The organism is Corynebacterium sp. NML 150383 (assembly GCF_002285085.1).
Taxonomy (GTDB): domain Bacteria; phylum Actinomycetota; class Actinomycetes; order Mycobacteriales; family Mycobacteriaceae; genus Corynebacterium; species Corynebacterium gottingense.
Genome location: NZ_NSGK01000005.1, coordinates 1 through 54,161, shown reverse-complemented (window position 1 = coordinate 54,161; position 54,161 = coordinate 1). Strand labels below are relative to the sequence as shown.

62 protein-coding genes (1 of these 62 running past the window's edge) are annotated in these 54,161 nt (G+C 65.4%); 39 read left to right on the top strand and 23 right to left on the bottom strand.

Going from position 1 to position 54,161, the window contains the following annotated elements:
• From CKJ85_RS06585 to cas2, 3 genes are all read right to left on the bottom strand, one after another.
• Positions 1-236 carry the 5' portion of a DUF488 family protein gene (locus CKJ85_RS06585; protein ID WP_095553811.1) on the bottom strand. It extends 196 nt beyond the left edge of the window, so the window shows 236 of its 432 coding nt (coding positions 1-236); its start codon is at positions 234-236; its stop codon lies beyond the left edge, outside the window.
• Positions 236-1,024 carry an NADPH-dependent oxidoreductase gene (locus CKJ85_RS06580; RefSeq protein WP_095278428.1) on the bottom strand — a complete coding sequence of 263 codons (789 nt, stop codon included), beginning with the start codon at positions 1,022-1,024 and terminating at the stop codon, positions 236-238. Before CKJ85_RS06580 ends, CKJ85_RS06585 begins: the two co-directional genes overlap by 1 nt.
• A 413-nt stretch (positions 1,025-1,437) precedes the next feature.
• The gene (cas2, locus tag CKJ85_RS06575; protein WP_095553810.1) at positions 1,438-1,740 is read right to left on the bottom strand and encodes a CRISPR-associated endonuclease Cas2; all 303 of its coding nucleotides are present in this window, start codon (positions 1,738-1,740) and stop codon (positions 1,438-1,440) included.
• 36 nt (positions 1,741-1,776) lie between these two features.
• Between cas2 and CKJ85_RS11855 the strand changes: the two genes are divergently transcribed.
• The 6 genes from CKJ85_RS11855 (at position 1,777) to CKJ85_RS06560 (ending at position 4,273) form a co-directional block, all read left to right on the top strand.
• Entirely contained in the window at positions 1,777-1,980 is a 204-nt protein-coding gene (locus CKJ85_RS11855) for a type IIL restriction-modification enzyme MmeI (protein ID WP_143340168.1), read from the top strand.
• An 11-nt stretch (positions 1,981-1,991) separates the two neighbouring features.
• Positions 1,992-2,399, top strand: a complete 408-nt coding sequence (locus tag CKJ85_RS12365; RefSeq protein WP_369825029.1) for a type IIL restriction-modification enzyme MmeI — start codon at positions 1,992-1,994, stop codon at positions 2,397-2,399.
• A gap of 40 nt (positions 2,400-2,439) precedes the next feature.
• On the top strand, positions 2,440-2,682 hold the full coding sequence (locus tag CKJ85_RS11850; RefSeq protein WP_143340167.1) for a hypothetical protein: 243 nt from the start codon (positions 2,440-2,442) through the stop codon (positions 2,680-2,682).
• Between the two features lie 105 nt (positions 2,683-2,787).
• A complete protein-coding gene (locus CKJ85_RS12240) occupies positions 2,788-3,180 on the top strand; it encodes a hypothetical protein (RefSeq protein ID WP_233126982.1) in 393 nt (130 codons plus the stop codon).
• A 5-nt stretch (positions 3,181-3,185) separates the two neighbouring features.
• Positions 3,186-3,527 carry a hypothetical protein gene (locus CKJ85_RS12235; protein ID WP_233126981.1) on the top strand — a complete coding sequence of 114 codons (342 nt, stop codon included), beginning with the start codon at positions 3,186-3,188 and terminating at the stop codon, positions 3,525-3,527.
• Between the two features lie 134 nt (positions 3,528-3,661).
• Positions 3,662-4,273, top strand: coding sequence for a recombinase family protein (locus tag CKJ85_RS06560; RefSeq protein ID WP_095553809.1), 612 nt, complete (start codon positions 3,662-3,664; stop codon positions 4,271-4,273).
• 700 nt (positions 4,274-4,973) lie between these two features.
• Here the strand turns inward: CKJ85_RS06560 and CKJ85_RS06555 are convergent.
• Entirely contained in the window at positions 4,974-5,372 is a 399-nt protein-coding gene (locus tag CKJ85_RS06555) for an SHOCT domain-containing protein (RefSeq protein ID WP_095553808.1), read from the bottom strand.
• Between the two features lie 232 nt (positions 5,373-5,604).
• On the opposite strand from CKJ85_RS06555, the gene CKJ85_RS06550 reads away from it, so the two are divergent.
• The 12 genes from CKJ85_RS06550 (at position 5,605) to CKJ85_RS06500 (ending at position 16,766) form a co-directional block, all read left to right on the top strand.
• Entirely contained in the window at positions 5,605-5,898 is a 294-nt protein-coding gene (locus tag CKJ85_RS06550; RefSeq protein WP_095553807.1) for a transposase family protein, read from the top strand.
• Positions 5,899-6,353: 455 nt separating this feature from the next.
• Positions 6,354-6,497, top strand: a complete 144-nt coding sequence (locus CKJ85_RS12360) for a DUF3039 domain-containing protein (RefSeq protein ID WP_095553806.1) — start codon at positions 6,354-6,356, stop codon at positions 6,495-6,497.
• Positions 6,498-6,508: 11 nt separating this feature from the next.
• Positions 6,509-7,048, top strand: a complete 540-nt coding sequence (locus CKJ85_RS06540) for a flavodoxin domain-containing protein (protein WP_095553805.1) — start codon at positions 6,509-6,511, stop codon at positions 7,046-7,048.
• 202 nt (positions 7,049-7,250) lie between these two features.
• The gene (gene leuS / locus CKJ85_RS06535; protein ID WP_095553804.1) at positions 7,251-10,067 is read left to right on the top strand and encodes a leucine--tRNA ligase; all 2,817 of its coding nucleotides are present in this window, start codon (positions 7,251-7,253) and stop codon (positions 10,065-10,067) included.
• A 65-nt stretch (positions 10,068-10,132) separates the two neighbouring features.
• Entirely contained in the window at positions 10,133-11,323 is a 1,191-nt protein-coding gene (locus tag CKJ85_RS06530; protein WP_095553803.1) for a hypothetical protein, read from the top strand.
• A gap of 134 nt (positions 11,324-11,457) precedes the next feature.
• Complete coding sequence (locus CKJ85_RS06525; RefSeq protein WP_095553802.1) at positions 11,458-12,396, top strand: hypothetical protein; 939 nt, start codon at positions 11,458-11,460, stop codon at positions 12,394-12,396.
• An 83-nt stretch (positions 12,397-12,479) separates the two neighbouring features.
• Positions 12,480-13,268, top strand: a complete 789-nt coding sequence (locus CKJ85_RS06520) for a hypothetical protein (RefSeq protein ID WP_143340166.1) — start codon at positions 12,480-12,482, stop codon at positions 13,266-13,268.
• Complete coding sequence (locus CKJ85_RS12110; protein ID WP_095553800.1) at positions 13,258-14,772, top strand: hypothetical protein; 1,515 nt, start codon at positions 13,258-13,260, stop codon at positions 14,770-14,772. The genes CKJ85_RS06520 and CKJ85_RS12110 overlap by 11 nt, the downstream gene beginning before the upstream one ends.
• 49 nt (positions 14,773-14,821) lie before the next feature.
• Complete coding sequence (locus CKJ85_RS11995; protein WP_158221627.1) at positions 14,822-15,514, top strand: hypothetical protein; 693 nt, start codon at positions 14,822-14,824, stop codon at positions 15,512-15,514.
• Positions 15,515-15,545: 31 nt separating this feature from the next.
• Positions 15,546-16,046 (top strand): VanZ family protein, encoded by a 501-nt coding sequence (locus CKJ85_RS06510; protein WP_158221626.1) that lies wholly within the window; start codon positions 15,546-15,548, stop codon positions 16,044-16,046.
• Positions 16,047-16,056: 10 nt separating this feature from the next.
• Entirely contained in the window at positions 16,057-16,428 is a 372-nt protein-coding gene (locus CKJ85_RS06505; RefSeq protein ID WP_095553798.1) for a YidH family protein, read from the top strand.
• On the top strand, positions 16,428-16,766 hold the full coding sequence (locus CKJ85_RS06500; protein ID WP_095553797.1) for a DUF202 domain-containing protein: 339 nt from the start codon (positions 16,428-16,430) through the stop codon (positions 16,764-16,766). Before CKJ85_RS06505 ends, CKJ85_RS06500 begins: the two co-directional genes overlap by 1 nt.
• Positions 16,767-16,773: 7 nt before the next feature.
• On the opposite strand, the gene CKJ85_RS06495 is transcribed toward CKJ85_RS06500, so the two are convergent.
• From CKJ85_RS06495 to CKJ85_RS06485, 3 genes are read right to left on the bottom strand one after another with little or no spacing between them, the layout of a single operon-like run.
• Positions 16,774-18,174: a hypothetical protein gene (locus tag CKJ85_RS06495; RefSeq protein WP_095553796.1), complete on the bottom strand. Its 1,401-nt coding sequence runs from the start codon at positions 18,172-18,174 to the stop codon at positions 16,774-16,776.
• Positions 18,175-18,211: 37 nt separating this feature from the next.
• Positions 18,212-19,126, bottom strand: coding sequence for a hypothetical protein (locus CKJ85_RS06490; RefSeq protein ID WP_233126980.1), 915 nt, complete (start codon positions 19,124-19,126; stop codon positions 18,212-18,214).
• Positions 19,127-19,663, bottom strand: coding sequence for a hypothetical protein (locus CKJ85_RS06485; RefSeq protein ID WP_143340165.1), 537 nt, complete (start codon positions 19,661-19,663; stop codon positions 19,127-19,129).
• A 17-nt stretch (positions 19,664-19,680) separates the two neighbouring features.
• On the opposite strand from CKJ85_RS06485, the gene CKJ85_RS06480 reads away from it, so the two are divergent.
• A complete protein-coding gene (locus CKJ85_RS06480; protein WP_095553794.1) occupies positions 19,681-20,871 on the top strand; it encodes a multidrug effflux MFS transporter in 1,191 nt (396 codons plus the stop codon).
• On the opposite strand, the gene CKJ85_RS06475 is transcribed toward CKJ85_RS06480, so the two are convergent.
• A complete protein-coding gene (locus CKJ85_RS06475; RefSeq protein WP_095278383.1) occupies positions 20,868-21,467 on the bottom strand; it encodes a response regulator transcription factor in 600 nt (199 codons plus the stop codon). The two genes, CKJ85_RS06480 and CKJ85_RS06475, sit on opposite strands and share 4 nt — an antisense overlap.
• Positions 21,464-22,564, bottom strand: coding sequence for a sensor histidine kinase (locus CKJ85_RS06470; protein WP_095553878.1), 1,101 nt, complete (start codon positions 22,562-22,564; stop codon positions 21,464-21,466). Before CKJ85_RS06470 ends, CKJ85_RS06475 begins: the two co-directional genes overlap by 4 nt.
• 89 nt (positions 22,565-22,653) lie before the next feature.
• Between CKJ85_RS06470 and CKJ85_RS06465 the strand changes: the two genes are divergently transcribed.
• On the top strand, positions 22,654-23,634 hold the full coding sequence (locus CKJ85_RS06465; RefSeq protein ID WP_095545654.1) for an ABC transporter permease: 981 nt from the start codon (positions 22,654-22,656) through the stop codon (positions 23,632-23,634).
• Positions 23,635-24,294: an ABC transporter ATP-binding protein gene (locus CKJ85_RS06460; RefSeq protein ID WP_095278378.1), complete on the top strand. Its 660-nt coding sequence runs from the start codon at positions 23,635-23,637 to the stop codon at positions 24,292-24,294.
• Here the strand turns inward: CKJ85_RS06460 and CKJ85_RS06455 are convergent.
• From CKJ85_RS06455 to CKJ85_RS06445, 3 genes are all read right to left on the bottom strand, one after another.
• Positions 24,263-25,375 (bottom strand): MFS transporter, encoded by a 1,113-nt coding sequence (locus CKJ85_RS06455; protein WP_095553877.1) that lies wholly within the window; start codon positions 25,373-25,375, stop codon positions 24,263-24,265. The two genes, CKJ85_RS06460 and CKJ85_RS06455, sit on opposite strands and share 32 nt — an antisense overlap.
• A 66-nt stretch (positions 25,376-25,441) precedes the next feature.
• Entirely contained in the window at positions 25,442-26,266 is an 825-nt protein-coding gene (locus CKJ85_RS06450; RefSeq protein WP_095553793.1) for a hypothetical protein, read from the bottom strand.
• A gap of 18 nt (positions 26,267-26,284) precedes the next feature.
• The gene (locus CKJ85_RS06445) at positions 26,285-27,406 is read right to left on the bottom strand and encodes a hypothetical protein (RefSeq protein ID WP_095553792.1); all 1,122 of its coding nucleotides are present in this window, start codon (positions 27,404-27,406) and stop codon (positions 26,285-26,287) included.
• Positions 27,407-27,677: 271 nt separating this feature from the next.
• On the opposite strand from CKJ85_RS06445, the gene CKJ85_RS06440 reads away from it, so the two are divergent.
• Positions 27,678-28,424, top strand: coding sequence for a TIGR02206 family membrane protein (locus CKJ85_RS06440; RefSeq protein ID WP_095553791.1), 747 nt, complete (start codon positions 27,678-27,680; stop codon positions 28,422-28,424).
• Here CKJ85_RS06440 and CKJ85_RS06435 read toward each other — a convergent pair.
• The 3 genes from CKJ85_RS06435 to CKJ85_RS06425 are packed head-to-tail and all read right to left on the bottom strand — an operon-like array spanning position 28,400 to position 31,689.
• Positions 28,400-29,347, bottom strand: a complete 948-nt coding sequence (locus tag CKJ85_RS06435; RefSeq protein WP_095553790.1) for an NAD(P)-binding domain-containing protein — start codon at positions 29,345-29,347, stop codon at positions 28,400-28,402. The two genes, CKJ85_RS06440 and CKJ85_RS06435, sit on opposite strands and share 25 nt — an antisense overlap.
• Positions 29,340-30,872 (bottom strand): bifunctional ADP-dependent NAD(P)H-hydrate dehydratase/NAD(P)H-hydrate epimerase, encoded by a 1,533-nt coding sequence (locus CKJ85_RS06430; RefSeq protein ID WP_095553789.1) that lies wholly within the window; start codon positions 30,870-30,872, stop codon positions 29,340-29,342. Before CKJ85_RS06430 ends, CKJ85_RS06435 begins: the two co-directional genes overlap by 8 nt.
• Before the next feature lie 10 nt (positions 30,873-30,882).
• Complete coding sequence (locus tag CKJ85_RS06425) at positions 30,883-31,689, bottom strand: Fpg/Nei family DNA glycosylase (RefSeq protein WP_095547961.1); 807 nt, start codon at positions 31,687-31,689, stop codon at positions 30,883-30,885.
• A 46-nt stretch (positions 31,690-31,735) separates the two neighbouring features.
• Here CKJ85_RS06425 and CKJ85_RS06420 point away from each other — a divergent pair, with 46 nt between their 5' ends.
• From CKJ85_RS06420 to CKJ85_RS06410, 3 genes are read left to right on the top strand one after another with little or no spacing between them, the layout of a single operon-like run.
• Positions 31,736-33,229: a DUF1846 domain-containing protein gene (locus CKJ85_RS06420; protein ID WP_095278362.1), complete on the top strand. Its 1,494-nt coding sequence runs from the start codon at positions 31,736-31,738 to the stop codon at positions 33,227-33,229.
• A gap of 53 nt (positions 33,230-33,282) precedes the next feature.
• Positions 33,283-33,642, top strand: a complete 360-nt coding sequence (locus CKJ85_RS06415) for an excisionase family DNA-binding protein (RefSeq protein WP_233125432.1) — start codon at positions 33,283-33,285, stop codon at positions 33,640-33,642.
• Positions 33,629-34,534, top strand: coding sequence for a rhodanese-related sulfurtransferase (locus CKJ85_RS06410; protein ID WP_095553788.1), 906 nt, complete (start codon positions 33,629-33,631; stop codon positions 34,532-34,534). The genes CKJ85_RS06415 and CKJ85_RS06410 overlap by 14 nt, the downstream gene beginning before the upstream one ends.
• Here the strand turns inward: CKJ85_RS06410 and CKJ85_RS06405 are convergent.
• From CKJ85_RS06405 to CKJ85_RS06395, 3 genes are read right to left on the bottom strand one after another with little or no spacing between them, the layout of a single operon-like run.
• Positions 34,509-34,916: a hypothetical protein gene (locus CKJ85_RS06405; protein ID WP_095278356.1), complete on the bottom strand. Its 408-nt coding sequence runs from the start codon at positions 34,914-34,916 to the stop codon at positions 34,509-34,511. The genes CKJ85_RS06410 and CKJ85_RS06405 overlap by 26 nt on opposite strands.
• A gap of 3 nt (positions 34,917-34,919) precedes the next feature.
• A complete protein-coding gene (locus CKJ85_RS06400; protein ID WP_095553787.1) occupies positions 34,920-35,882 on the bottom strand; it encodes a universal stress protein in 963 nt (320 codons plus the stop codon).
• 10 nt (positions 35,883-35,892) lie between these two features.
• A complete protein-coding gene (locus CKJ85_RS06395) occupies positions 35,893-36,351 on the bottom strand; it encodes a MarR family winged helix-turn-helix transcriptional regulator (RefSeq protein WP_095553786.1) in 459 nt (152 codons plus the stop codon).
• A gap of 58 nt (positions 36,352-36,409) precedes the next feature.
• Here CKJ85_RS06395 and CKJ85_RS06390 point away from each other — a divergent pair, with 58 nt between their 5' ends.
• The 8 genes from CKJ85_RS06390 to rplI all read left to right on the top strand — a co-directional run bounded on the left by CKJ85_RS06390 (position 36,410) and on the right by rplI (position 42,671).
• A complete protein-coding gene (locus CKJ85_RS06390; RefSeq protein WP_095553876.1) occupies positions 36,410-36,787 on the top strand; it encodes a DUF5318 family protein in 378 nt (125 codons plus the stop codon).
• Positions 36,788-36,864: 77 nt separating this feature from the next.
• Positions 36,865-39,159 (top strand): transglycosylase domain-containing protein, encoded by a 2,295-nt coding sequence (locus CKJ85_RS06385; RefSeq protein ID WP_095553785.1) that lies wholly within the window; start codon positions 36,865-36,867, stop codon positions 39,157-39,159.
• Positions 39,160-39,172: 13 nt separating this feature from the next.
• Entirely contained in the window at positions 39,173-40,681 is a 1,509-nt protein-coding gene (locus CKJ85_RS06380) for a glycosyltransferase family 87 protein (protein ID WP_095553784.1), read from the top strand.
• The gene (locus CKJ85_RS06375) at positions 40,627-40,818 is read left to right on the top strand and encodes a hypothetical protein (protein ID WP_095278346.1); all 192 of its coding nucleotides are present in this window, start codon (positions 40,627-40,629) and stop codon (positions 40,816-40,818) included. Before CKJ85_RS06380 ends, CKJ85_RS06375 begins: the two co-directional genes overlap by 55 nt.
• 38 nt (positions 40,819-40,856) lie before the next feature.
• Positions 40,857-41,162: a hypothetical protein gene (locus CKJ85_RS06370; RefSeq protein ID WP_095553783.1), complete on the top strand. Its 306-nt coding sequence runs from the start codon at positions 40,857-40,859 to the stop codon at positions 41,160-41,162.
• A 114-nt stretch (positions 41,163-41,276) separates the two neighbouring features.
• Complete coding sequence (rpsF, locus tag CKJ85_RS06365; protein WP_095278341.1) at positions 41,277-41,573, top strand: 30S ribosomal protein S6; 297 nt, start codon at positions 41,277-41,279, stop codon at positions 41,571-41,573.
• Between the two features lie 48 nt (positions 41,574-41,621).
• Positions 41,622-42,167 carry a single-stranded DNA-binding protein gene (locus CKJ85_RS06360; RefSeq protein WP_095278339.1) on the top strand — a complete coding sequence of 182 codons (546 nt, stop codon included), beginning with the start codon at positions 41,622-41,624 and terminating at the stop codon, positions 42,165-42,167.
• A 51-nt stretch (positions 42,168-42,218) separates the two neighbouring features.
• A complete protein-coding gene (gene rplI, locus CKJ85_RS06355) occupies positions 42,219-42,671 on the top strand; it encodes a 50S ribosomal protein L9 (RefSeq protein WP_095278337.1) in 453 nt (150 codons plus the stop codon).
• Between the two features lie 11 nt (positions 42,672-42,682).
• On the opposite strand, the gene CKJ85_RS06350 is transcribed toward rplI, so the two are convergent.
• A complete protein-coding gene (locus CKJ85_RS06350; protein ID WP_158221625.1) occupies positions 42,683-44,176 on the bottom strand; it encodes an HNH endonuclease signature motif containing protein in 1,494 nt (497 codons plus the stop codon).
• 551 nt (positions 44,177-44,727) lie between these two features.
• Between CKJ85_RS06350 and dnaB the strand changes: the two genes are divergently transcribed.
• Positions 44,728-46,227: a replicative DNA helicase gene (gene dnaB / locus CKJ85_RS06345; protein ID WP_095545669.1), complete on the top strand. Its 1,500-nt coding sequence runs from the start codon at positions 44,728-44,730 to the stop codon at positions 46,225-46,227.
• Positions 46,228-46,233: 6 nt separating this feature from the next.
• Here dnaB and CKJ85_RS06340 read toward each other — a convergent pair whose 3' ends face one another.
• From CKJ85_RS06340 to CKJ85_RS06330, 3 genes are read right to left on the bottom strand one after another with little or no spacing between them, the layout of a single operon-like run.
• Complete coding sequence (locus CKJ85_RS06340) at positions 46,234-48,387, bottom strand: cation-translocating P-type ATPase (RefSeq protein ID WP_095553781.1); 2,154 nt, start codon at positions 48,385-48,387, stop codon at positions 46,234-46,236.
• Positions 48,388-48,391: 4 nt separating this feature from the next.
• Positions 48,392-48,592 carry a heavy-metal-associated domain-containing protein gene (locus CKJ85_RS06335; protein ID WP_095547953.1) on the bottom strand — a complete coding sequence of 67 codons (201 nt, stop codon included), beginning with the start codon at positions 48,590-48,592 and terminating at the stop codon, positions 48,392-48,394.
• A gap of 48 nt (positions 48,593-48,640) precedes the next feature.
• The gene (locus CKJ85_RS06330) at positions 48,641-48,853 is read right to left on the bottom strand and encodes a transporter (protein WP_095278325.1); all 213 of its coding nucleotides are present in this window, start codon (positions 48,851-48,853) and stop codon (positions 48,641-48,643) included.
• Positions 48,854-48,958: 105 nt separating this feature from the next.
• Here CKJ85_RS06330 and CKJ85_RS06325 point away from each other — a divergent pair, with 105 nt between their 5' ends.
• Together CKJ85_RS06325 and CKJ85_RS06320 are read left to right on the top strand one after the other, a co-directional pair.
• Positions 48,959-49,342, top strand: coding sequence for a co-chaperone YbbN (locus tag CKJ85_RS06325; RefSeq protein ID WP_095547952.1), 384 nt, complete (start codon positions 48,959-48,961; stop codon positions 49,340-49,342).
• Between the two features lie 60 nt (positions 49,343-49,402).
• The gene (locus CKJ85_RS06320) at positions 49,403-50,203 is read left to right on the top strand and encodes a PspA/IM30 family protein (protein ID WP_095553780.1); all 801 of its coding nucleotides are present in this window, start codon (positions 49,403-49,405) and stop codon (positions 50,201-50,203) included.
• Here CKJ85_RS06320 and CKJ85_RS06315 read toward each other — a convergent pair.
• The gene (locus tag CKJ85_RS06315) at positions 50,200-51,309 is read right to left on the bottom strand and encodes an NYN domain-containing protein (protein ID WP_095553779.1); all 1,110 of its coding nucleotides are present in this window, start codon (positions 51,307-51,309) and stop codon (positions 50,200-50,202) included. The two genes, CKJ85_RS06320 and CKJ85_RS06315, sit on opposite strands and share 4 nt — an antisense overlap.
• Before the next feature lie 206 nt (positions 51,310-51,515).
• Here CKJ85_RS06315 and CKJ85_RS06310 point away from each other — a divergent pair, with 206 nt between their 5' ends.
• Genes CKJ85_RS06310 through CKJ85_RS06300 form a run of 3 tightly spaced genes read left to right on the top strand, consistent with a single transcriptional unit; the run spans position 51,516 to position 53,745 of the window.
• Positions 51,516-51,890: a GntR family transcriptional regulator gene (locus CKJ85_RS06310; RefSeq protein ID WP_095538183.1), complete on the top strand. Its 375-nt coding sequence runs from the start codon at positions 51,516-51,518 to the stop codon at positions 51,888-51,890.
• Positions 51,887-52,714, top strand: coding sequence for an ABC transporter ATP-binding protein (locus CKJ85_RS06305; protein ID WP_095553778.1), 828 nt, complete (start codon positions 51,887-51,889; stop codon positions 52,712-52,714). The genes CKJ85_RS06310 and CKJ85_RS06305 overlap by 4 nt, the downstream gene beginning before the upstream one ends.
• Entirely contained in the window at positions 52,711-53,745 is a 1,035-nt protein-coding gene (locus CKJ85_RS06300; RefSeq protein WP_095553777.1) for a hypothetical protein, read from the top strand. Before CKJ85_RS06305 ends, CKJ85_RS06300 begins: the two co-directional genes overlap by 4 nt.
• Positions 53,746-54,161 lie beyond the last annotated feature (416 nt).

Here is a 54,161-nt window from a genome sequence, read left to right as displayed (position 1 = left end):
TCGTGCCGGTAGGCGTGCATGAGGTCGGCGCTGGGCGCGAGGGAGAGCTCGTGCGTGTACGGCATGTCCAGGATGACCTTGAGGAAGTAGCGCAGGTCGTCCTTCTTAGTAAAGCCGGCGAGTTGGTTCGTGTTGGAGCGACGGATGTCCACCACGCGCCGGGCGCCGGATTCGCGGAGGATGTCGAAGAACTCCTCGGCGCTTTTGTGCGAGAACCCCAATGTGTACAGGCGCATTAGATGATGAACCCTTGCCAGCGGGCGGCCTGCAGCGATTCGTCGAGAAGCTCGCGCTTGGGTGTCAGTTGCTTGACCACCTGGTTGATGTAGCTGTCCACGCGCTGGTTTGCGTTGCGAAGGTCGTAGTACGTGGTCATTTCCTGGTCGTAGTCGGCGAGTGCCTCGGACCAGTTGGTGCGGTGCTGGTAGCCGTTTTCCATGACGCGGAATTCCGGCGCCATGCGCGGCTTGAGCTGCGGGTTCTGCCCCGGCCAGCCGAGCGTGAGGCCGACGACGGGGAACGTATAGCGCGGCAGCTTCAGCGTCTCGATCACCGCGGCCGTGTCGTTGTGGATGTTGCCCAGGTAGTTCGCGCCTAGCCCGAGCGATTCGGCGGCGTTGACCACGTTCTGCGCCATCAGGCACGCGTCAGTGAAGCCCTCCACGAACACCTTCGTCTTGCCCGCGCCGGTCGGGTCGTAGCCCTGTTCGCGCAAGATGGCGGCGTTTCGCGCGGAATCCACGATGAACAGCAGATACACCGGCGCCCGCTTGACGTACTCCTGATTACCGATCTCCGCCAGCCGCCCCCGCAGCTCCGGATCCGTCACCCGGATTACGCTGGCGTGCTGCATCCCGCGCGAGCTCGCCGTGCGCATGGCCACGCGGTACAGCGTCTCCAGCGTCTCGTCGCTGACGGGCTGGTCGGTGAACTCGCGGATCGTGCGGTGCGTCAGCTGCGCGCGCACCGCCGGAGGCGCGTCAATAGAGAGGTCTTCGGGCTTAGGCGCGAGTGCATCAGTCATGCAGCCCACGCTACCGTAGGGCCCATCGCTTATCGACGCCGCGTTGTCCCCACCTCACCTCCTCCCAAAATTCCGGCGCTGAACCCGCGGTCGCTGGGATGACTCATGCTACTGACCTTAACGAATGGCCGTCCCACAGAGGGGCGGCGAACGTTTCTAGCAAGGGCGAAGTGCCGCAGCATGGAACCTCAATGAAAGGCCGTCCCGTAAAGGACGGCGACTGGGGCTGAAAAACAGCACCAGTGAACAGGGTAAATCTAGCGCTTTGCGAGCGTGACGACAATCCTACAAGACGTTGCGCTATAAAAGTCATCCACTATTGAGTTCACGATGCTGATCAGGCGATTCACTGAGCGAGTGCAAACCGGGTTTTGCGTGACACCGGCGCGCTCGAAACTATGTCGCCGATTTTGCTAGAGAATCAATGCGTCATTGTCTGTGACCTCCCGTGATTTTCCAAGATACCCAAACTTTGTTTCGTTCAGTTCCGCTACTCGACCTAGATCGCAGAAAAGAATGGAGTCTTCGCCTGGATCGATAATCGTGTTCAGGCGGGACTTCACTTGTAGAAGTCTGGCGGGTGAGATGTCCACGACAAAAACGCTGTACTGCACCCGGTCTCCGAATTCCGACAGTGCATCTGCGATGCGTGTGCGTCGACGATCATTGATGATGTCATAACAGATAAGCGTTCGACGTGTATCGTCCCGGCTCATCGCACCTTCACACCTTCGTAGGATGGTTGGGAGCCCGTGATTACGCCGAGTACCATCCTGGCCCAGCTCTCTGCTTCCACCCCGTATCTGTTTCAGAAAACTCACCAACCTGAGACCAACTATGTGGGTATTCCTGCGGTTGTTTCCCAAACCAGAAATTTCTATCCCGCCGCTCACCTGCCTCCCGAGGTCATCGCCGGTAACGAGCTCTATGTGGCGGATGACCCGGAGGGACTCTGATTTCATCCTCAATGTTCATGACGTGGCAAAGATCAGTGGGAGGGCATCTTAAATCTGACCTCAGTTTCTCCAACACCCTCGTCTGGAACACGTTCTCCGTGCCGGAATTGGTTGATTCGACTCGCGAGCGGATTACTGATGTCGGCAAGCAAGTTCTTGAAGCCCGGGCGCTGTACCCGGAACGTTCACTGGCCGATCGCTACAACCCACTGGCTATGTCCCCGGAGTTGATTAAGGCCATGAGGATCTGGATCGCGGGGTCGACAGGGCGATGGGAGCTAAGGGGAGGATCGCCACCGAGCGTCAGCGCCGGGATATTCTCTTTGCTAATTACACCCGTATGGCTTAAACCCATTCTATTTGGGAAGAGCGTCAATAAATTTAGGGATTATAAAAGCCCCGGGTGCTTACTGAAGTAGAGGCACATCGGGGCGTTCAGTTAAAGGATAGCATGAAAATATGAGCAACGAAATTAGAAATGAAACTCATGGAGTTTTGGCTGGTTTTCCGCAACCTCGTTTAGAACCGTTTCTTAGGGCCGCTGAGGGTGACGAAGCGAAGGCTCTTGATCTGTACGTGTGGAATACCCAAATGGCGGGGGCTGCACTAGAGCAGATTTCACACCTTGAGATCCTACTTCGCCATGCCATCGACACTCAGCTATCAAAGAGAGTGCGTGAGGATACAAGAAAAATTCCTTAGTTTCTCTTACCCCCATTTTACTCCACACAATCGCAAGCAATCGACAAGGTTCGAGAAAGGCTTCGTTCCGAAGGAAAAGAAACTCGAGATCAAATTGTTGCTGGATTGTCTTTCGGTTTCTGGTCCGGTTGGATGGGGGCAAAGCATGAAAAGTTATGGCGTGAGACTCTGCACAACGCTTTTCCTGGGGCAGGGCTCCGCAAAGATGTCACCGTATTAGCTGAACAGATTCGTAAATTCCGCAATCGCGTTGCCCATCATGATTCTCTCTTAAATATCGATGTCGGTTTTGAAATGCGGGCAGTATTCAGTCTTGCCGAGATGATAAACAAAGATGCCGCGGACTGGATGAGAACGGTGGACCGGACGCGCGACATGGGTATTAAAAAACCAATATCCCCGTTGGATACCGTTGTTGTCCCCTCTGCACAGGCAAAACTTGATGACGGTCCGCTTAACGCGTACATATGCCAGCCTGGGCGCTTTTTCAAGAAGTAGGCCACATGGCTTTCTATGAGGGGCGAGAAATTGGGGTTGATGTGCCATGTATCAAGGCCCGTTATGACAATGTCCTTTGGAATGAGACAGAAGCGGATCGCCTTAAGCTAAGTGAGAAAAAGGAAGACAAAAAATTGGGCAAGGTGATGGCTTCTAGTCTCGAAAAGGGGTGGTCACCGGGTAAGTACCAAGTATTTCTCCTGTCTCGGGCTGGTGATCCCGATCATGTAGCCCTCGAGAAACCCCTCCAGAATGACCGCGCGGGAAAAGGGTCTGCCTTTGTAAATAAGCAAAGGTACACCAGTGTTCACCGGTTGCGTCACGCTGAAAACGTTTGGGATCTCTAAGCACATCCGTTTGTATTTTTAGGGCACACGCCAGCGGCACATGTCGGCCTCGCGCTCTTCTCGGTGTCTCAGTGGATACTCTCGAATTCAACGAGACGAAGTCCAGCAGGGTTTAGAGATAGGGGGACGGGGCGATGGTGACCTACACCGGGCAGCGCGTGGGGTACATGCGCGTGAGTTCTACAGACCAGAACCTCGACAGGCAAAGCCTCGCGATAGGCGGCTGCGACAAGATCTTCTCCGATAAAGCCTCCGGCAAGGGCGTAGACGGCCGCCAGGGGCTTCGAGAGGCCTTGAACTACCTCCGGGAGGGCGACCTGTTCGTTGTGGCCTCTATGGACCGTTTAGCGCGTTCCCTGCGTGATCTGGAGTCCATCGTCACGCGACTAACCGATGATGGCGTCACACTCCACTTCGTGAAAGAGGACCTCGTCTTTCGCCCGAACTCCGAGGACCCCTACGCGCGCTTCCAGCTCCACCTGATCGGTGCCGTGGCAGAACTCGAGCGCTCATTAATTCGCGAACGCCAGCGCGAAGGGATCGAAGCAGCAAAAGCTCGAGGCGTCTACACCGGGCGAGCGCGCGTCCTCACCGACGAACAAGCCCGCGAGGCCAAGGCCCTCGCCAAACAAGGCATGACCAAGAAAGCCCTCGCCCAGAAGTACGGGATCGGCCGCTCACCCCTCTACCGATACCTCGCGCAAACCGAAGAGACGGAACACCCCTCAGATACGCACCACGCTTAGTTACCGACGGAGGCGAGCGAGCGCACCGCTACCCCCCATCATTTCCCGCTGATTACCACTTACACGCCGAAGCGGGGGCGATTTTTTAAGTGGTCGGCAACTTAGCCTAATCAGATGTTTCCCCTCAGGGGCCTCTAGGCGGCACTCCTGATGCCACCCCCGCATCCCTCCACCCGCTCACTGGCACCCGCTAGCTGTACGGACCGGAGACGTTGATCGATGGGACCGGCATCAGCCGACCATGTGCAGGGCGATTGATTCCTTGACCTGTTCGATGAACGCCCGAGTCGCCGACCAGTATGTGGCCGGCACTGAGCTGCGTCAGCCATCGCGGTGCGACGACCACTCCGCTGCCGTCCAGTTCAGTGGTGGTCGAGGCGGCGTCGACGCTGACCTCGCCCCGCTGCGGCCATGAGATCCCAGCGCCGCGCTGACCTTGTGGCATAGAGAAGGACCACCCTCGACAGAAGCGGCGCCGAGGGTGGCGGGCGCGACCTTACGCTGTGAACCGGTGCACAACCAGAGCCATCGAGTGACCCCCAAGGTCAGGTGGCGCCCCCTCGATGGCGGCGCGGCACCCGGAGCCTAGGAGCCAAGCTGGCCAGCGTCCGGCGAACCGCGAATTCGCCCCGCGACAAGGCCGCGCCGGATGGCCGCCCTCGGACCGCGACGCTGTGGCTGGCGAGGGAGCGGACCAGGGTCAGACCGAGGAGAGCGCCCTTGCCTTGATCTGGTCGAACTCCTGCTGGGTAATCGCTCCCGAGTCGAGAAGGGCCTTCGCCGAGGCGATCTCATCGGTCGGGCTCGATCCGGCGGAGCCGCCGGCGACGGACTTGATGTACTCATCCTGCCGCTGCTGGAGCTCCTGGTGCGCCTCGACCGCGCGGTCGGTCATCCCCCGACCTCGAACAAGCAGGTACGCGAGCATTCCGATGAACGGCAGCACGACGATGAACACCACCCACAGCGTCTTCGCGAAGCCGCCGAGGTCCTTGCTGCGGAAGAGATCTCCGAAGATCCACCACAGGGACATGAACCATGCGAAGAAGATGAAGAACTCGAACATGGCGAGTAGGAATGAGCCGTTGTCGTCGAACATTTGCTGACTGCCTCCTGACTGGATGGACGCTGGCCGAGCGGTCCACGCGGACCCCAGCGCACGACGGTTAGGAACAAGGACGTGCCCGGGCCGTCGCCGAACCATGTTAGCAGCTCTTCCTCACCAAGCGTGGTAGCCGGGTTGCGACGCGCTGACCGGGTTGGGCTGGTGAAGACGGGCCTGGGACTCCACGATTCGTAGCGACCAAGCAACGGATCGAGAGGAGTCCCAGGTGAGTGTTGAGGCTACCGTCCTGCCCGCTGCGATGCTCGGCATCTCGGGGTTGGTGGTGCTTGCCGCCGGTGAGTACGGCGGTGAGCTGGAGCTGTTGGTGGAGACCTCCGAGTCGGTGACCGGGTGCCCGCGGTGCGGGGTGGTCGCGGTGGCCCACGGCCGGCGTGAGCATCTGGTGCGTGACATCCCCTCGGCGGGGCGGCCGGTGCTGCTGGTGTGGCGCAAGCGGCTGTGGCGGTGCGCCGAACCGGCGTGCCCGCAACGTACCCGGTCTGAAGCGTCCTGGGTTTAGTTCCTACCTCTGCTAAGGAAGGATTGGCACTCTAGTGGCTGCGGGTTGGATGAGCTTTCTTCCTGGTTGGGGCTGAACGCTGCAGCATCCCTCCTTGGTTTGAGTGCCCTGCATGTTCGTTTACTTGGCCGTGACGGAAAGGTGAAGCTGCGGTCCGCTCCTGATGGGATTGAAGTGGAGACCGCCTCTGTTCTTTCCAGGCTTTCGGACGCGATACGGAGCCGGGAGGTCTTTGCGCGTCACGCCGCCCATCCTGATGAGCTTGTTGCGTCGTCAGTTGCATCGCTATCTGCGTAACGTTATTACGCATGGTTCTTCCAGCACGGCTCACTATCTACTGCGCGACACACTCTGTGCTGCGGGGAAATCGAAGTGCGAAACCGCCGGCGTGGTTTAGGCCGGGTAGCATGCACCATCTCGTTGCAGAACAAATAACGCAGTAGCACGTTCGCACCGTGTCCGCCGCCATCGCCCAAGGTAGTCCAGTTTTTGCGCTCTGCGGAACGGTGTTCGTGCCGCGTCAAGATCACAAGAAACTTGCCGCGTGTCCTCGGTGCATGCGCATTCAGGGTCTACTAGAACAATCCGAATCGAAATAATGAAGGTAAAAATGCACATCTACTTCTCCTCCGTCTACGGTTCCACGAAGCAGTATGCCGAGGAGCTCGCGCGTCGCCTCAGCACGACCGCGCAGGAGATACTCAACCACGCTGAAGTGCCCGACACGGCAGCAGAGGGCCCCATCATCGTCCTGGCCCCAGCGCACGGCCCGATGAACGCGGCAGCCAAGTTCGTAAAGTCGCTCCCGGAAACAACGATCCAGGCCCGCCCCACCTGTGTGGTCGTGGTCGGCATGACGCTAGACCATGTAGTCCGAGAGGCAGACCCCACGGCGGAACTGCTCGGCGACCGGGCGGACCAGGTACAGCGTTTCTACCTCCCGGGCCGACTGAATTACTCGGAGCTCACCACTGCGCACCTGGGCGTGATGCGCGGGATCATTGGCGCGCTCAAGTTGAAGCCGCGGAAGTCGGAAAACGAGCGCTCGATGATCGAGATGTATAAGAAGGACACCGATCGCGTCGACCTCTCGCGCCTCGACGAGATCGTGGCGTGGGCGGAAGTAGCCAAAGGCGCACAAAACAATTAAAAAATATATCGAAACAATTTGTCTACCAGTCAAAACGTCATAAACAAACCCCAAAACCCGTCCTATCTCTTTCCGATATCTTTTCCGGTTCAAAAATCGCGCCAAAAAGAATTCCCTGGGGAAATTCGTTGCGGGACCACGAGCGTCGGTCGTCGATAAGCAATAGTCCCTGACCGCGCCGGGCCTACTACACTGCTTAACTATGACTGACGCGACCCCGCACCGCTATTCCGCAGAGCTGGCCAACGACATTGAGCAGAAATGGCAGTCGTACTGGCGCGAGCACGGCACGTTTAACGCCCCCAACCCGGTCGGCGACCTGGCCACCGGCGAGGAGCTCCCGAAGGAGAAGCTCAACGTCCAGGACATGTTCCCGTACCCCTCGGGCGCGGGCCTACACGTGGGCCACCCGCTGGGCTACATCGCGACGGACGTGTACGCGCGCTACAACCGCATGCTGGGCAAGAACGTCCTGCACACCCTGGGGTACGACGCGTTCGGTCTGCCTGCGGAGCAGTACGCCATCCAGACGGGTACGCATCCGCGCACGACCACGGAGAAGAACATCGACAACATGACCCGCCAGCTCGACCAGCTGGGTCTGGGGCACGACAAGCGCCGCTCCGTGGCCACGACGGACCCGGAGTTTTACAAGTGGACGCAGTGGATCTTCCTGCAGATCTACAACGCCTGGTTCGACGAGGAGCAGCAGAAGGCGCGCCCGATCGAGGACCTGGTGCGCGACCTCATGACCGGCGCGCGCACGACCAAGGACGGCCGCAACTTCCGCGACCTCACCACGGCGGAGAAGCACAAGGCTATCGACGAATTCCGTCTCGTCTACCTCGACGACTCGATGGTCAACTGGTGCCCCGGCCTGGGTACCGTGCTGGCCAACGAGGAGGTCACGGCGGAGGGCCGCTCGGAGCGCGGCAACTTCCCGGTCTTCCGCAAGCGCCTGCGCCAGTGGATGATGCGCATTACTGCCTACTCGGACCGCCTGCTCGAAGACCTTGACCTGCTGGACTGGCCGGACAAGGTGAAGAGCATGCAGCGCAACTGGATCGGCCGTTCGCGCGGCGCGGAGGTCAACTTCGACTCCGCCGCAGGCGACATCACCGTTTTCACCACCCGCCCGGACACGCTGTTCGGCGCCTCCTTCGTCGTGCTCGCTCCGGAGCACGAGCTTGTGAGCGCCCTCGTGGCCGACACCTACCCAGAAAACACCGACGAGCGCTGGACCAACGGCCAGGCCACCCCGCGCGAGGCCGTGGACGCCTACAAGCGCTCCATCGCCGCCAAGTCCGACGTGGAGCGCCAGGAGAACAAGGAGAAGACCGGCGTCTTCCTGGGTACCTACGCCACCAACCCGGTCAGCGGCGAGCAGGTCCCCATCTTCATCGCGGACTACGTGCTCACCGGCTACGGCACGGGCGCGGTCATGGCGGTGCCGGCGCACGACGACCGCGACTACGAGTTCGCCAGCGCCTTCGGCCTGCCCATCGTCCCCGTGATCGAGGGCGACGTTGCCGAGGCCGCGTTCACCGGCGATGCAACGCACATCAACTCCGCCAACGCCGATGGTCTTGACCTGAACGGGCTGGGGAAGGCCGAGGCGATTGAAGAGGCGCTGCGGTGGATCGTCGAGAAGCAAAAGGGCGCCGAGAAGATCCAGTACAAGCTGCGCGACTGGCTGTTCGCCCGCCAGCGCTACTGGGGCGAGCCCTTCCCGATTGTGTACGACGAGCACGGGCAGGCGCACTCCATCCCGGAGGACCAGCTGCCGGTCGAGCTTCCGGACGTGGAGGACTACAAGCCGGTCTCCTATGAGCCGGACGACGCGGACTCCGAGCCCTCGCCGCCGCTGGCCAAAGCGAAGGACTGGGTCGAGGTGCGCATGGACCTCGGCGACGGGGAGAAGACCTACTGGCGCGACACCAACGTCATGCCGCAGTGGGCCGGTTCCTCCTGGTACCAGCTGCGCTACATCGACCCGACCAACGAGAACGCCTTCTGCGACCTGGAGAACGAGCGCTACTGGACCGGCCCGCGCGGCGAGAACGACCCGGGCGGCGTGGACCTGTACGTCGGCGGCGTCGAGCACGCGGTGCTGCACCTGCTCTACGCCCGCTTCTGGCACAAGGTGCTCTTTGACCTGGGCTTTGTCAGCTCCAGGGAGCCGTACCGTCGCCTGTTTAACCAAGGCTACATCCAGGCCTACGCCTACACGGACGCCCGCGGCGTGTACGTCCCGGCCGCCGAGGTGGAGGAGAAGGACGGCCGATTTTTCTTCGACGGAGTCGAAGTCAACCGTGAGTACGGCAAGATGGGCAAGTCGCTGAAGAACGCGGTCGCCCCGGACGACATCGCCACCGACTTCGGCGCGGACACCCTGCGCGTCTACGAGATGTCGATGGGCCCGCTGGACACCTCCCGCCCGTGGGCGACGAAGGACGTCGTTGGCGCGCACCGCTTCCTGCAGCGCCTGTGGCGCCTGGTGGTCAGCGAGGAGACTGGCGAGGCCAACGTCACCGACGCCGAACTTTCCGAGAACGACGCGAAGCAGCTCCACCGCACCATCGCGGGCGTGCGCGACGACTACGAGCACCTGCGCGACAACACCGTGGTGGCCAAGCTCATTGAGTACGTCAACTACCTCACCAAGGCGTACCCGCAGCAGGCCCCGCGCGCCGCGGTGACCCCGCTGGTGCAGATGGTTGCGCCGGTCGCCCCGCACATTGCCGAGGAGCTGTGGGCCAAGCTCGGCCACGCCGACACGATCACGTTCGAGCCCTTCCCAACCTTCGACGAGTCGCTGCTCACCGATGACACGGTGGAGATTCCCGTGCAGATCAACGGCAAGGTCAAGGCTCGCATCAACGTCGCCGCCGACGCTTCCAAGGAGGACATGGAACAGGCAGCGCTTGACGACGCCCGCGTGACCGAACTCACCAGCGGCAAGCAGATCGTCAAGACGATCGTGGTGCCGGGCCGCATGGTCAACCTGGTGGTGAAGTAGGGAAGTCCTGTCCGTCCCCTGCCGAGGCGCGCGTTATCGGTGGGGCGGCTGTTATTATCGGCCGCATGACTACACCGAACAATGGAAACACCCCGGGCGACAATAGCCCGAGCGGGGACTCCCCGTACGGCTACGAGCCGTACCCCGACAACCCGGCGGGGAGCCACCCGGAGAACACTGGCTCCTCCGCGTGGAACCCGGACAGCGCCGGCTCCGCCGGCACCACCGGTTCCGGTCAGTCCGACTTCGGCCAGAACAGCGCTGACGCCTACGGCGCGAACGGCTACGGTTCCAACGAGTACGGCTCCAACAGCTACGGCGCCAGCGGCTCCAACACGTACGGCCAGGGCGGCTTCGGCCCGAACGGGTACGAACAGTTCGATGTGAACGCCGCGGCTGGTGCCGCCGGCGCGACCGCGCTGCGCTACCACGGCCAGGAGCTCACCGACGGCACCTACGGCGACGGCGCGACCCCGCACCCGATCAATGACCCGGCCAACAACGGCTGGACGCACACCAAGGGCAACGGCAAGCTGAACATTACCGACGCGTTCTCCTGGGCCTTTAAGACCACGTTCTCCAACTGGAAGGTCTGGATCGTCCTCGGCCTCATTGCGTGTGCGTGGCAGTGGCTCACGATGATCGTCCCGACCGGCGTACTCGGCATTGTCCCGTTGTTTGTGTACCCGGTGTTCTTCTCTGCCGCGCTGCAGCAGACGCTGGCCCGCTCGTTCGGGTGGGGCGACATCAAGACTCCCGCGTACGGGAAGACCCTGGGTGTTCTGGCGGTCTTTTTTGCAGTTGTTACCGTCGGCATGTTTGTGTTCCTCACCATTGGCATGGTTGCCGGCTTCAGCAGCGTGGACCTCAACGCATTGCCAGAGAACCCGACAAGCCCGGAGGACTTCGAGGCGCTGCTTCCCCTGCTCGGCCCGCTCCTCGGCTCCATGGGCCTGCTCATGCTCATCGCATGGTTCGTATCTCCGTTCCTCATGATGACCGTGTGGTACGCCTCTGAGAACAACGGCTCCTTCGGTCAGGCGTTTAGCAAGGGCTTTGCCGACGGCAAGCGAAACTACCTGCCGCTGCTGGGGCTGGCTGTGCTTGCTGGCCTGCTCAGCTTCGTGGGCTACGTCCTTGCGTTCCTCGGCATGATCATTGCCACCCCGGTCGTGCTCCTCGCGCAGGCGCACGCGTACCGCCAGATCTCCGGCGGCCCGGTCCCGGTGGAGGACGAGTTCCCGGCGCAACTCTAAGCGTTTAACCCCGCACCGCCCCGCGCAGCCCACCGGCTGCGTGGGGCGTTCGCTATGTATCACTCACATTGCATTGTGATACAACGCTCACTTTCTGGTCGCGCAATGGTCCGCACCTTGTTACGCTCCGAACCATGACGAGACCGGAATCCCCGTACGGCCCCGATAACAACCCCGATAACAACCCAGCGTTCCACGGCTACGACCAGTACCCCGCGACCGGTTCGAACGCACCGCAGCCCAGCATCCTCTCCCATTCCGTGAACGCCATGAAGTTCCACGGCAAGCGGCTTATCGACGACACCTTTGGCGACGGCCGCACCGCGCACCCCATCAACGCCCCTGAGCGCAACGGGTGGATCCACATGAAGGGCACCGGCAAGCTCAATATCGGCGAGGCGCTCACCTGGGGTGTGAACACCACGTTTTCCCGCTGGAAGTTCTGGATTCCGTGCGGGCTCGGGCTGCTGTTGGCCTTGTTGGTTGGCCTGATCCCGTTCGTCGGGGGGCTAGTCGTAGCCGCCTTGTACCCGCTCTGCATCTCCTTGGGGCTGAAGCAGACGCTGGTGTACAAGAACGAGACATCGGAGCAGGGCACATCGACCTTCTGGGTGACACTCGGCATGTATGTGCTGACCGGGATCATGTCGCTTGGCGCCCTCGCGCTGATCGTCGCCATTGCTGAGTTGCTGCGCCTGGCCACTGGCAATCCTGCGCCTCCTCTACCTGCGGGGTACCCGGTTGTGGAACCGGAGTTGACCCCCTTTGACTACGTCGCCTTCTTCTTGTTCTTGGCCACCCTGCCGTTCTTCTGTCTGCAGGTCTGGTACGCGGCGGACAACGGCGCCGATTTCGGCGGCTGCATCGTCAGGGGGTTTAAGGCGGCGCAGCGCAACTACCTGCCGTTGCTGGGGCTCATCGTTGTCTCGTTCCTCATCTTCGTCCTCGGCGGGGTAGCGGTGGGCGTCGGCCTCATCGTCGCGGTGCCCGTCATCATCCTCACCTGGGCGCATGCCTACCGGCAGATCTCGGGTGGCCCGGTGCCGTCGAAAAGCACGCTCTCTGTACGCTAACGGTGCGCTAACGGTAAAGGGCTGAGGTCACGGATTGGTATCGGCCCCAAACATTTCCCCCAATCGCTGCTAGTCTCAGGCGCATGAGCACCCCGAATGGTGGGCAGAGTCCGTACGCGGAGCACAGCAACCCGCCGCCGATGCAGCCCGCGGGCGGGCTGCGCCTCCTGCCCGCCTACGCGTGGGCGGTGCGCGCCTGGGTAACCAACCTGATCATCTGGGGTCCGCTGAGCCTCATCTGCTTCATCGGGTTGTCAACGCGGTTTTGGCAAACGTTCGCTCTCCTGGCGGTGCCGGTGTTGATTTCGCTCGCGATGCAGCAAACCACGGTGCGGCGACTCAAGCTCGATGAGATCAGCCTGCCCGGCTTTGCCAACCTCCTGGTCCTCGCGTTCCTCTTCGGGCTCTTTGTCGGCGGCTTCGCCATCACCTTGTTCTTCGTGTTCCTTGGCGCGTCGATGTGGAGGTTCGACCCGAGCGGGCATACGCCGGAACAGCCCTGGTACGAGGCCGGCACGACATACGTCTTGCTCGGTGGCGTACTCATCTTCACCGCGGCGACAGCCTTCGTCGCGTTCGTCCCGTTCGCCGCGGCGGACGGCCGCACCAGCTTCGGCTCCGCGGTCACACTGGGCCTACGCGCGTCGGTGCGAAACTGGTTCAAGGTATTTATCGCGGTCGCCGCCCCCTACGCCTTGATGATCGTGGCGGTGTGGAATGATCTCACCATGTTCCCCGGCTCCAGGTACCTCACCTGCGGCGTCGCCGCGCTCGTCTTCCCGCTCCTGTTCCTCGCCCTCGCACACGGGTACCGCCAGGTCACCGAGGGCTTCCCGCTTATCGACGCCACCGCCAACCCCCATGACCGCTAACCCCAAAACCATCAACGCCCGCGCCGCCTTCGAGTGGTCGATCCGCACCGTGCTGAACAACTGGGCGATATGGGTGCCGCTCACGCTCGTCGCCTTCCTCGCGTGGGTCGTCCTGTGGGTCCTGCTGCAGTTTTATGGCCACCTGATCGTGTTCATGCTGGCGTCGGCCCTGTTTGCCATCGTCGCCCTGCAGCAGACGCAGCACCCCCGGCTGCGCCTGACCGAGCTGGAGTTCCCCCGCGCCTTCCAGACACTCGGCGCGACGGCGGTGGTGGAGCTCATCGGCTTCCTGAGCTTCGCCCTCTGGCTGGGTATTGCAGCCCCCTCCTTCGCCGCGCTGGTGGACCCGTACGGTGAGCGACCACCCACCCCGCTCTACGCCGACCCGGCCGCCTGGTTCATCCTCGGCGGATTCGTGGCCTTTGTTGTGCTCGCGCCCCTGTGCAGCTTCCTGCCCCTCGCCGCCGCTGACGGCTACGGCCTGCTGGCCGCGACGAAGCGCGCCGCCGCGAACTGGCTGCGCCTCATGGCCGTCGAGGCCCTGTCGCTGCTCACCCTGCTCGCCGGTGCGGTCTGCATCGGCGTCGGTTTGCTGGTGGCGGTGCCGATCGTCGTGTGTGCGCTCGCCCACGCGTACTGCCAGGCCGTGGGCCGCACAGTGGAGGAGCCCACAGAGCCGTCAGCACCGACAGAGCCCACGGAACCAACAGAACCCGAAAAACCCACACCAGCCCCCGGCGAAAACCCGTACGCCCAGGCCAGCAACACGTACATCGACCCGCAGGCCTGGCCTACCGAGCCCGGCACCGGGCGGGTCCGAGTGGGCCGCGCGTTCTCCTGGGCGTGGGCCGCGTTCACCGGAAACTGGGCCACGTGCGTGCAGCTGACGTTCGCGTTCCTCGTCATCAGTGTCGTGGCTGGCAACCCGCTGCTTTTCATCGTTGCGCTGTTCCTCTTCCCCGCCGTGTGGTTTGTCGTGGTGGTCCCGTTTGCCGTGTCGGCGGCGCTGCGGCAGACGGACCGCGTGACGTTCTCTCTCGGGGAAGTGAAGCCCCTGCACTTCGCGCAGACTGTGGTGGCCGGGCTGTTCGCCGCCGCGATCTCGTGGCCAGTGCCCTCCGCCGTGCGCCGGGCGCTTCACCAGACGTTGCCGTGGGACGTGCCGGAGGGGACGCCGATGGGTCCCATCATGCTGGGCATCGGTTTGCTGTGCTACCTTGCCGTATCGCCGCTGTGGGCGCTCATGCCGTTCTTCGCGGCGGACGGCAGCGGGATCGGCCAGGCGATCGGCCGCGGGTTCCGGCGCGGCGTGCGCAACTATTTCCCGCTGCTCGCCCTTGCGCTGGCGTGCACGGTCCTCAACATTCTCGGCGCCGCGGTTCTTGGCCTGGGCCTTTTGGTGACGATCCCGCTCTCACTGCTGGCGTACGCCCACGCGTACCGGGAGGCGTCGCGGGGACCGGTTCCCGTCGATAAGCGCAGCACATACCGCGGCAGAAATTAATAGGGGAAGTACCCGTGCAAACCCTGGGAACTTTGGTAGCGTGCGGTGTATGCAGGAGGAACATTCACGCGCGGGCACGGTCCGCATCCGCCCGGCGCTGACGTGGGGGTGGGCGGCGGCGACGTCCAACTGGCGGCTCTGGGTCCCATGTACCGCCGTCGCGCTGCTCATCACGGCGGCCAGCCTCGCGCTGTGCTACTACGTCACGCCGCTGGTCGTCGCGGCGCTCGTGATCCCCTTTGCCACGGTCACGGCGCTGCGCCAGACCCGCGAGCGCGCCCCTCGCCTGCGGAAGATGACCACCCTCTTGTACAAAGAGACGCTGCTCACCGCGCTCCTCGTCGTCTTCGTGTTCGTCGCCTGCTTCACGCTCTGGTCCACGGCCGTGGCGTTCTTCGGCGGGGCGGACGGCTTCTTCCCGTCTGGCGCCTTGTGGCTGGGCTGCGGCGCGATCGTCCTGCTCAACGTGCTCGCGCCGTGGCTGACGCAGATCATCTACTACTCTGCAAGCGGCATGACCATGTGGGACGCCACCCGGCCCGGCGTCGTCGCGGGCTCGCGCAACTATGCCCCGCTGCTGGGGCTGGCGGTGCTGCTCACGCTCCTCAACGCCGCGGGCGCGCTGCTCGCCGGCGTCGGCCTGCTGGTCACGCTGCCGGTGGCGCTGCTCGCGTTCGCGCACGCGTACCTGCAGGCCTCGGGCGGACAGGTCCCCAGCAACCACGCAGCCAACCCCCAGTAGCAGGGCAATGCGGGGCGCTAGGGTTGCCCAGGTGAAAATCTCGCCCGCCCTGTACACGCTGAGCCTCACGGTCGCGGCCGCCTTCGTGCTCGCCTTCACGGTGGGCAAGGCCTACATCTCCGTCCCCGGCCTGTGGGACGCCGCCGCGCACCAGATCCAGCAGATCCGCCTCGACCCCTTCGTCTCCTTCCGGCACTACCGCGTGTGGTGGGGCCCCTGGTTCAACCTCTTTGGCAATCTCGCCCTCTTTGTCCCCGTGGGCTATCTCGCCTATCGACGCTCCGTCGCCGCCACCACCTGCTTCTGCTTCCTCGCCAGCCTCACCGTCGAGTCCCTGCAATTCCTCCTCGCGGCGGGCTACAGCGACATGGACGACCTCATCTTCAACACCACCGGCGGCCTCATCGGCGCTGCCGCCGCCTCCCTGCACAAGTCGCCCACCGCGATGTGGCTGTTCAATGCCTGCGCCGTGGTCATCCTCGTGCCGTACCTTTCGCTCGGCGCGAACCAGCTGGCCGCGTTCATCGCCTAGGGTAGGGGGCATGAGTCAGGACACGCAGCGCGGTTGGTTTACGCGCCGGGTCTTCCCGGACGGCACCGAGCCGGACCCCCGCTTCACGCTTGCTAACGAGCGCACCTTCCTCGCCTGGACCCGCACCGCCCTCGCGTTTCTGGCCGGGGGCATCGCGCTCGAGGCCTTCGACCTGCCGGGGATTGACCCCGCCACGCGCTCCATCATCGCCGCCGTGATCGTGGTCATCGCGATGGCGATCTCGCTGGGCGCGGCGGTGCGCTGGGCGCGCCTCGAGCGCGCCCTGCGGCACGGCCGCCCCCTCCCGGCCCCGGCGATCGTGCCCGTCCTCGGCGTGGGCATCTTCCTCGCCGCCGTCGTCGTCCTGGTCAGCCTGACCTGATGGGGCAGCAGACGCGGCCGATCCCGCTCGCGGACCCCGGGCTGCAGGCCGAGCGCACCTCTTTGAGCTGGGGGCGCACCGCCCTGGCCATGCTCGTCTGCGCATCCGTGCTGCTGCGCTGGTCCAGCGCCTACCCGGGCGTCATTTTCACCGTCATCGTCCTGCTTACGGTGATGGGCACGGCGACGATGCTGCTGCAGCGCCGCGCGTACCGGCGCGAGGCGATCCACCTGGCCAACGAGCGCTCGGCGCCGAACACGGTGGGCGTCGCGGCAACCACGCTGGCCATGTGCGTGCTCGGCGGGTTGGGGCTTTACGTGGTGCTGGCGGCTGCGTGAGCGTCGATTAGCGAGCCCCCGGGTCAATCACCGCGAGCAACTCCTCCGTGATCACGTTGACGTCGCCCATCGCGTAGATCCCGCCCAGCACCATGAGGGTGTCCAGCGTGTGCTCCGCCATCGGTGAGGCCCCGGACGAGTCGGTGCTGCGCAGCACCTCGACGGTCTGCCGCCACACGAACGGGGAGAAGTAGTCGGCGAACAGCGCGTGGATCGTCGCCTCGTGGCCGGCCAGTGACGGATTGTTGAGAAACCGCTCGCCGGCCGCGGTGCGCACCAGGTTGGAGCCCTCCTGGGCCACGAGGCCGAGCTCCTCGAGCAGCACGCGACCCAGCTGGACCGCCTCCCACGTGTCTTCTCGCGGCTGGGTGGGGTAGACCGGCAGCCCCAGCATGCGCACGAGCTCGCGCACCACGGCGACCTTGAGGTTGCCGCGCACCGTGAGCGGTGCCTCCGGCCCGAGCACCTCCAGGTACTGCGCGAGCACCGGCGAGAATCCCTTCGGGGCGTGCATGTCCGCAGAGCGCGGGCCGGGGACCTCGGCGCGTTCCACGCCGAACGCCTCCATCGCCGCGTCGACGCCGCCCATCTCGGCGATCGTGCGATCAAAAAACTCCGAGAACGCCTCCACGAGCACCGGGTTGTCCTGCGCGTTCGGGTCCGTCTCCAGGATTTCCTGCAGGTCCGGGCGGTCGTCGAGGAACTTGTGGATCAGCTCGCGCATTGGCGTCGGCTCCGGCTCCTCCCCGAAGCCCGCCGCGAACCCCTGCTCGAAGGCGTCATCAAAGGAGTCGCCATCGAACGGCCCACCGGGGAGCCCACCCAGGTTGGTGCCCAGCTCCTCGCTGACAAAGCCCATGCGGGTGGCCACCGCCACGGGGTCGACCACGCTGAGCCGGTCCAGCATCCGCTCCGGCGTCATCACCGGCAGGTAGCTGAGCAGCAGGGGCGTGACCTCCATGTTCGGCGGCAGCCCGGCGGCCAGGTTCCGCGCCTCCTCGTGGAAGCGCGTCATCATCTCCGGCCCGTTTGCGGTCTCCACCACGTCCGGCCCCTGCGCGTGGATGAGCAGGGGAGTGGGCCCCTCCAGCTGCGACTCGCCGAGCCGCCTGACGTGCACGTTCCAGTTGGCGGCCGGGTCGTAGACGTACAGCATCGGCGGCATCTCGCCCACGGTCATGGAGGTCATGGACCGCTCCCCGGCGCCCGGGTTCTCGGCGTAGACCTCGTTGTCGGCGGAGTGCTCCCCCTCCTGGTGAATAAACAAGTGACCGGCCACCCCCGAAAACCCGAGTGATGCGTCGATAATCTGCGCCAATCGGCTCAGATCAATGTGTGGTTCCACGTTGACACACCGGCTGATCTCGGGCTGGGACCCCTCCACGGTGAACAGCATTGTGATGATCATGCTCTTCACCTTACGTGGGCCGGGCCACCCTTACCCGCTAATGGCCGCACCGCCACGACACGAAGCGCGCCGCGCACAACCCCCAGTGCAGCACCAGCAGCGCGGGGAGCATCGTCGCCACCGCGTTCATCCAGTCGATGCCCCACGCCTGCGCGAGCGTGTAGCCGCCCATCCCGATCGCGCCCGTGGGGAAGGTGGAGGCCCACCACGCCGGCGAGTAGTCCACCCACCGGGCCACGGCGGGGTAGAAGTGCCACATGGCAAACAGCATCATTGGCACCGCCAGCGCCACCAGCGCACTGCCCACGAGGATCTCCGCGCGGGCGCCGAAGAGCAGGGCGATTGCCGACGTCGACTGCCCCACCACCCCAAGCGGAATCCACGTTGTCGCCGCGCTCGGACCGCTGATGTCTGCCTCCCCGCGCAGCGCAGCCACGTACACGCGGGCAAAGACCGGGTAGGCGGCGAGCACCGACATAGCCATGAAGACAATGCCCAGCACGGCGTAGCTCCGACTGCCCGTCAGCGCGCTGATTGTCCCCGCCGTATTGGACGCCATGATGGGCCCGACCAGGGGCAGCCCCCACGCAAAGTTGGGCACCCCGGAGAACCTGCGCAGCTGGTTGAAGTAGGCCACCACGCACAGCGGCGCGCCCACCCAAAACCCGAGCAAGATGCACCACTCGGCGCCGGTCAGCTTGGTCCACGCGGTGCCCAACGCCATCGTGCCGATGAACCACATCGCCCACGGAGCCATGAGGTCCTGGCGGAAGCGGGGGCTGCGGTAGACCAGGAAACCGCCCAGCAGCACCAGGAAAATCAGTGCGCCGAGCACCGCGAACACCCAGGCCACGGCCGGGTAGCCGCTGGTGACCATGAGCGTGGCCATCAGCGAGGTGCCCATCACGCTGCCGCCCCACGCGGGGCCGGGCGGCGGGAGCGTGCCGCGCACTTACTCGGACGGACGGGCTGCGCCAGCGCGGTCCGCCGGGTTGCCGCCGAGGAGCACCGCGTACGCGCGCTCCTGCGAGGTGTTCGCCACCGCGTGGGTGGACGCGCCCGCCTGCGTGCGGCCGCAGGACCCGGCCGGGACCGGGGTGTTGTCGTGCTCGATGCCGCCCGAGCAAGCGACGACGCCGTACTCCAACGCCTCGTCGCAGGTGAAGGCGACCTCCGCGCCGGGCTCGAGCGCGAGCACCACCGCGACCAGCGAGTCCGGGGTGGGCAGGGGGGAGGTCTGGCCGAACAGCGAGCCGGCCACGACGCGCGCCTCCCCGGAGACGCGCGTGGTCACGGAGCGCAGCGTGAACGGCTCCGGGGTAAACGGCTCGGCGCCCCCAGCTGCCCCCGCAAATTGCAGGGCCAGCTCGCCGTAGCGCAGCTCGCCGTCGGAGAGTTCGGCGGAGGCGGCGGCACCCAGCGCCTCGGGCGCCTGCGGTACCTCGATGGAGCGCCACGCGCCGACTACGTTGCTCATCTCAGTGCTCATACAGGTATGGTACCTGCGTGCAAAAACTTTCACCCGGGCTGCTTGTCGCCCTCGCGTTCTTCTCCTCTGTCGCCCCCTTCGGCATTGATATGTACCTGCCGGGCATGCCGTCGCTGGCCAGCGAGCTCGGCGCGTCGCCCGCGGTGGCGCAGCTGACCATCACCGGGTTCATGCTGGGCATGGCGGTGGGCAACCTCCTGTTCGGCGCGATCTCGGACGGCACGGGCCGCAAGCCCCAGATCGTCGGCGCGGCGTCCGTCTTTCTCGCCGCCTCCGTCCTGTGCGCGGTGTCCCCGAGCATCTGGCCGCTCGTCGCCGCCCGCTTCGTGCAGGGCCTGGCCGCCGGCTCGCTCGAGGCGGTCTCGCGCGCCGTGGTCGCGGACGTGTCCAAGGGCCGCCAGGCCGCCCGCGCCCTGTCGGGCCTCATGGCGCTGACCGGCTTTGTCCCCGCGATCGCCCCGGTCCTCGGCGGCGCGCTCCTGCCGGTCGTCGGCTGGCGAGGCCTCTTCTGGGTCCTCACCGCTATCAACATCGTCCAGGCCATCATGGCGTTCCGCATGCCGGAAACTCTGCCCGCCGAGGGACGCTCCCCCGGCACCCTGCGCAGCCTCTTCCCCCGCATGTGGCAGTGCCTGCGCCGCCCCGCCTTCGTCGGCTTCATGCTCGCCGGCGGCCTCGGCTTCGGCGCCCTCTTCGCCTACATCTCCGCGTCCCCGCTGGTCCTCCAGTCGCAGCTCGGCCTGGGCGCCACCACCTACGCGCTCATCTTCGGCGGCATGGCCCTGCTCATCCCGGTGTCCAACACGATGAACATGCGCATGCTCAAGCGCTACCACCCCCGCACGCTGCTCATCGGGGCATTGCTTATCGACGCCATCGCCGCCCTCATCCTTCTCACCTTCGCCTTCACCACGCCCTCCCTGTGGGCACTTCCCTTCCTGGCGGTCCTCTCGTTCATGGGCGGGTTCGTCATGGCCAACGCCTCCGCCCTGGCGATCGAGGAGGTCCGAGACATCGGTGCCGGCGCCGGCTCGGGCGCCCTCGGCTTCTTCCAGTTCCTCGTCGCCGGCGCGGTGCCCCCGCTCGTCGCGCTGGGCACGAACCACATGAGCTCCATGGGCCTGGGCACCCTCATCTGCGCCGGCCTGGCGCTCGCCGCGGTGCTGCTGCTCACCACCACCCACGAGCTCAGCGAGGACGCCGCCTAAATAATCCGCCGCTCGCGGGCCTTCTCTACAGCCGCGGTCCGGTTGTCCACGCCCAGCTTGGAGTAGATGTGGATGAGGTGGGTCTTCACCGTCGCCTCCGAGATGAACAGGCTGGCCGCCATCTGCTTGTTGGAGGCGCCGGTCTGCAGGGCTTTCAGGATCTCGATCTCGCGGGCCGACAGCGCCTCCTCCGGGCGCATCACGCGCTCCGCCAGCACGCCCGCCACCTGCGCGGAAAGGACCCGCTCGCGCCTGGCGGCCTTGAGCACGGCGTCGTGAAGCTCCTGCTCGGGCGCGTCCTTGAGCAGGTAGCCGAGCGCGCCCGCCTCCACGGCGGCGACCACGTCGGCCTGCGTGTCGTAGGTGGTGAGGATGAGCACGGGCGGGCCGCCCGCGGCGACGGCGCGCCGGGTGACCTCGATGCCGTCCACGTTGGGCATCTGGATGTCGGAGACGATGACGTCCACGCCGTCGGGGACCTCGGCGGTGCCGTCCGCGCCCTCGGCGACGACCTCGATGTCGCCGAAGGAGTCGAGGACGGCGCGGAGTCCGGCGCGGACGACCGGGTGGTCGTCGATAAGCATGACCCTGATCATGGTGCCTCCTTGCGTTGGACCGGGAGCGTTGCCGCGAGCACGTTGCCCTCCACCGAGAGCTCACCGCCGGCCTCCTCCACGCGGGCGCGCAGGCCGCGCAGGCCGAAGCCCTCCTTGCCGGACATGCCGCGGCCGTTATCAAAGACGTCGACGGTAACGGTGTCGCCCAGCTTATCCACCGTCACGACGGCTTTCGAGGCGTGCGCGTGGCGCACCACGTTGCTTAAGCCCTCGCGGACCACGCGCTCGACCACCTCCGCCGCAGGGCCGACCACGTCCACCACGTTGACCTGCACCTCCAGCGGCTCGCCGAGGGCGCGCTGCCGGTCCTGCGCGGACTGCGCCAGCGCCCGGACCTGCTCCGGCAGGGTGCGGCGCGGCGGCTCGGCCCCGCCGCCCTCCGCGTTCACGGCCACGAACCGGCGCGCCTCCGCGAGGTTGTCCGCCGCCACCTCGCGGATGGTGGTGAGGGTGGCGCGCGCGGTGGCGTCGTCAAGCTGCTTGTCCAGCGCCCTGCCCAGCAGCACGATGGAGCTCAACCCCTGCGCCATCGTGTCGTGCACCTCGCGCGAGAGGCGGGCGCGCTCCTCCGCCGCGCCGCGGTTGCGCTCCGAGACCTCGAGTTCGAGCGCGAGCGCCTTGTAGTGCTGCGCCTCGGCGCGAAGCATGTTGTAGATCTGCACGGTGACCACCGCGACCACCGTGCCGATGGTCGGGCCGATCAGCCCGCCCAACCCGGAGGCGGGCACCGTCACGCTGAGCGTGAGCGCCAGCATCGCGGTGGCCACGACCAGGCTCGCGGCGGTGGGCAGGAGGATGGCGGCGAGGATGACCAGCGGGAACTCCAGCCACACGTACGCTTCGGAGCGCAGCGCCAGCGCCACCCACAGCGCCGCGATGATGGCGAGCCACGCCCACGACGCGCGCGCCGAGTACTCCGTGCCGCGGTTGTGCGCCACGGTGCCCGCCAGATAGACGGCGGCGAAGAGGAGCGCGAGCGGCGTGAAGTCGCCCAGCATGCCCACGAGCAGGAGGACCGCGACCAGCAGGTGCAGGCTGACGCGGAGGACGGCGAGGATTCGGCTGGTGGTTTGCACGCGCACAAGCCTAATCAACCGATCGGTTGACTCAAGGTTCCACCGCTCGCCCGATGTGGAACGGTGCAGGTCAGGTAGATAATTGGGGCATGTTCGTTGGATTGAGAGAAATTGGAAACGCCAAGGGTCGCTTTGGCCTGATCATTGGCGTCGTGGGGCTGATCACTCTCCTCGTCGTCATGCTCACCGGTCTGACGGCTGGCCTTGGCAAGCAGAATACGTCGGCGCTTGAGGCGCTCAACCCGCACTCGGTCGTGTTCAAGGATATGGAGGAGCCCTCCTACACCACGTCCCGCGTGGGCCCGGAGGACGCGCAGGCCGGCGATGTCCCGCTGGGCACCGGCCAGACCCTGCTGTCCCGCGCGGACGGCACCGAGGAGTCCGTGGCCATCCTGGGCCTGCCGGAGGGCACGAGGCTGCCCAACGGCGAGGTGGTGGGCACCGACGCCGTCGCCTCCGAGTCCCTGGGCCTGACCCCGGGCGAGGAGCTCACCGTGGGCGGCGCGCCCGTGACCGTGGGCAGCACCACAGAGGACCTGGAGTACTCGCACTCCCCGGTCCTGTGGGTGCCCACCAGGGATTGGCAGGCCGCCATGCACACCGATGCCGAGGGAACGGTCCTCCTTGCCAGCGACGACCGCGGCATGAAGCTGTCCGACTCTTTCAACGCCCTGCCGGCCTACGGCTCCGAGCGTGGCTCCCTGCTCATGATCCAGGGCTTCCTGTACGCCATCGCGGCGCTGGTCATCGTCGCCTTCCTCACCGTGTGGACGATGCAGCGCACCCGCGACCTGGCCATCCTCAAGGCGATCGGCGCGTCGAACGGCTACCTGCGCAAGGACGCGCTCGGCCAGTCCGCCATCATCCTGGCGGTCGGCGTCATCCTCGGCGCCGCCATCGCCACCGGTTTTGGTGCGCTCGTCGGCGGCACGGTCCCGTTCACGCTCTCCGCGCTGTCCACGGTCGGCCCGCCGCTGCTCATCTGGGTCCTCGGCCTCGCCGGCGCCCTGTTTGCCACCCGCTCCATCACCAACGTCGAACCACAACTTGCACTCGGAGGTATCGCCTAAATGCTCACCATGGACAACGTCACCGTCACCTTCCAGGACGGCCAGGAGCGCCTCACCGCCCTGGACAACATCTCCTTCAGCGCCACCCCGGGCCACCTCACCTTCATCGTCGGCGAGTCCGGCTCGGGCAAGTCCACCCTGCTCTCCGCGGCCGCGGGCCTGCTCACGCCCGACTCGGGCACAGTGCTTATCGACGACACGCCCGTGGACACCCGCGTCCGCCTCGAAAAAATCGGCATGATTTTCCAGCAGGCCAACCTGATCGGCGCCCTCAACGTCCGCGACCAGCTCCTGGTCACCGACCACATCCGCGGCGTCAAGCCGCGCAAGGAGCGCGCCGACGAGCTGCTCGCCACCGTGGGCCTGGAGGGCCTGGGCGACCGCAAGATGCAGCAGCTGTCCGGCGGTCAGCGCCAGCGCGTCGGCATCGCCCGCGCGCTCATGGGCGAGCCGTCGCTGATCCTGGCCGACGAGCCGACCGCGGCGCTGGACTCGGAGCGTTCGCACGAGATCGTCGCCCTGCTGCGCAACCTGGTGCAGGACCGCAACATCGCCTGCGGCTTTGTCACCCACGACACGGAGCTCATCTCCTCGTCCGACGAGGTCGTCCGCGTGGCGGACGGGCAGGTTACCGCAGCTTCGGTCGCGAGAGCAGCGTAAGCACGCCGAACCCGCAGGCGGCGAGCAGCAGCGTGATGAGGAGGGTGCCGGAGAGGTAGCCCGCGTCCACTGCCGCCGCGCCGAGCGCGGAGCCGGAGGCGATGCCGACCTGGAACGTCACCACGTAGATGGAGCTGGCCAGGTCCTGGTTGCGCTTGCCGGCGAACAGGAAGATGGTGGTGGCGACGGTGGGCAGCGCGCCCGCCGCGGTACCGAAGATGGCGATCATGATGAACATGATCACGCCCGAGCCGGTGTGCAGGCCGATGAGCCCGACGAGCGCGGCGACAATGAGCAGGATCCCAGCGAAGCCGTTGAGGCGGATCATGCGGACGTCGACACGATTGCCCGCGAGCACGACGCCGACGAGGCCGAACGCGCCGTACGCGCCGAGCCCGATGGGGACGAACGCGTGCCCCGCCGTGTTTTCCACGAGCAGCGCCAGGTAGGTGAATGTGGCGAAGACCGCGGTGACGGAGAACGCCAGGTAGAAGACGAGCGAGGGGATGGCGGAGCGCTGCTGCTGCGCGGTCTCCGCCGGCGTCGGCGGGATGGCCGGCATGCTGGGCAGCGTCTTGAGCAGCAGCAGGAACGCGAAGAGGACCGCGACGCCGAGGACCCAGGTGGAGCCGCGCCACCCGATCAGCCCGCCGAGTGAGGTGGTGAGCGGGGAGCCGACCACCAGCGAGAGCGTGGAGCCGAGCGAGACCGCCGCGACCGCCTTGCCGGTCATGCCCTGCGGGGCGAGTCTCGACGCCATGGGGTTGACCAGCGACCAGAACAGGCCGTGCGTGAGCGCCGCGCACACTCGGCCCACCACGAGGACCCAGTAGGTGTGCGCGATTGCCTGCAAGATGATGCCCGCGAGCAGGAAGCCGAGTGTGGCCATGAAGAGGGGGCGTCGGTTCACCTTGCGGGTCGCGGCCATGAGCGGGATGGTCACGATGGCGACGAGGCCGGCGTACACACTCATCAGGAGGCCGATCTGGCCCTCGGAGACGTTGAGATCCGAGGCCATCGGAGAGATGAGGCCGACGGCGAACATCTCAAATGTGACGTAGACGAACGCCGCGAAGCTCATCGCCGCGAGGGGGACCACAGGGAATTTCTGGGATTGGGATGTCTGCAGATTGGTCACACGAACAATCTAGGCGTAGAAATGCGTGTACGCGAACGCCCCGTAGCCGAAGATGCCCAGCAGCATGAGGACCCCGGCGATGATGGGGATGATGTCTGTTTCCGGCTGCGGCGTTTCGGTCGGCGTTTCGGTCGGCTCCGCGTGGTCCGCCTCGCACTGCGCGTCCTGCTGGTCAAAGTAATTGGCGTAGCGGTCGACGGCGCGCAGGTTCTCGTACGTCGCGGTGGAGGTGAGTGTGTCGGCCCAGCGCGTGGCATCGGCAAGCATCAGGCCCGGGAACTCTTGGGTGAGCTGCTCGGCGACCGCCTCCGGGTCGGTGGCCATGCCGGTGGGGGTGAACCAGTCCGGGGCGTCCTTGCCCACGGGCACTTGGCCGTCGGTGGCGACGAAGTCCTTGTAGTGCTCGACCTCGGTGATTTGCGGGTTGTGGGTGGTCTGCGTGGGCGAGTGGCGCTGCAGGTACCAGTTGGCCACGGACTCGGGCAGGCCGAGGTCGGCGAACGCCTCGAGAGCGTACGCGTGCTCGGTGGTGGTGGGGTCGGCGAAGTGGGCGTCATCGATGTAGATGCCTAGCGCTTCCTCGAGGATGCGGCGGCGCACGCCGGACTCGACGCTGCGCACCTCGGGGAATGCCTCGACGAAGGATCCGTAGCGGGCGTAGATGAGGTTTGCCTCGCGCTCGAGGTAGAGGTGCGCGGCGTCGCTGGCCGCACCGAAGGCCTCCGGCTCCATGGTGAGCGTGCAGGTGGCCGCGCTCGCGGCGGGAATGGGCGCAACGGCAACGCCACCGCAGACCAGTGCGGTCGCGGTGGCGAGTGCGGCGAGCGTTCTCATCGGTGCCCTGCTCGGGGTCTAGCCAAGGAAGGAGAAGACTGCGCCGCCGATGGTCGCCAGCAGGGCGAGCACGATAGCGGCGATGATGCCGGAGTCAACGGAGATGTGCTTGCCGGCTGCGGCGGCGGTGTCCACCTTGGGCTCGTCCTCCTGCTTGTTGTCCGGCCTGTCGGTCGGCTCCGATGCGGTGCGCGACTTGGTGCGCGAGGTGACGGAGACGTTGACGGTGGTTTTGCCGTTCTCCCGCACGACGGTGGTCGTCGTGCCGTTCTCGGTGCCGTTTTCGTGCTCGGTGCGCTCAGGCTGGTCAGTCTGCTCAGTGGTCAGCGGGTTCTGCTCTGCCGAGGGAAGCACGTCCGCGCCCTGGTCGGTCTTCTCCGCCGCGCGCTGCGCGTCGGGGTTTGCACCGTCGGTAGGGAACAGGACGATGGCATCGCCGCCCTCTGCGCATTCCTGGCGGGCCTGCTGGAAGACGGACTCGAATGCGGCGCCCTTGCGGTAGTCGGCCAGGGCCTCCGACTCCACGAAGGCGTCGGTCCACGCGGCCGCGTGCTCCGGGCTCAGCTCCGGGAACTGGGCCTTGCGTTCCTGCTCCAGGACGGCCAGCGGGGCGACCGGGCGGAAGGCGGATTCAGACGCGGCATCCTGTTCCGAAGCGGTGATGGTGCCCGCGTCGAGGGAGTCGTGCACGTCGTCCCAGAACTTGACCAGCGCGATGTCCGGCTCGGTGGAGACAGCGAGGCTGTTCCACAGGTGGGAGAAGTACCAGAAGGACGCGTCGTGCGAGACACCGGTTTCTGCGGAAATCCGGTCGGCCCACGCGTTCAGGTTGTCCATCAGGTTGTCGTTGAAGGACTCGCGGCCGCCGTTCTCGTAGGCGTCCTGGAACTCGGCGGCGATGTCGCCGGCGGCAGGGAACGCGACCTCGAAGGCCTGGCGCCAGTTGTCATCCTGGTTGAACTTGGTGGAAGCGAACGCGACGCGCTCGTATTCCTGCTGCTCCTGGCTGTTCAGCTGGATGTGGCATGAACCAGAGTCGTTACTACCAACAGTTGCGCCCTGCGCTTGTGGCGCAATGACAGCGCACGCGCCCAGGGCGACGGCGGTGGCTGCTGCTGCGAATCTCTGATTGTTGAACACGCTGATTATGTTACCTGAGGAATACATAAATGGAAGCATTTGCGTGAGCCGTGTTCGCTTTATAAAAACGGTAATGACCGTGTATATTGACATAATCCCAGGCAGGAGCTGTGTATTGATATGGTATTATTAAATATCGCCTGTCAATAGTTTAAAAGCGCCCCTATATGGGGGTGGCTCCTTAATGGTCCAGATCGAGGTAGACGGGCTGAACCTGAGAAGTTACACCATTGTAATTCTTAGACACCCTAACCGCGGTACCCTTACTCGCATGCAGCTACAGCCGCTCCAACCGCCGGACTGGACGTCGCGCAACGGACGCACCTACCGGACGATGACACAGTACGACGCTCGGCACCTCTCCATACTCGTGGTCCTCATTCTCTGCTGTGGCATCCTCGTCGTCGCGGCCCGCAACCTGCCCCGCAATGTGGTCAAAGCTGCGCGAAAGGTCGCCGGCGCCGTCCTGGGCATCCTCGTTTTCGCCTACTACTGCTGGGTCCTCGCGCCGAGCAACATCGTGTGGGACGAAACCGCCCCCTTCCACATCACGGACTTCCTCCGCGTTATCACCCCGACGGCGCTGCTCACCGACAATCCCACCGCAGCCGCCCTGTCCTTCTACTGGGGTTTCCTCCTGAACCCCATGGCACTGCTCTTCCCCGACATGGCGTACGTCCAGGACTTCCCGGGCCTGCAGGAATTCGCGTACTGGTTCTTCCACAGCGCCGCCCTCGTCGTCCCGACCGTGCTCACCTTCGGCCTCGGCTACCGCCCCACCTGGCGCGACTGGCGCATCACCACCGCCATCACCGTCGCTTGGGCCGGTTTCGCCGCCACCGCCAACCGCATCACCGGCGGCAACTACGGCTTCCTCGCCGGCTACCCGCGCGGCTGGTCCATCCTCGAGCTCTTTGGCAAGTGGCCCTACTACCTCCTCATCGTCGTCCCCGGCGTCCCAGCGGTCTGGGCCGCGATGACCTGGGCGAGTGCTTATCGACGCCCCGCCACCGCCTGAGCCACGTCCCTGGCAAAAGGACTCACGCCACCAAGCGTCGCGGCGCCAGGCCCGTTGATGCGGTTGTAGCCCACAAACCACAGCCCCGGGGTGTTGCGGTCCAGGCCGCGTACCGGCCCGAGCGCCGGGCGGAAGCCCGTGGCCCACACGATCGTCTCGACCCCAAGTGCCGAAACCTCATCAAGCGTGTCCGGCACCGTCTCCGTGCGCATCAGCGCGGCGTCGCGGGCGCGGCGTACCTCGGGCACCACGACGATGTCGCCGCCGAAGTCGGCCCCGCCCGGGTCCGGCTTGCCCTGTGAGATAGCGACGAAACGTTCACGGTTGCGGCGGAACAAGTCCGAACCATCCACGTCATCCGGCATGAAGCGCGGCGCGTGGCGGGTCAGCCACACTACATCAACCCCGCCCAGCGCCAGGTCAGCGGTGATCTGCGCCCCGGAATCGCCGGATCCCACCACGGCGACGCGTTTGCCCGCCAACTGCTGCGGGTTGCGGTATTCGGAGGCGTGCAGCTGCACTCCGGGGAACGTGCCCGGGTAGTGAGGCACGAACGGGACGTTACCGGTGGCCATGATCACGTTGCGGGCGGTGACGCGTTGGGGGTGGAGGGTAAACGTGGCGTCGTCAAGCGAAATGCGCTCCACGCGCTCACGAACGACGGGGAAGCTGTAGCGCTGCTCGTAGCGCGTGAGGTAGTCCACGACGTGGTCGCGCGGCGGATAGCCGTCGAAGGCGGGCATAGGCCAGCCGGGCAAGTTGGAAAATTCCGCGCGGGAAAACAACGTGAGGTTATCCCAGTACGTCGGCCAAGCGCCGGCAGCACGGTCGCCGAAGATGGTGAAATCCACCTTGTACTTGCGCAGGTAGTAAGCGGTCGCGAGTGCAGATTGGCCACCACCGATGATCGCGGCATCAAGCATTGTTCGCCTCCAGAGTCGTTGTGGTCAGTAGAGCGGTAGCCTCGCGGACAAACGCGGCGATCCGGCTTGCGGGTGCGGTCGCATCACCGAACTCGGTGGCCGCGGCCAGCTTCGCGGCCACGGCGTGCACGGTCGCCGCGGCGATGAGCGAGGAGGTCTCCGCGCGCCGGGCCAGATGTGCGCCCGCAATGCCGGCGAGCACGTCGCCGGAACCCGGGGTCGCGGCCCAGGAGTGCCCGGCGTCAAGGCCGTAGACGAGGTGGCCGTCGGAGATGAGTGTGGCGCGCCCCTTGCGCAAGACGTCGCAGCCGAGGTGTGCGGCGAGGGCGAGCGTCTCCTCCATCCGCGAATCCGCGGAAAGGCCCGCCGCCTCGCGCAGCCGGGCGAACTCGCCGTCGTGCGGAGTGAGCGCCGTGTAGGTGTCGCGCTCACGCAGGGCGGACAGGAGGTCGGGGTGGGTGGCAAGGAGGGTGAGCGCGTCGGCGTCGAGAAGCAACGGCTCGGGGGCGCTGAGCAGGGCGCGCAGCTCCTCGGCCTCCCCCTCGCCGGTGCCCGCGCCGGGGCCGAACACCCAGGCCTGGACGCGACCGGACGCATCCACGGAATCCGCGACGACGACCTCAGGATGTGCGCGCACCACCTCGGCGGCCTGCGGGCCTGCGTAGCGCACCATCGCCGGGGAGGCGTTGACCGCGCCCGCCGTGCACAGCAGCGCCGCGCCCGGATAGGTACTACTTCCTGCGCGGATGCCCACCACGCCGCCGGAGTATTTGTCGTCGGCCGCGCCGGGCTCCACCGACGGCACGGGTGCAGGGAGCAGGGTGCGCATCCCCTCAGGGAGAGGGAAGTCCGGGACAACGGCGCGGTTTGCGGTGAGCAGCGGCGGGCCGTCGGCGGACCACAAGGGCAGCGTGTCCACGAGCGTTTCGTAGAGGTGGCGCCCGCCGATCCCGATGTCCGCAATCAGCTGCACCCCGCACGCGGCGGCCAGGACGTGGGCGCGGCGGAACCCGCCGAAGGTCACGGTCGCGTCCGCGGTGACGTGGAGCTCGCCGCCCTCGCCCGTGTCGGCGTCGACCCCGGAGGGCACGTCGACCGCGAGCACGCGCGTCCCCCGCAGCGCCTCCACCACCTCCGCGTATTCCGCGCGCAGTCCCGCAGTACCACCAATACCGGTCATGCCGTCGATGGCCAGGTCATACGCGCGGGCAACACGCTCCACCACCGTCCCGCCCGCGTTGCGCAGCGCCGAAAGCGCCCGCTCCTGCGCACGGCCCGCCACCAGCAGCGCGTCTACGCGGTAGCCGGACATGGCCAGCTCCGCGGCCGCGTAGAGCGCGTCGCCGCCGTTGCCGCCCGGCCCCGCCACCGCGAGCACCCGGCTACCGGGCTCCACCATCGCGCGGGCGACCTGGGCCACGGCGTGCGCGGCCTGTTGCATGAGCTCGTCCGGCGAGGTTTGCGCGTCCAATAATGGCTGCTCGGCGGCGCGGACCTGGGCGACGGTAAAAGTGCAGGCGTACATACCGGCCAGGCTAGTCGCGCTGGCAGGTGGGGCACCAGAACAGGTTGCGCCCCTCCACCTTGCGCAGCGCGATCTCGTCGCCGCACACGTAGCAGGGCTGGCCTGCCCGGCGGTACACGTAGACCTCGCCGCCGTGGTCGTCCTTGCGGGGCTCGCGCCCCATCGCCTCCGGCGCGTGTTCGTCGCGCACCGTGTCGATGCGGCCGTGCTCGACCCCGTAGTGCATGAGCTGCACCAGGTCGGCCCACAGCGCGTCGAACTCGGCGCGATCCAGCGCCCGCCCCGGTGTGAACGGGGAGAGGCCGAGCCGGAACAGCGGCTCTGCGCGGTAGATGTTGCCCACCCCGGCAAAGTAGGCCTGGTCCATCATCAGCGAGCCGATCGTGCGCTTCGAACGGTGCACGCGCGCCCACAGCGCGTCCGGGTCCGCGCCCGCGTCGAGCGGGTCTTCGCCAGTGCGCTCTAAGATGGCGGCAACCTCCGCCGGGTTGAGGTAGGCGCAGGTCTGCGGCCCGCGCAGGTTGGCCGCCACCGCGCCCCTCCCACGATCCGGCACGAGCCGCAGCCGGATCTGGCCCCACACGTCCTCGGCCGGCTCGAAGCGCAGCGAGCCGATGAGGCCCAGGTGGATGTGCACGGTCGCCGGCGCAAACTCCAAAAACAGGTGCTTGCCGTGGGCGCGTGCGGCGAGGAGCGGGTGGGCGTCGATAAGCGATGCATCGAAGCGCCCCTGGGGCGAGGAGGCGGCGATGGGCGCGCCCCGGAAGTCGTCGTTCAGGCGCGTGGCCAGGCGGTGGATGACGTGACCTTCAGGCAAAGCGCCGCTCCGCAAGATTCATGGCGCAGATTGTAGTATTGCTTCCATGCCGTACAAGATCGGGTTTGACCGAGAGAAATATATTCAGATGCAGTCCGAGCACATCACCGCCCGCAGGCGGGAAATCGGCGGCAAACTCTATCTAGAGATGGGGGGCAAGCTTTTCGACGATCACCACGCCTCCCGCGTCCTCCCCGGGTTCACCCCGGACAACAAGATCGCCATGCTGGACCGGATTAAGGACGAAGTGGAGATTGTCATCTGCTTCAACGCCGGCGACGTCGTGCGCCAGAAGGTGCGCGCGGACCTGGGCATCACCTACGAAGATGACGTGCTGCGCCTCGTGGACGTGTTCCGCGACCGCGGCTTCCTCGTGGAAAACGTGGTGGTCACGCAGCTGGAGGGCCACAACGAGAACGTCGAGGCCTTCCTCGAGCGCCTCGGCCGCCTGGGCCTGAAGGTGTCGCGCCACTACATGATCCCGGGCTACCCCAACGACACGGCGACGGTGGTCTCCGACAACGGCTTCGGCCGCAACGACTACGTGGAGACCTCCCGCGACCTCATCGTGATGACCGCGCCGGGGCCGGGCTCCGGCAAGCTGGCCACCTGCCTGAGCCAGGTGTACCACGAGCACAAGCGCGGCATCCCCGCTGGCTACGCCAAGTTTGAGACCTTCCCCATTTGGAACCTGCCGCTGTCGCACCCGGTGAACCTGGCCTACGAGGCGGCCACCGCGGACCTGGAAGACATCAACGTGATCGACCAGTACCACCTGGAGGCGTACGGGGAGAAGGTCACCTCTTACAACCGCGACATCGAGGTTTTCCCGCTGCTGAAGACGCTGCTGCGCGAGGTCACGGGGGAGACGCCGTACCAGTCGCCCACGGACATGGGCGTGAACATGGCCGGCTACTGCATCTCAGACGACACCGCGTGCCGCCACGCCGCGGAGCAGGAGATCATCCGGCGCTACTACAAGACCCTCGTGGAGGAGCGCCGCGCCGAGGCCGATTCGACCGAGTCGGACCGCATCTCCAACGTCATGCGCAAGGCGGAGGTGACCACGTCGGATCGCCCGGTGGTCGCGCCGGCGCTGGCGGTGGCGGAGGCGACCGGCCAGCCGGGTGCCGCGCTGGAGTTGCCGAACGGGAGCATCGTCACGGGCAAGACCTCGGACCTGCTCGGCCCCTCGGCCGCCGTGCTGCTCAACGCGCTGAAGGAGCTCGCGGGTATCGACGATTCCGTGCACCTCCTCTCGCCCGACTCCATCGAGCCGATCCAGACGCTGAAGACGAAGCACCTCGGCTCCGTGAACCCGCGCCTGCACACGGACGAGGTGCTCATCGCCCTGTCTGTATCGGCGGCTTCGAGTGCGGACGCCGCCGCAGCGCTTGAACAGCTGCGGAACCTGCGCGGCTGCGACGCTCACACGACGACCATCCTTGGCTCCGTGGACGAGGGAATCTTCCGCAACCTGGGCGTTCTGGTGACCTCCGAGCCGACCTACTGGAAGAAGCGCCTGTACCACAAGCGGTAGTTCGGGTAATTCGGGTATTGCGCCCGTTGCGTCTTGTTCGTATGATGTTGGGCATGGATCAAGACGAGAAGCTCTCCCCGGTGGAGCAGGCCCTGGCGGACCTCAACGGCAACCTCTCCCGTGCCCGCACCCACTCGGAGGACAGCGTCACGCTGCCCAAGGAGACCGCGGTGTGGCTGCGCGACATTATTGAGGATATTGCGGAGGGGCGCCTCATCCCCGCCCCCGGCCCGGAGGAGGAGATGACGACGCAGCAGGTGGCCAACCTGCTCGGCGTCTCCCGCCCCTTCGTGGTCAAGCTTATTGATGATGGCCGCCTTGCCGGCCACAAAGTGGGCACCCACCGCCGCGTCTACACGCGCGACGCCGTGGCGTACAAAGATCTGATGGCCGGTAACCGTGGCCAGCGTTAGCAAGATCCTCCTGTACTACAAGTTCCAGCCCATCGCGGACCCGGACGCGGTGCGCCTGTGGCAGCGCGACCTGTGCGAGGGGCTTGGCCTGTACGGGAGAATCATCGTTTCCAAGGACGGGATCAACGGCACCGTCGGCGGCCCGATCGACGCGTGCAAAACCTACGCGAAAAAGACGCGCGAGTACTTCCGCGGCATCGAGTTCAAGTGGTCCGAGGGCGGCAAGGAGGACTTTCCCAAGCTCTCCGTCAAAGCGCGCGAGGAGATCGTGTCCTTCGGCGCGCCGGGCGAGCTCAAGGTGGACAGCCACGGCGTCGTCGGCGGCGGCACCCACCTCACGCCCGAGGAGGTCAACGAGCTGGTTGCCAACAACCCTGACGTCGTCTTCTTTGACGGGCGCAACGCCCGCGAGGCGGAGATTGGCAAGTTCAAGGACGCCGTCGTGCCGGACGTGGAGACCACCCACGACTTCATCAAGGAGCTGGACAGCGGCAAGTACGACTGGATGAAGGACAAGCCCGTCGTCTCCTACTGCACCGGCGGCATCCGCTGCGAGGTGCTGTCCAGCCTGATGAAGAACCGCGGCTTCGAGGACGTGTACCAGCTCGACGGGGGCATCGTCCGCTACGGCGAGAAGTACGGCAACTCCGGACTGTGGGAGGGCTCCCTCTACGTCTTTGACAAGCGCATGCACACCGAGTTCGGCGGCGGCGCCGACGACCCCAACTACGTCCAGCTGGGGCACTGCGTGCACTGCGGTGCGGACACGAACCAGTTTTACAACTGCGCCAACGAGCCGGAGTGCCGCGTCCAGTACTTGAGCTGCCCCGAGTGCCGGGAGGAGAACCCGTACTGCGTGGAGTGCGCTACACGGCGAGCTTCCCAATCGTGATGATCAGCCACACCATGGTGAACGGTACGAGCGGCAGCCAGAACACGCCCATCCACGGCACCCACCGCTCGTAGCGGTTCAGCTTGCGCACCATGATCACGGCGCAAGCGAGCAGCGCCGCCACCGGCGGGATGGACGTGAGCACCGCCCACCAGGTCTCGCTCACGCCCGGAATCCACGACAGCACCAGGCCAAAGAGCAGGCAAAAGCTTATCGACGCCACCGTGAACCCCAGCGCCTGCCGCGTCGACCTCCGGTTCCGCTCCGCCACCTCGGCCGGGTCCGGCTCGTCCGCGAGCGCGTCGAAGTCCCGCGGCTCCGGCCGGGTCCTGCTGAACCGGTCGGCCCCCGAGTGCAGGTCGTTTTCTGGGTGCTCCTGCATGGGCTAGCCCTCCGCGTCCGAGCGCGGGTAGATGACTACGGGCACCGGTGCGAAGCGGATGAACTCGCCCTCGCGGGTGCCCACGAACACACGCTTGAGCTGCCCCGACGGCTGGGAGCCGAGGCACATGATGTCGCCCTTCTTCCATTTCACGCTGTCCACGGCGCGCTTCCAGCCCCGCCCGGACGCGAGCAGCGTCTGCACGTCCAGCGAGTCGGAGACCTCGAAGGCCTGGTCGCGGACGCGGTCGAGCAGCCCCAGTGTGGACTCGTTCCAGGCGGCCAGCTCGTGGGAGAACTCGGAGCTGCGCTCGTCGGGGGAGAACGCGACAATGCGCAGCGGCACGCCGATGACGGAGGCAAGGGAGGCGGCGTAGGCGAGGCCCGGGAAGCGGTCGCGGGTGCCGGTGCCGGAGATTTCGTCGGAGTCAATAAGCGCGTAGGTCACGCGCGTAATGCCCTTCTTGGACAGCTTCACGTGCTTCGGCGCCAGCCCGAGCGGCAGGGTGGAGGAGTGCATGAGCTCCTCGGCCACGGAGGTGGGGCGGAAGCGCTTCTTGGAGGTTTTGGCGCGTGAGCCCATGACGATCATGTCGGCGTTGAAGGCCTGCGCGGCGTCGTAGAGCGGCTCCGTGCTGCTCGTCTTCTCAATGAGCCGGGCGACGTGCTTGGCGCGCTGCGAGCGGGGGACGACGCCGTCGAGGGCGTCGTCGACGCGGTCGCGGAATTCCTCGCGCGTCCGCTTGAGCCATTTCTTGTGCTTCTTTTCAGACACGGAATTGGCCCACGAGCTCTTGGTCGCACTCATGACCTGCACCTTGACGGGCAGGGAGCGGCCGAGCCAGGCCGCGAACTCGAGGGCCTCGGTGTTGTTGGAGTTGCTTGAGTCCCAGCCAACAACGATGCGCAGGGCCTCCCGGGTCTCGGGGAGCTGCGCGAGATCTGTGGAGAACGAACGTGCTGACACGTCGCCCAGTCTACGTTGTGGTCTGTTCCTTATTCACGTAGGCATCGGCGAGAAGGTTGATGGTATCGGCGACGCTGGCCAGTCGACGCAGTGAGTCGGCGTCTAGCGTGCCGAGCATCTCGCCGAGGTACTTCGTGCGCTCGTCGCCCACGCGCTCGAGTTCGTCGAGTCCCAGTTTCGTCGTCTCCACGCTCACGCCGCGGCGGTCGTCCTCGCTGCGGATGCGTTGCACGAGCCCGCGCTTCTCTAGCTGGTTGACGGTGTTGGAGGCAGTCGGCATGCGCACGCCCTCCGCCTCCGCGAGGTGGCTGATGCGGGACGGGCCGACGTCCGCAAGCCGGCGCAGGATGGACAGCTGCGGGCCCGTCAGGTCGGAGTGCTCGGCCGTGCGGAAGTAGGTGACGTACAGCGAGGTCATGGCGGGGCGAATGCTCCGCGCGATCTCGTACGGATCGGGTGTTTCATGCATAAGAAATCTCCTCCACGCTTTTCGAAGACTAAATAGTACCAGCTTCCGTACGACTATGATGGGGCGAGTGTTTGCGTACAGATACGAGGTGTCACACGAGTGGGCTCGCCGCACCACGCTGCGGGACCTCCGCCAGGGCAAGATCACGCTTGACGACGTCTGCGACGCCGATTTCCTCCTCCGCACCGCCAGCCAGTACCACGGCGCCAAGGCCGACCGCCCCTGCCCGATCTGCGGCTCCGAGCTGCGCGAAGTGAAGTGGGTGTACGGCGGGAACCTGGGCCGCCGCGCCAACACTGCCCGCAGCGCGAAGGAGATTGACCAGCTCGTCGCGGAGGTGGGGCCGATCACCGTGCACTTCGTCGAAGTTTGCCTAGAGTGCAAGTGGAATCATCTACGGAAGGCCGTGACCGCTGTTCCCGTCTCGGACGGGTAGTGTGTCCTATTAATAATGCGCAGTGGGCTTCGAGGTCTGAGGCCTGCCGCACGTCCGCACGTCTTGAGGGAAAACGAGTGACAAACAAAGAGAACGCCTCGGAAAGTGGAAGCACGGTAGCGTCGTCAAGCAAGCGAGCGTCGAAAGGCGCAAAGCGCTCACGGTGGTGGCAATGGCTGCTGGCGCTGCTTCTGCTGCTGGTGCTGATCGCCGCGATCCCGGCGATCTGGTTTGCCTGGAACTACAGGCAGGCGGAGATCCCGGAACCCAACGACATTGAGGCGGCGCAGATCTCCAACATCTACTTCAGCGACGCCCAGACTGAGCTGGCGCGCGTCGTGCCGCCGGAGGGCAACCGCGAGCAGATCCCGCTCGACGCGGTGCCCGAGGAGGTGCAGAATGCGGTGCTCGCCGCCGAGGACCGCGACTTCTGGGACAACTCCGGCTTTTCCTTCACCGGCTTCGGCCGCGCCGCGGTGGGTCAGCTGACCGGCAACACCTCCGCTGGCGGCGGCTCGACGATTACGCAGCAGTACGTGAAGAACTCGATCGTGGGCAACGAGCACTCCTACGAGCGCAAGGCGAAGGAGCTGGTCTACTCCATCAAGATGGCCAACTCCTGGTCCAAGGAGGAGGTGCTCAACGCCTACCTCAACACCGTGTACTTCGGCCGCAACGCCTACGGCATCGAGGCGGCGGCGCACGCGTACTTCTCCAAGCCCGCCTCGGAACTCACCGTGGAGGAGGGCGCGGTGCTCGCCGCGCTGATTCAGCGCCCGAGCCAGCTTGACCCGTGGAACAACGAGGCCGGCGCCCAGGACCGCTGGAACTACGTCATGGACGGCCTGGTGGAGATGGGCGCGATCGACCAGGCGACGCGAGCGGGCGCGCAGTTCCCCGAGACGCGCGACCCGGCGACGTACTCCGCCTACACCGAGGCGACGGGCCCGAACGGCCTGATCAAGAACCAGGTGATGACGGAGCTCGCCGCGATTGGTATCACGGAGGATGACCTGACCAACCGCGGCCTGCAGATCACCACGACGATTGATAAGAAGACGCAGGACGACACGGTCCGCATCTCCGAGGAGCGCATTTCCGCCCTGCAGGACGACGCCCGCACCGGCGTGGTCGCCGTCGAGCCGGGCACGGGTGCCGTGCGCGCCTACTACGGCGGCAACGAGGCCTCCGGGTGGGACTATGCCAACGCCGGCCTGCAGACCGGCTCCACCTTCAAGATCTTCGCGCTGGCGGCGGCCCTGCAGCAGGGTATCCCGCTGACCGCGAACTTTGACGCCTCCCCGGTCACCCTGCCGGGCGGGTTCTCCGTGACCAACTCCGACGGCGGTGGCGGCGGCATCATCAACATGACCGAGGCCACCCGTACTTCCTCGAACACGGCGTACATGCGCATCCAGGACGACCTGGACAATACGACGCAGGACACGGCGGACATGGCGCACGCCCTCGGCGTGGCGCGCTCCATCCCGGGCATCCCGGTGACCCTGCGCGAGAACGGCGGCCAGCCCTACGAGGGCATCGTGCTGGGCCAGTACCAGTCGCGCGTGCTCGACATGGCCGCCGCGGTGGCAACGCTCACGGACCGCGGCGTGTACCACCCGACCCACTTCGTGCAGCGCGTCACCGACGCGCAGGGTGAGGTGCTCTACGAGAACGATGACAAGTACGCCGAGCGCCGCGTCTCCGCCCAGGTTGCGGACAACGTGATCCAGGCGATGCAGACCGTGATTCCGTACTCCTATGCCAACCTGGCGGGCGGGCGTCCGTCGGCGGGCAAGACGGGTACCGCCCAGATGGGCGACACCGGCCAGAACAAGGATGCCTGGATGGTCGGCTCCACCCCGCAACTGTCTGTCGCGGTGTGGGTCGGCACGGCCGACAACACCTCGCCGATCTTCAACGAGTACGGCGGCCTGATGTACGGCGCGCAGACCCCGGCCAAGATTTGGAAGGACGTCCTGGACACGGCCCTGGAGGGCCAGGAGATCCAGAACTTCCACGAGGCATCGCCGGTGTACTGGGGTGTGAACCCCTACGGCGGCGGCGCGAACCTGGGCGGCAACTCCTGGGCGTACTACAACCAGCAGCAGGGCACGACGCAGTCCGGGAACGGCGCCGCGGCGGCTCCGGCCGAGCAGCAGCAGTCCGCTGCCCCGTCGCAGCCCGAGCAGGCGCCCGCACCGGACCCGGCCGCACCCGCCGCACCGGCTCCGCAGCAGCAAGCGCCGGCGCCGGCCGCGCCCGCCCCCGCCCCCGCGCCGCAACAGCAGCAGCCGGCGCCGGCGCCGGACCTGGGGCTCGACCAGGCGGTGGACGACTTCTTCAACGGCCTCGACAACGCGCTGCAGTAAGCGAAGGGGAGCAATGGAACAGCACACTCAGGACGTGACGGACACGGCGGCGCAGCGAGTCCAGCCGGGGCGCACCGAGCCGGTCGCTCGGGGATTCGTGGAATATCTGGGCGGCCCGATGGGCAAGTTTGCCCAGATCGGGCGGGCGAAGTTTTGGACGCCGCTGCGCACCATCTTCGCGGTCGCCTACACCTTCCTCTTCTTCGGCGCGCTTTCTAAATCCAACTGCGCGCTGGGCAAGGCCGACGAGAACGGTGTGCTGCAGCTGAACTGGGACGGCAACCGCCAGTACACGTCGTTCTGCTACAACGACATCGTCCCGCTCTACGGCGCGCGCGGCCTGGACCAGCCCGGCTTTGTGTACGACTACTCCTGGGTGGAGGACGGCCTGACCCGCTACATGGAATACCCGGTGCTCGCCGGGCTGTTCCAGGGTGTTGCCTCGTTCATCTCGCGCAACACGTACTTCCTCGTGGACCGCGTCCTTCCCGAGGTCGGCTGGTACTTCTACGTCACCGTGTTCATCCTGTCCGTCATCTGGGTCGCCACCGTGCGCATGGTGGCGGAGCTCGCGGGCAACCGCATTTGGGACACGCTGCTGGTCGTCGGCTCCCCGCTGCTGATCATGCACTCGTTTACCAACTGGGACATCCCGTCCATTTTCTTCGCGGTGGCGGCGATCTATGCGGCGCGCAACAAGAAGTTCTGGCTGGCTGGTGTGATGATCGGCCTCGGCACGGCGTTCAAGATGTGGCCCATCTTCGCCCTTGGCGCCTACCTGGTCGTTGCGCTTCGGAAGCGCGACCTCGTCCCGTTCCTCAAGATGGTCGCCGCGACCGTGGTGAGCTGGGTCGCGGTCAACCTGCCCATTTACCTGCGCGACCCCGAGGCGTGGGGCGAGTTCCGACGCCTCAACACCGACCGCAGCTGGGAGTGGACCACCATCTACGCGGTGTTCAGCCGCATCACCGGGTGGGCCGGATTCGACTCCGGCGACGGGGCGCCCGTGATCCTCAACGCGGTCACGCTCGTGCTCTTCCTCGCGGGCTGCGCGGCGGTCCTGATCATGGGGCTCAAGGCGCCGCGCACGCCCCGCATCGCCGAGCTGCTCACCCTCATCGTCGGCTTCTTCCTCCTCTTCAACAAGGTGTGGAGCCCGCAGTACTCGATCTGGCTCATCGTCCCCGCGGTGCTCGCGCTGCCGTACTGGCGCCTGCTGCTCACCTGGATGACCGTGGACATGATGGTGTGGCCCATCCTCATGTGGCACATGATGGGTACCGATAACCTCGGGGCTCCGGGCTGGCTTCTCGACGCCACCATCATCGCCCGAGACGGCCTCATCATCACCATCATGGTGCTGGTCGTGCAGCAGATGTTTGGCAAGCGCACCGACAAGGTCGCCGAGGCCCACAACGGCCACGACCCGCTGCTGAGCACACCCGACGAGTGGGGCGAGGAGGCAGCGTGGGCACCGCGACGGTCGTCGGCATCTGCTCCATTGCAGTCGGTTTCCTCCTAATCGCGGGCGCCTTCTGGGCGATGGCCAAGCTGCAGCGCCCCATGCTCTCGCTCGGTCTTGGCGTTCTCGCGTTCGTCTTCATCACGGTGATTCCCGTTTTCCTTGCATTATTTGTGGCGGCACCGCGACCGGTTTAGGTAGGGTGGCCAAAAAGTTCGACGACGCTAAGGAAAATATGCAACGCCTTTCTATCTTGGCCACCACCGTCGCGCTTGCGGGCGCACTGACCGCTTGCGGCACCAGCGAGAGCGAGCCGACGACGGAGACCGTGGAACAGCCGAGCCAAGAACCAAAGCAGGAGCCGCAGCAGGGGCCGGAGCTGCCGGCGTCGATAAGCGGCTACAGCGAAGAGGCTCAATCCGACGCGGCGAAGGATGGTCGCGCCGAGGTGGAGTTCGATGACGAGCACTGGGAGCTCGAGTTCAACGACATAGACGTTGACATCACGCCGGACGGGTTGGTCACCGAAGCGGACCGGTAGGCATTTGGCCTGCGGGATTGTGTGGGGTAGCCTGGACGGGTTGCTTGACGCAACGACCCTCCTGCCACCGCAAAAGTGCGGTGGCCGAAACAAGTTACTAGACCATAGGAGGTGATGAGGTCCGTGCGTCACTACGAAGTAATGATCATTCTTGACTCTAAGCAGGATGAGCGCACCGTTGCCCCGTCCCTGGACAAGTTCCTGGAGATTGTCCGCAAGGAAAACGGCAAGGTGGAGAATGTTGATGTGTGGGGCAAGCAGCGTCTTGCTTACCCGATCAACAAGAAGGAAGAGGGCATCTACGCCGTTGTAAACCTCGAATGCGAGCACGCAACCGTCGATGAGCTCGACCGTGTTTTGAACCTGAGCGATAACGTCGTGCGTACCAAGGTGCTGCGCACCGACAAGTAGGAACAGGTAGGCTCAAACCACACGTAAACCAGCTGGTAGGAGAAGAGCATGGCACAGAACGAGACCCCGATCACTGTTGTCGGCAACCTGGTTGCTGACCCGGAACTGCGTTTCACCCCGAGCGGTGCCGCGGTGGCGAACTTCCGTATCGCTTCCACGCCCCGTTCTTTTAACCGGGAAACGAACCAGTTCGAGGACGGTGAGGCACTGTTCCTGACCTGCAACTGCTGGCGCCAGATGGCCGAGAACGTCGCAGAGTCCCTGACCAAGGGCATGCGCGTGATCGTGCAGGGGCGTTTGCGGCAGCGTTCTTACCAGACTCGCGATGGCGAGAATCGTACCGTGTTTGAGGTCGAGGTTGATGAGGTCGGCCCGTCCATCAAGTTCGCTACGGCGAGCGTGACGCGCACCCCGCGCGATGGTGGCGGCCAGCAGCGGAGGCCACAACAGCAGCAGGCCCCGCAGCAGCAGTACCAACAGCAACCGCAGCAGGCCCAGCGCCCGCAGCAGCAGGCCCAGCCGGATAACGATCCCTGGAACTCCGCCCCACCGGCAGGTGGTTTCGGCGGGATGGATGACGAGCCCCCGTTCTAAACGTTGTTCCCACCCACACAAGATTTTTCATCATAAGGAAGGTTAGGATTCATGAAACTGATCCTCACCGCTGCCGTTGATAACCTTGGCGAGCCCGGCGACATCGTCGAGGTCAAGGACGGCTACGGACGTAACTTCCTGCTCCCGCGCGGCCTTGCCATTACGGCCACCCGCGGTGCAGAGAAGCAGATCGAAGACATCAAGCGTGCACAGGCAGACCGTCAGGTCCGCGACCTGGATCACGCAAAGGAGCTGCGCGATCAGCTGGACCAGCTCACCGGCGTGAAGGTCCCCGTGCGCACTTCTGAGAAGGGCAAGCTGTTCGGCTCCGTCACCGGTGCCGACATCGCCGACGCAGTGAAGGCTGCCGGCGGCCCGTCCCTGGACAAGCGCCGCATCAATGTGCCGAAGGGCCTTGTGAAGAAGACTGGCGGCTACCAGGTCAAGGTCAACCTCCACGACTCCGTGGAAGGCAAGATTAACTTCGAGGTCGTCGCAGCGTAAGAGCTTTACGCTTATCGACGAGCGACAACAGCATTTTCTGACGCGCACCCCTTTGTGAGGAGGGGGTGCGCGTTTTTTGCGCGCTGCGTGGGCTGCTGCGCAGAGACGTACCCTGGTGGGAACGGGCAGGGCTCGCGTTCGGGCTCGGGGTAGGGATCCGGGTCTGGTTCCTCCGGGATGACTGTTGTCTCTTCGGTCGGCGGTTCGGGGGCCAGGTCGAAGCTGTGTCCCGTGGCGTGCTCGAGTGCCTGCAGGTCCGCCATCAGCCGGTAGTAGTCGCCGTGGTTGTCGTACTCGTCCAGCAGGTGGTGCGCCCGGGCGAGGAAATCTGCGTACGCGTCCCGGTTTCGGGCGACGTTGGGCAGGGAGCTGCGCCAGCGGGTGGTGGTGGGCGTGGTTTCGTCGAAAAGCGGGCCCTCGTGGCGGCTGAGGAGGTAGGTGCCGTCTTCGCACAGCCACACGATGTCCCCGGTGACGGGGTCGGGGACGTAGAAGATGCGCTTGTCGGTCTTCATGTTGTGGTGGTGCGGGCAAAGGCAGAAGAGGTTGTGGGGCGTGGTCTCGCCACCGCGGTCGAACGGGATGCGGTGATCCAGTTGGCAAGCGGTCGCGGGTCTGTCGCAGCCAGGGAAGATACAGTTCCCGTCTCGGGCGTGCGCGTAGTGTTTCATTCCCTCCGTCGGCGCGTAACTGTCCGTCTTGGTGGTGGCTGTCTCATCCAGGTTGACCGTTTCAGGCGGGTGGTTGCTGAGCAGACTCTCGAGCTCCGCGGTGGCGAGGGCGTCAGTCCATCCGTAGCGAGGAATGAATACGGGGGCGCCGGCCGCCCGGGTGCCGTCGGCGCCCGCGGGTGCGTAGACATGGATGCGGACGTTCGCGGCAGGCTCGACGTCGCCGTTGAGGAGCTTTACAGCGGCGTCCGCGAGCGAGACCTTCTCTTGGCGTGCTGTGGCCTGCAGCGTGGCGCGAAGGACGGCCATTGTGGTGGCATCGGTGCTGAGCGTCATTGTTGCGATGCCCGCACTGCCGTGGTCCTCCTGCGCAGAGAACTCGATGTTGCGCGCGCGGTGGTTGTGCTCTGCCTCGCGCTTTTTGCGCTTTTCCGGGTTGTGGCTGAGTCCGACGTCAAGCTTGGCAATCATCGTGCGGATGCGGCGGGCAACTGACGCGCGGGAGGGGAGCTCCTGGTTTGCGCGCTTCGGTGTGAAGATCCGGGTGAGCATGTCGTCAAAAGCCGCCCACGTTGCTTCGTCCGCTGAAGCGCCGATCTTGCACAGGGCAGTATCTATGCCGGTGAGCATGTGCACGGAAAGGAGGCAGGTCTGCTCTTGCAGAGCGAGCAGCTTGGGCAGGCTGGCGAGCCGGAAATACGCCAAAACCGCAGCTTCGACCTCATGTTTGGGGCGGCTGGTAACCTGAGCTAACTCTTCGACCTCCAGGTCGAAGTCTTCAACCGCGGTCGAGGCTGCGTAGCCGCGGTAGAGGGCAAACTCGGCCTCCCGCATACGCTGCGAAAGCTGCGCGCGATGGTCCGTCGAGTTTTGGCATCTGAAGTAGTGAGCGGGTGGCACGATTCCCCCTTTCTGCGGTGAGCGGTCATCGTGGTCATTGCGGCCAATTATACCGAACATATAAACGACGGCAACGTCTGTGACCATATTGTTACGCTGTGTTCTAGTAGGTGTGTGCGAGTCACCTCCCGCGCTGTACCGATGGCACCCCTACTGCTGTGGATAACTCTGCGGAATAAGCCCTGCTCAACGGCAAAGTTTAGGTTACTAGCCGGTGAACGTACGCCTGTCAAACCTGGTGGTGAATGGGGTTTTTCACAACCTGCACACACAACTCAAAAAGTCCCAAAACTCCTGTGACCAGCAGCGATGCGCCGTTTCCCCAGGTCGCTGATACTAGTTATCCACAAGTTATCCACACCCTGTCCTGGGCCGTGTGTACAAGACGTCGATTCATCCCCAAGTTATCCACACCTACCTGTGGAAAACGCAGTGTTTGGCGCTCGCGGTACGCTGTAGGCCTACGAAACAAAGGGGTGACGACGATGGCCGACGATGCACTTCACGGCTTTGATGATGACTACGTCCTGCCGCCAGAGCCACGCGACGAGTTCAGCGAATTTGGCGACTTTGATGACTTCAGCGGAAATTCGCGGCGAGGGCGCGGGAATCAGCGGTATCAAGGACAGAAGGGGCAGCAGGGGCAGCGCAACGGCCAGGGCGAGTACCGCCAACCGCCGCACGATGAGCGCGCGGAGCGCTCGGTGCTCGGCGCGATGCTGCTCAACCAGGAGGTCGTGCTCGACGTCGCGGAGGGCCTGCAGCCGGAGGACTTCTACTTTCCGGCTCACCAGCTGATTTACCAGGCAATTATCGAGCTGTTCTCCTCGGGCAGCCAGATCGACGTGCTCATCGTCTCCGGGCGGTTGGACCGCCTGAACCAGCTCGAGCGGGTGGGCGGGGCGCCGTACCTGCATACGCTGATTTCGGAGGTGCCGACGTCGGCAAACGCCCGCTACTACGCGGAGATCGTGGAGGAGAAGTCGCTCCTCCGGCAGCTTGTCAACGCCGGTACGCACGTGGTGCAGCTGGGCTACGAGGGCGAAGACGGCATGGAGATCGAGGCGCTGGTGGATCGCGCGCAGCAGGAGGTCTTCGGGATCTCGCGCAACAACCAGGGCGAGGACTACCGCGTCCTTTCGGAGCTGCTCAAGCCGACTATCGACGAGCTCACGCAGATCGCTCAGGGCGGCGCCCTCGACCAGGGCGTGCCGACCGGGTTTACGGACCTGGACAACCTCACGAACGGCCTGCACGCGGGCCAGATGATCATCATCGCGGCCCGACCTGGCGTGGGTAAGTCGACGCTCGCGCTCGATTTCATGCGCTCCTGCTCCATTCAGCACGGCAAGACCTCCGTGATCTTCTCACTGGAGATGAGCGCCTCCGAGATCATCATGCGCATGCTGTCGGCGGAGACGGAGATCAAACTGTCCGCGATGCGAGCGGGCAACATGGAGGAGCGGGATTGGGAGAAGCTCACCACCCGCCTCACCGAGATCCAGGACGCCCCGCTGTTTATCGACGATTCCCCGAACCTCACCATGATGGAGATCCGGTCCAAGGCGCGACGCCTGAAGCAGCAGCACGGGCTGGACCTGGTGGTGCTGGACTACCTGCAGCTGATGAGCTCGGGCAAGCGCGTCGAGTCGCGCCAGCAGGAGGTCTCGGAGTTCTCGCGAAACCTCAAGCTGCTGGCAAAGGAGCTGGAGGTGCCGGTGATTGCGATCTCGCAGCTGAACCGTGGCCCGGAGGCGCGTACGGATAAGAAGCCGCAGCTGGCGGACCTTCGCGAGTCAGGCTCGCTGGAGCAGGACGCCGACATGGTGTTCCTGCTCTACCGTCCGGACTCACAGGATCGTGACGACGAGCGCGCGGGCGAGGCGGACATTATCGTCGCGAAGCACCGCGGCGGCCCTATCGACACGATCCCGGTGGCGCACCAGCTGCACTACTCTCGCTTTGTCAATATGGCGCACGGCTAAACCCTGCTAAACCCTCTTAAACCCGCGTAGACGCAGCGAGTTGGACACCACAAACACGGAGGACAGGGCCATGGCGATGCCAGCCAGCATCGGGTCGAGGAGGCCGAACGCGGCGACCGGGACGAGCACGACGTTGTAGGCGAACGCCCAGAACAGGTTGCCCTTGATGGTGCGCAGGGTGCGGCGCGAGAGGCGGATCGCGTCTGCCGCAGACATGAGCGTGTTCTGCATGAGGGTGATGTCGGAGGCCTCGATCGCTACGTCCGTGCCGGCGCCCATGGCCAGGCCCAGGTCGGCCTGCGCGAGCGCGGCTGCGTCGTTGACGCCGTCGCCGACCATGGCCACGTGGCGCCCCTGCTCCTGCAGCTGGCGGACCACGCGCACCTTGTCCTCCGGCAGGACGCCGGCGGTGACGTTGTCCGGGTCGATGCCTACTTCCTCGGCCACGGCGCGCGCGGCGCCCGCGTTATCGCCGGTGAGCAGGTGCGGGGTGAGCCCCAGCTCGCGCAGCTTCGCCACAGCGCGGGCCGAGTCCGGCTTCACCGTGTCCCGGACCGCGACCATACCTTCCGCGTGCCCGTCGACCTCCACGGCGATCGGGGTGGCCCCGGCCTGCTCAGCCTCGCGGAACGCGCGGGCCAGTGGCCCATCGAGTTCCGCGCTGGGCCGGCCCACGCGCACGCTGTGGCCCTCCACGGTGGCGGACGCCCCGCGGCCCGGCTCATTGGTAAACTCGGACGCTTCCGGGACGTCGTCGCCCGCGGCCTTGACGATCGCGCGAGCGATGGGGTGCTCGGACCCGGCCTCTACGGCGGCGGCGAGGCGCAGCGCGTCGTCGCGGCCGGTGACGTCCACGACCGCCATCTCGCCGCTGGTCACGGTGCCGGTCTTGTCCATCACCACCGTGTCCACCTGGCGGGTGGATTCCAGCATCTCGGGGCCCTTGATCAGTAGGCCCAGCTGCGCGCCGCGCCCGGTGCCCACCAGGATCGCGGTGGGGGTGGCTAGGCCGAGGGCGCAGGGGCACGCGATGATGAGGACGGCGACCGCCGCGCGGAACGCCTCGCTCACGCCGTTGCCCACGAGCAGGTGCCCGACCAGGGCCACGACGGAAATGGCGATGATGGTGGGGACGAACACGCGCGAGATCCGGTCCACCAGCCGCTCGACCGGGGCCTTGCCGGACTGCGCGTCCTTGACCAGCTTGCCCATCTGGGCGAGCGTGGTCTCGCTCCCCACGCGCGTCGCCTCCACCACGATGCGCCCGGACGTGTTGAGCGTCGCGCCCGTCACGCTGGCGCCCTCGTCCACTTCGACGGGGACGGATTCACCGGTGAGCATGGAGGCGTCGATAGCCGAATGCCCCGACACCACGCGCCCATCGGTAGCAATCTTCTCACCGGGGCGCACGACAAAACGGTCGCCGACCTGGACTTCCGCGATCGGGACGCGGACTTCCTTGTCGCCGCGCAGCACGCTCGCGTCCTTCGCGCCCATGCTCAGCAGCTCACGCAGCGCGGCGGAGCTTTGCCCCTTCGCGCGCGTTTCAAACCACCTGCCGAGCAGCAGGAACGTAATCACGACGCAGACGGATTCGAGGTAGATCTCGTGCGGACCGCGCTCCGCAAACAGCGCCACGATGGACCACACGTACGCCGCGGTCGTGCCCAGCGTAATGAGGGTGTCCATGGTCGTCGCGCCGTGGCGCAGGTTGATCAGCGCCGCGCGGTGGAACACGCTGCCGGCGGAGAAATACACCAGCGTCGTCGCGGCGAACGCGGCCCACTGCCAGTTCGGAAACTGCAGGCCGTGCACCATCGACACCAGCATGACCGGCACCGTCACCAGCGCCGCCCAGATCGTCGTTCGCTTGAGCCGTTCGGCTTCGTCGTCGCGGGCGTCGCTCACCGAGCTTATCGACGCCCCCTCGTCCCCGCTTTCCTCGCCTCCCATCACGAAGGCGTCGTAGCCGGCGGTGCGGACGACGTCGATAAGCTGCTCCGGCGTCGTGGTGGCCTCGTCGAAATCGACGGTCGCCGTCTCCGTGGAGTAGTTGACCGCCGCGTCGACGCCGTCGAGCTTGTTCAGCTTGCGCTGGACGCGGGACGAGCACGACGTGCATGTCATGCCCGTGACGCCCAGTTCGAGATGGCTGGTCATGGCGCTACTTCAGTGTGTAGCCGGCCTCGGCGACGGCCTTGGCCACGTCCTCGGCGGAGAAGCCTTCGCCGGACACGGAGACGGCGCCGGTGGTGTGATCGGCCTTGACGTCGGTGACGCCCTGGATCTCGCTGATCTCCTCCTGCACACTGAGCTCGCAGTGGCCGCAGGTCATGCCTTCAACGGTGAATTCGCGGGTTGCCATGATGCTGTCCTTTCGGTTGACGGTTCACGTACACCCGCAACTATACCCCTAGGGGGTATCGGGCGAAAGGATGGTGAAGCCGGCGTGCTCCGCCGCAGCCACGATGTCGGCGTCGGTGAAGTTTTCGCCCGAGACCGTCATGCGGCCCTCGTTCGGCTCCACGGTGACGTCGAAAGTGCCCTCGACCAGGCGTACTTCGTCGATCAGCGAATCAACTGCGACCTCACTGGACTGGCCTGAAATGTTGTAGTTCTTCGTCATGATTTCCGCCCCTACCGGCTCGGCTGAGACTGCAAAGGAATGCAGTCGCGCTTGTTACTGTTGCACCGAGGGCAACGTTAACAAACCCCTGTAAAGGAGTATGCAATGAGCACTATCGATGTGACGAAAGAGAACTTCGAGGAACTCATCCAGAAAGACGGCATCGTCTTCGTCGACGCTTGGGCGGAATGGTGCGGTCCGTGCAAGGCCTTCGCGCCGACCTTTGCTAAAGCATCGGAAGAGCACCCCGACGTCACCTTTGCCAAGCTGGACACCGAGGCAGAGGAAGAGCTTGCTGGCAAGCTCGGCGTGACCAGTATTCCCAACATCATTGCCTTCCGCGACGGTATCCCGCTTTACCAGCAGGCCGGCAACATGCCGCCGGCGGACTTTGAGTCGCTCATCGGACAGGTCAAGGCATTGGACATGGAAGAGGTCCGCAAGCAGTACGAGAAGATGCTGGCCGAGCAGGGCAAGCAGGGCGAGTAGCCCGAAAACCTGCGTACACTGGGGCGGCGACCATTTTGCGACGACGGAAGGACACGACACATGGCAAACCCGTTCTCTAAGGGCTGGAAGTACCTGATGCAGTCGTTCGACACCAAGATCGACGAAAACGCTGACCCCAAAGTGCAGCTCCAGCAGGCGATTGAGCAGGCGAAGAAGAACCACCGCGACATCTCCGAGCAGGCGGCCACCATCATTGGTAACCGCAACCAGCTGGAGATGAAGCTGGACCGCCTGATCAAGTCGCAGGAGGACCTGCAGCAGAAGGCCCGCGTGGCGCTCCAGGCCGCCGACAAGGCGCAGGGCGAGGGGGACGCGCAGAAGGCGCAGGAGTTCAACAACACCGCCGAGGTGCTCGCGTCCCAGCTGGTCGCTGTGGAGCAGGACCTGGAGCAGACGAAGCAGGCCCACGCGTCGGCCGATCAGGCGGCGCGCGAGGCGCAGGCGCAGCAGCAGCAGTCCGAGGCGCGCCTGCAGGAGCAGCTGCAGCAGGCGAAGCAGCTCGAATCCCAGCTGGGCCAGGCGAAGATGCAGGAGGCCACGTCCAAGACGATGGACTCTATGAACAACTTCACTGCGGACCAGAACGTGCCCACCATGGACGGCGTGCGCGACAAGATTGAGAAGCGCTACGCCACCGCGCTCGGCCAGCAGGAGCTGGCCAAGGACTCGCTGGGCGACCGCATGGCGGAGATCGAATCCGCTGGCACGGACGTTGCCGCGGCAAGCAAGCTGGACGAGATCCGCGCCTCGATGGGCTCCGGGAGCGCCGACAAGCAGCTGGAGGCCCCGGAAGCTCCTGAGGAGTCCGAGGAGTCTGGGGAGTCCAGCAAGGACGACTAGTTGCGGCTGATGCTGATCAGCACGCCGCGAATGCCCGAGTGAAACCCATCGCGGAGATTGACGCGCTGGGTTTCACTCAGCGTGTACTCGTGCAGCGTCTCGCACGCGAACTGCAGGAGCGGGCGATCAATTTCGGGCGGGAGGCCGCCTCCGGAGAGCATGTGCGCCTTGTCGCGCTGCTCCGAGGAGGCGGCGTTTTCGTACCACCAGGACGCATACTGCTGGCCCACGTCGTACGGGGTCTGGAAGCCTGCGGAGGTCCACACCTCCTCCGGGAGAGGGACGTAGCGCGAGCGTAGCTTGCGCCGGGGCGCCATCATCGACGGCTTCGGAGCGGGCTTCGGCTTCGGTGCCGGCGCTTCCTCCGGCTCGGGCTCCGGTTCCGGCTGCGCATCGGGCTCCGCCTCCTGTTCCTCCGGCTCCTCCTGCGCCTCCGGTTCTTCGGGTTCCTCGGGCGCCAGCGGGTCCGGGCCGAGCGGGACGGGGGACGGCCCCTCCGCCTCGTCGAGCGGCTCGGCGTCCGCGAGCGGGCGCTCCCGGATCGTCGGCGGCAGCGGGCCTTCGAGGACCTGCAGCTGCATCGCGTCGGCGAAGTCCTCGCGGGGGTCCAGGATCGTCGTCGTATCGCACGCGTGGCGCAGGGCGGAGGACATGGAGTCCCAGCCGAACCCGTAGAGGTGCACGCGCATCCCGTTGACGGTCGCCTCCTCGACGCCGGGGATCATGTCCGCGTCGCCGGAGACCAGGACAAAGTCGGTGAACTGCCCGCGCATGGCATGCGCGACCAGGTCCGCCACCAAGCGGGTGTCCACGCCCTTCTGCGTGCGACGGTCGCCCCACTCGATGAGTTGGCCGGTGCGCAGCTGCACGCCGTCGCAGGTCCGCAGCGCGCGCTGGTAGCGGTGCGGGCCCGAATCCGGGATGCCGTCGTACCAGAGCTGGCGGTGGATGGGCTGGTTGAGTTGCTGGCTGATCATGGTGCCGAGGGTTGCCACGACCTCGGGCAGGTCAATTTCTAACTGGGATCGTGCGCCGATTTCCCACGAGTTGTAAAAGCTCGCGAGCAGGTAAGACGTGTCGACGAACACCAATGTGCGTTCAAGCATGGCTCCTAAATTCCGATTCTTTTCGTTGCTAAGTGCTATTTGCTTCCCCAGTGTGCCTGAATTGGCCTGCTGGGTCCACCCCTTTCAACGATCCTTGACGCCCCAGTGTTCCGCGGTTATCGTGTTAGTTACTCAAGTAACCAACCAACGCACCAGGGCAGCTTTTCGACGCCACGGGGCAGGGAAGGAACCGCAGGACCCATGTCATGAACGCTGAATCAGATCCCCTCTTCGTGCAGGTAGCGCGCTTCGTGGAGGACCTCGTCGTCGACGGCTCCTTGGAGCCCGGGCAGCGTGCCCCCTCCACCAACGAGCTCGCCGCCTTCCACGAAATCAACCCCGCCACCGCCCGCAAGGGTCTGGGAATCCTCGTCGACGACGGGATCCTGGAAAAGCGCCGCGGGCTCGGCATGTTCGTTACCCCCGACGCGCGCGAGCGGGCCGTGCAGTCGCGCCGCGAGCGCTACGCGGGCGAGTACCTCGCCCCAGCCATCGACGAGGCCGTCCGCCTCGGCTACGACCGCGCCACCTTGCACACCCTCATCGACCGCGTCGCAGAAAGCAGAGGAATGTACCAATGATCACCGCAACGCACCTGGAAAAACGGTTCCGGAAGCAGCCGGTCCTCACCGACATCACCTTCGAGCTCCCCGGCTCCGGCATCCACGCCCTGCTCGGCCGCAACGGCGTGGGCAAGTCCACCTTGCTCGCCATGATCGCGGGACAGCTCAAGCCGACTGGCGGGGAGCTCACCGTCTTCGGCGAGCGGCCCTTCGATAACGCAAGCGTGATGGACCGCGTCTGTTTTACCGGCGTCGATACTGCGTACCCCGCCTCGTGGTCGCTGGCGGACATCGTCGCCGCGGCGGCGAAGCGCTACCCGCACTGGTCGCAGGACCTCGCGGACACGCTCATGCGCGACTTCGCCCTCGACGAGCACGCGCAGACCATCTACGGCAAGTGCTCCCGCGGCCAGCGCGCGATGATCGGCATCGTGGTCGGGCTCGCCTCCGGCGCCGAGCTCACGCTTCTCGACGAACCCTACGTCGGCCTCGACGTCCACAACACCTCCGTCTTCTACCGCCACCTCCTCGAGCTCGCCGAGTCCCAGCGTTGCTTCATGATGGCGACTCACCACATCGAGGACGCCGCCAAGATCCTGGATTCGGCGCTCGTGCTGGGGCGGCAGGGGAGCGTCGATAAGCATCTGCTCGCTGAAGACGCCGACGGCTACGTCATCGCCACCGGAGATTTCGACGAGCCCGCCGGGGCCATCGCTTACCGACGCCACGCCTCCGCCGCCCGCGCCATCCTCCCCGCACCAACCGCTGCTGAACTGGGCCTGCGCGGCCAGGCCGCGGACCTCGGCGACGTGCTCGAGGCGATCCTGGAGGTGCAGGCATGAGCGCAATGACGCACCTCGACCGCGGGTTCCTCTGGCACCAGTTCAAGGCTGGGCCGTGGATGCGCTTCCTCGGCGCCGCAGCGCTGCCGCTCTTCGTGCTCTTCGCCACGGATGGGGGGCAATGGATGATTCTCTTCGGCAGTTTCACGAGCGTGATGACGCTGTCGTGGATCGCCATCCCCGAGCCCAGCGCATTCAAGGCGCTCGGCATGAACCGCGCGCGCGTCCGTCAGCAGGTGCTCACGCTTGTCGTGCCCTTCGCGGTCGTCGTCTTCGCCGTCTTTTGCCTCATTAATCCGCACCGGGCGGTCATCTCCAGCGCCATTGGTGTGGTTCTCGCTGCAGTGACGTTCCTGGTCTCGGCGCGGCCGTCGGGTGAGCCGGTCGACCTCACTCGCACCGGAGGCATTAGCTTGGCGCGGCGACGCGGCGGCTTCGCCTTCGAGGTCTTCTGGCGCCGCATGTGCGTGTGGGCGGTGCCGGTCGGCGTGATCACGGGCATCCTCTACGCGCTGTGCGCCCGGTCCGCCAGTAGCTGGGTCACCGGAGTGCTGCCCTCTGGCGCGTTGCTCTTCTACTGGCTCTGGGGTGTGGGAGGCGGTATGCCGACGGCGGCGGTGGCGCAATCGTTTGGCACAACCCGCAAGTTCTGGGTCGCAACAATGGTCGGCGTCGCGACGGTCGCATCACTACTGGTCACCGGGTCCGCGATCCCCGTCGCATTGCTTATCGACGCCTCCGTGCCCCTCACCCCACTGCTCCTCCAAGGCGCCGTCGGCCTCGGCGTGCTCCTGGTATCGAAGCAGCTGCAGACGTGGATGCCGTCCGCGGTCTTCTTTATCGGCTACATGGCGTGGATGTTCACCCGCGACATCATGGACGTATCCGGCAACAACACCGAAGTCGGCAGCGGTGAAGTTGCGGTGGCGCTCGTGTTCTCCGGCGTATGCCTGCTTTCGGCTGCAGTCGGCTTCGCGCTCATGCTTACTGGTCGGCTTGACCCCAAGCGGCCGCGCGAAGTCAAGAAGTAAGTAACGTTACGTTCACCCAAACACCGCCCGTACGCTGGGGATTTGTGTTGGTGTTTGGGTGTGTGTAACTTTATGTGAGTCAGCGAGACCGACAACGCCCCGCCAGACAGACTCCGCAAGGTAGTTGAGCTGGTGAGATGGCGGTCAGGAAAACGATCGCTGGCCGACATAAGAGAATATGGACTTCGGTCCGGTTGGGTCAAGGATTTGACTTTCGGATTGTGGTTTGTGTAGTGTCGACAAAGTCGCTTTTTACAGCTGCTGGGTGATTTGCCTGGTGGTGAGTGAATGTGCGTGTGTTGTTTGAGAACTCGATAGTGTGCCAATGTACTTTTGTTTGTGGATTGGTTGCGTGCCTGTGTTGTGCTGGCTGCACGTTTTGTGTGGTTGGTGTGTGCCGGTAGCATCGCTTGTGA

Excerpts from the sequence above, each read along its gene's own strand:
- CKJ85_RS06340 (WP_095553781.1), bottom strand. The coding sequence starts at position 48,387 with ATGACCAGCCATCTCGAACTGGGCGTCACGGGCATGACATGCACGTCG.
- CKJ85_RS06495 (WP_095553796.1), bottom strand. The coding sequence starts at position 18,174 with ATGATCATCACAATGCTGTTCACCGTGGAGGGGTCCCAGCCCGAGATC.
- CKJ85_RS06315 (WP_095553779.1), bottom strand. The coding sequence starts at position 51,309 with ATGCTTGAACGCACATTGGTGTTCGTCGACACGTCTTACCTGCTCGCG.
- dnaB (WP_095545669.1), top strand. The coding sequence starts at position 44,728 with ATGGCCGACGATGCACTTCACGGCTTTGATGATGACTACGTCCTGCCG.
- CKJ85_RS06305 (WP_095553778.1), top strand. The coding sequence starts at position 51,887 with ATGATCACCGCAACGCACCTGGAAAAACGGTTCCGGAAGCAGCCGGTC.
- CKJ85_RS06525 (WP_095553802.1), top strand. The coding sequence starts at position 11,458 with ATGACGAGACCGGAATCCCCGTACGGCCCCGATAACAACCCCGATAAC.
- CKJ85_RS06475 (WP_095278383.1), bottom strand. The coding sequence starts at position 21,467 with ATGATCAGGGTCATGCTTATCGACGACCACCCGGTCGTCCGCGCCGGA.
- CKJ85_RS06300 (WP_095553777.1), top strand. The coding sequence starts at position 52,711 with ATGAGCGCAATGACGCACCTCGACCGCGGGTTCCTCTGGCACCAGTTC.
- CKJ85_RS06395 (WP_095553786.1), bottom strand. The coding sequence starts at position 36,351 with ATGCATGAAACACCCGATCCGTACGAGATCGCGCGGAGCATTCGCCCC.
- CKJ85_RS06350 (WP_158221625.1), bottom strand. The coding sequence starts at position 44,176 with ATGCGGGAGGCCGAGTTTGCCCTCTACCGCGGCTACGCAGCCTCGACC.
- CKJ85_RS06560 (WP_095553809.1), top strand. The coding sequence starts at position 3,662 with ATGGTGACCTACACCGGGCAGCGCGTGGGGTACATGCGCGTGAGTTCT.
- CKJ85_RS06320 (WP_095553780.1), top strand. The coding sequence starts at position 49,403 with ATGGCAAACCCGTTCTCTAAGGGCTGGAAGTACCTGATGCAGTCGTTC.
- rplI (WP_095278337.1), top strand. The coding sequence starts at position 42,219 with ATGAAACTGATCCTCACCGCTGCCGTTGATAACCTTGGCGAGCCCGGC.
- cas2 (WP_095553810.1), bottom strand. The coding sequence starts at position 1,740 with ATGAGCCGGGACGATACACGTCGAACGCTTATCTGTTATGACATCATC.
- CKJ85_RS11850 (WP_143340167.1), top strand. The coding sequence starts at position 2,440 with ATGAGCAACGAAATTAGAAATGAAACTCATGGAGTTTTGGCTGGTTTT.
- rpsF (WP_095278341.1), top strand. The coding sequence starts at position 41,277 with ATGAGGTCCGTGCGTCACTACGAAGTAATGATCATTCTTGACTCTAAG.
- CKJ85_RS06505 (WP_095553798.1), top strand. The coding sequence starts at position 16,057 with ATGAGTCAGGACACGCAGCGCGGTTGGTTTACGCGCCGGGTCTTCCCG.
- CKJ85_RS11995 (WP_158221627.1), top strand. The coding sequence starts at position 14,822 with ATGCAGGAGGAACATTCACGCGCGGGCACGGTCCGCATCCGCCCGGCG.
- CKJ85_RS06420 (WP_095278362.1), top strand. The coding sequence starts at position 31,736 with ATGCCGTACAAGATCGGGTTTGACCGAGAGAAATATATTCAGATGCAG.
- CKJ85_RS06440 (WP_095553791.1), top strand. The coding sequence starts at position 27,678 with ATGCAGCTACAGCCGCTCCAACCGCCGGACTGGACGTCGCGCAACGGA.
- CKJ85_RS06500 (WP_095553797.1), top strand. The coding sequence starts at position 16,428 with ATGGGGCAGCAGACGCGGCCGATCCCGCTCGCGGACCCCGGGCTGCAG.
- CKJ85_RS06580 (WP_095278428.1), bottom strand. The coding sequence starts at position 1,024 with ATGACTGATGCACTCGCGCCTAAGCCCGAAGACCTCTCTATTGACGCG.
- CKJ85_RS06530 (WP_095553803.1), top strand. The coding sequence starts at position 10,133 with ATGACTACACCGAACAATGGAAACACCCCGGGCGACAATAGCCCGAGC.
- CKJ85_RS06390 (WP_095553876.1), top strand. The coding sequence starts at position 36,410 with ATGGGGCGAGTGTTTGCGTACAGATACGAGGTGTCACACGAGTGGGCT.
- CKJ85_RS06370 (WP_095553783.1), top strand. The coding sequence starts at position 40,857 with ATGCAACGCCTTTCTATCTTGGCCACCACCGTCGCGCTTGCGGGCGCA.
- CKJ85_RS06360 (WP_095278339.1), top strand. The coding sequence starts at position 41,622 with ATGGCACAGAACGAGACCCCGATCACTGTTGTCGGCAACCTGGTTGCT.
- CKJ85_RS06455 (WP_095553877.1), bottom strand. The coding sequence starts at position 25,375 with ATGAGCTTCGCGGCGTTCGTCTACGTCACATTTGAGATGTTCGCCGTC.
- CKJ85_RS06415 (WP_233125432.1), top strand. The coding sequence starts at position 33,283 with ATGGATCAAGACGAGAAGCTCTCCCCGGTGGAGCAGGCCCTGGCGGAC.
- CKJ85_RS06540 (WP_095553805.1), top strand. The coding sequence starts at position 6,509 with ATGCACATCTACTTCTCCTCCGTCTACGGTTCCACGAAGCAGTATGCC.
- CKJ85_RS06380 (WP_095553784.1), top strand. The coding sequence starts at position 39,173 with ATGGAACAGCACACTCAGGACGTGACGGACACGGCGGCGCAGCGAGTC.
- CKJ85_RS06555 (WP_095553808.1), bottom strand. The coding sequence starts at position 5,372 with ATGTTCGACGACAACGGCTCATTCCTACTCGCCATGTTCGAGTTCTTC.
- CKJ85_RS12365 (WP_369825029.1), top strand. The coding sequence starts at position 1,992 with ATGTTCATGACGTGGCAAAGATCAGTGGGAGGGCATCTTAAATCTGAC.
- CKJ85_RS06520 (WP_143340166.1), top strand. The coding sequence starts at position 12,480 with ATGAGCACCCCGAATGGTGGGCAGAGTCCGTACGCGGAGCACAGCAAC.
- CKJ85_RS06450 (WP_095553793.1), bottom strand. The coding sequence starts at position 26,266 with ATGAGAACGCTCGCCGCACTCGCCACCGCGACCGCACTGGTCTGCGGT.
- CKJ85_RS12235 (WP_233126981.1), top strand. The coding sequence starts at position 3,186 with ATGGCTTTCTATGAGGGGCGAGAAATTGGGGTTGATGTGCCATGTATC.
- CKJ85_RS06335 (WP_095547953.1), bottom strand. The coding sequence starts at position 48,592 with ATGGCAACCCGCGAATTCACCGTTGAAGGCATGACCTGCGGCCACTGC.
- CKJ85_RS06330 (WP_095278325.1), bottom strand. The coding sequence starts at position 48,853 with ATGACGAAGAACTACAACATTTCAGGCCAGTCCAGTGAGGTCGCAGTT.
- CKJ85_RS06310 (WP_095538183.1), top strand. The coding sequence starts at position 51,516 with ATGAACGCTGAATCAGATCCCCTCTTCGTGCAGGTAGCGCGCTTCGTG.
- CKJ85_RS12110 (WP_095553800.1), top strand. The coding sequence starts at position 13,258 with ATGACCGCTAACCCCAAAACCATCAACGCCCGCGCCGCCTTCGAGTGG.
- CKJ85_RS06325 (WP_095547952.1), top strand. The coding sequence starts at position 48,959 with ATGAGCACTATCGATGTGACGAAAGAGAACTTCGAGGAACTCATCCAG.
- CKJ85_RS06485 (WP_143340165.1), bottom strand. The coding sequence starts at position 19,663 with ATGAGCACTGAGATGAGCAACGTAGTCGGCGCGTGGCGCTCCATCGAG.
- CKJ85_RS06460 (WP_095278378.1), top strand. The coding sequence starts at position 23,635 with ATGCTCACCATGGACAACGTCACCGTCACCTTCCAGGACGGCCAGGAG.
- CKJ85_RS06430 (WP_095553789.1), bottom strand. The coding sequence starts at position 30,872 with ATGTACGCCTGCACTTTTACCGTCGCCCAGGTCCGCGCCGCCGAGCAG.
- CKJ85_RS06465 (WP_095545654.1), top strand. The coding sequence starts at position 22,654 with ATGTTCGTTGGATTGAGAGAAATTGGAAACGCCAAGGGTCGCTTTGGC.
- CKJ85_RS06435 (WP_095553790.1), bottom strand. The coding sequence starts at position 29,347 with ATGCTTGATGCCGCGATCATCGGTGGTGGCCAATCTGCACTCGCGACC.
- CKJ85_RS06405 (WP_095278356.1), bottom strand. The coding sequence starts at position 34,916 with ATGCAGGAGCACCCAGAAAACGACCTGCACTCGGGGGCCGACCGGTTC.
- leuS (WP_095553804.1), top strand. The coding sequence starts at position 7,251 with ATGACTGACGCGACCCCGCACCGCTATTCCGCAGAGCTGGCCAACGAC.